Here is a 56802-nt window from a genome sequence, read left to right as displayed (position 1 = left end):
ATACGGTGGCACTTGTAAACTTAATCCCTCGGAACTCTCCTGAACAACCTCAATACCCAATGCTTTAATAATAGACCTGATCTCATCTTTAGGAATATCCTGACCAATTAATCTGATAATGTTAGCATAAGTAACCTCAACAGAGAAAGGGCTTACCTTAACCGGATAAATATCTGAAACCTGCGATGAAATTTGTCCACCTGCAACTTCTTTAATTAATAAAGCGGCACGTTTTAAAGCCAGAACAGTCATATCAGGATCTGTACCTCTTTCAAATCTGAAAGAAGCATCAGTCTTCAAAGCATGTCGTTTTGAAGTTTTTCTAACTGAAACCGCATTAAAATAAGCACTTTCTAAAAAGATATTGGTTGTATTTTCGCTCACACCCGATTGTTTGCCACCAAATACACCTGCTATACACAAAGGTTTTTCTGTATCGGCAATCATCAGATCTTCTGAACCCAGTTTACGCTCTACCTCATCTAAAGTAACAAAAGGCGTATTTTCAGGGTATTTTTTTACAAGAACATTTTTGCCGGCAATCTGGTCTGCATCAAAAGCGTGTAAAGGCTGTCCTAATTCATGCAATACATAATTGGTCACATCAACTATATTATTTATAGGTCTTATACCAATTACGGCCAATTTATTTTTCAACCAGTCTGGCGAAGGTTTTACAGTAACCCCGCTAATGGTTACACTGCTGTAACGAGGACAAGCTTCCTGATCTTCAACAGTAACATCAATGATCAGGTTTTCATTTTCGATTTTAAATGCAGAAACATCAGGCATTTGATAACCAGAACGCAGATATGCTGCAATATCACGGGCAACTCCTAAATGAGAAGCTGCATCTGCACGGTTAGGCGTTAATCCAATCTCAAACATGTAATCATCTTCAAGATTAAAATATGTTTTTGCCGGCAAGCCTATTTCAACATTTTCAGGTAAAACCATGATACCTGCATGCGAAACACCCAAACCAATTTCATCCTCGGCACAAATCATTCCTTCAGAAACTTCGCCTCTGATTTTTGATTTATTGATTTTAAAAGGTTCGCCTCCTACTGGATATACAGTTGTACCTACGGTTGCTACCACAACTTTCTGACCTGTGGCAACATTAGGGGCTCCGCATACGATCTGTAAAAGTTCTGTAGCGCCAACATCTACCTTAGTTACCCTTAAACGATCAGCATTTGGATGTTGCACACAATCTGTAACATAACCAATTACCAATCCTTCTAAACCTCCTGCAACGGCTTGTACTTTCTCTAAACTTTCTACCTCTAAACCTATATCCGTTAAGATCAACGAGAGTTCTTGTGGGGTTTTATCGGTTTGAATAAATTGTTTTAACCAGCTATATGATATTTTCATGAAATTTATGGTTGCGCTTTAAGTTAAAAATCAAATTTCTATGGCTTTTAACTCAGAAAAATAAATAAAATGCAAAGATATTATTTAATAAAGTAAGTTTTAGCACATTTTTATTTAAAACTGATTTTTACAAAAACCGGCAAATGATCTGAAAAGAAACGCTGGTCTTTACTATCTGTTAAAACAGCATATTTAACCACTTTAAAAGCATTGTTCACAAAGATGTAGTCTATCCGCTTTTTTAATGGACTGCTATAATTGAAGTCGTTAAATGTGCCGTTAGGCCCGTAAGGCGGCTCCTCTGTAATCTCTTTGCTATCCTGTAAAAAAGATTTAATGGTTGCCACTGCCTCGGTTTCGGGTGTAACATTCAGATCTCCCATAAAAACAACCGGTAATTTAGGCGCTATTTGTTGGATTTTTTGTTTGATCAGCAGAGCAGATTGAATTCTAGCCTGTACACCTTTATGATCATAATGGGTATTGAACACCAAAAATTCTTTTTTATTCTGCTTATCATATAAACGTAACCAGGTACAAATACGATTTAAAGCCGCATCCCAACCTTTACTAGGTGTTTCAGGCGTCTCTGAAAGCCAGAAAGTACCTCCATCACGTTTTATAAATCTTTGCTTATTAAAAAACAAGGCTGAGAATTCCCCTTGTCTTTTTCCATCATCTCTCCCTACGCCAAATGCTTCAAAATTTGGCATAGCCGATAAAAAATCAAATTGCTCAGGCAATGCTTCTTGTACACCTAAAATATCTATATCATGAAACTTAATTAAGGCTTTAACATTTTCTTGTCGGTTTGGCCATGCATTTTCGCCATCATTAGACGTATTCAACCTGATATTATAGGTTAATACATTAATCGGCTGTTTTTGAGCAAGGGTATAAACAGATAAAAAACAAAGTGTAGTTAATAAATAACAGATCTTTCTCATATTATAATTTTAATCAACCAAAATTATAAATTCATTGATAAGATTACATTAGTCTTTCATCTCTAAAGCTGAGATATTCTTTATTCCCTAAAATCAGATGATCTATAACCGATATTTCAAGTAATTGCCCCGCCTCAATAAGCTTTTTGGTAATCTGCATATCTGCAGTACTAGGTTTTAAACTACCCGAAGGATGGTTATGTGCCAATATTACGGAAGCGGCATTATATTCTAATGCAGTTTTAAAAACAATTTTTGGATCAACTACCGTTCCTGATACACCGCCCTTACTCAGAAAATGTTTACCCATTACCACATTAGCCCTGTTCAGCAGTAATACCCAGAATTCTTCATGATGCAAATCACTAAGCAAAGGCTTTAAGATATGATAAGCATCAATAGAAGTAATCACCTTATTGGACTTTGCAGCTTCCAGCTCTTTTCTACGGCGACCTAATTCTAATGCGGCAACAATAGATATAGCTTTGGCCTCGCCTATTCCTTTAAATTTAGAGAGTTCTTTTATACTGAGACGTGCAAGCGAATCGAGATTATTGTCATATGAATTCAGTATCCTTTTACTTAAATCAACAGCTGTTTCATTTTTATTACCTGAACCGATTAAAATTGCGACAAGCTCGGCATCGGTAAGTTGCCTGCGCCCTTGTAAAAGCAATTTTTCACGAGGTTTATCGGCCTCTGCCCAAGCTTTAATTCCTAGTTTGTTTTGGTAGTTAGACATAAAAAAACGGCATCATCTTTTAGATGATACCGTTTCTAATATCGTAATTAAAAGCTACTATTTCAAACCGTTAACAAACTTAGTTAACTTAGATTTGTTGTTAGATGCTTTATTTTTGTGAATTACATTCTTTTTAGCTAAACGATCAAGCATAGAAATTACTTTTGGTAATAATTCTAATCCAGCTTTTTTATCTTCAGCAGCACGTAATCTTTTAATAAAAGTACGTGTAGTTTTTGCCTGATATCTGTTGCGTAAACGTTTTGTTGCGTTTGCTCTAATTCTTTTAATTGCTGATTTATGATTTGCCATTACTATTTAGCCTTTATTTCCTTTGTTTAATATTTTCGGACTGCAAATATAGAAGTATTATTTTTAAATTGCAAAATGGTATTTAAAAAAAATCAAATAATTATTTACAGATAAGCAAAGCGGGTTTATCAACCTCAAACCTATTTTTGATTTGGAAGCTAAGTACTTATCCCTTATCTTTCGGCAAATTTAGGGTTAAAATTCATTAAACCCCGCTTGAAAACACTATTTTTGACAAAAACTTTTTTTAACAAGTGAAGAAACGTATTGCCATATTTGCTTCAGGCTCGGGTTCTAATGCCCAGAAAATAATGGAGCATTTTAAACGCAGCGCCGATACCGAAGTTGCCTTGGTTCTAACCAATAACCCCGATGCTTACGTGCTGCAACGTGCCGATAGCTTTGAAATTCCTTCTCATGTTTTTGACAGGAACGAATTTTACCATACCGATACCATTTTAGAACTACTTAAAAATTTGGATGTCGATCTGATTGTGCTGGCAGGTTTTTTATGGCTTATTCCCCAAAATCTACTTAGGGCTTATCCCGGCCGTATTATAAATATACATCCTGCCCTCCTTCCTAAACATGGCGGCAAGGGCATGTATGGCGATTATGTACATCAGGCAGTAATGGCTGCAAAAGACCCCGAAGGCGGTATCACTATCCACTATGTAAATGAAAATTATGATGAAGGAGAATTCATTTACCAGGCTAAATACCGTATAGAGGAAGATGACAATCTGGAGATGATTAAATTCAAAGGTCAGCAGTTGGAACATCTGCATTATCCACGTATAATAGAAGGTCTTATTAAGAAGATCAAAAAGTAGTAAAAATTGCTAAACTGTAGCATTGTTAAATCGCTGTATGTCCGGCCAGTAATAAACAATTTAGCAATAGAATATTTTTCTTTTAAAACCCCTCTAAAAATCGTCTCGTTTTCATACCTTTGCGGCTTATAAAAATACCCTTCCATGAGCCAATCAGTAAAGATCAAAAACGCTTTAATTTCAGTTTATTATAAAGATGGTTTAGCACCATTAGTAGAGTATTTAGCCAAACAGGGCGTAACGCTTTTCAGTACAGGCGGAACCGAGCAATTTATCAAAGATTTAGGTTGCCCTGTAACAGCAGTTGAAGACTTAACCGGATACCCTTCTATTTTAGGTGGCCGTGTTAAAACTTTGCACCCGAAAGTTTTTGGCGGTATCTTAAATCGCAGAAGTCTGAACGATGATCAGCAGCAGATTGCGCAATACGAAATTCCTGAGATTGACCTGGTGATTGTAGATCTTTACCCATTTGAAGAAACTGTAAAAAATGGTGGCACCGAACAGGAAATTATTGAAAAAATAGATATTGGTGGTATCTCATTGATCAGGGCCGCAGCAAAAAATTTTAACGATGTTGTAATTATTGCTTCTAAAAATGATTATACAACTTTGTTAGATCAATTACAGGAACAAAATGGTGTTACCACGCTGGCTCAGCGTAAAGCATATGCTCAAAAAGCTTTCCACACCTCTTCTCATTACGACACAGCAATTTTCAATTACTTTAATCAGGAAGAACCTTTAAACGTATTTAAGCAAAGTATTGCTCAGGCACAAACCTTGCGTTATGGAGAAAACCCTCACCAGAAAGGTTCATTTTATGGCAATCTGGATGAAATGTTTTCTAAACTGAATGGCAAAGAATTAAGCTATAACAATCTTGTAGATATAGATGCCGCTGTAAGTCTAATTGATGAATTTACAGAGCCTACTTTTGCAATTTTAAAACACACCAATGCTTGTGGTGTGGCTTCAAGAAACAATATAGCACAAGCCTGGGCAGATGCTCTGGCTTGCGATCCGGTATCTGCTTTTGGTGGTGTATTAATTGCCAACAGAAAAATAGATTTGGCTACCGCAGAAGAAATCAACAAATTATTTTTTGAAGTTTTAATTGCACCTGATTATGAAGAAGCTGCTGTTGAATTATTTAAAACAAAGAAAAACCGGGTTATTTTAAAACGTAATGAGGTTGAGCTAAGCAGCAAACAATTTAAAACTTTATTAAACGGTGTAATTGAACAGGATAAAGATTTAATTATTGAAGGTCCTGAACAAATGACCACAGTTACTCAAAAAGCACCTACCGCAGCAGAATTAAAAGACTTACACTTTGCCAACAAGATTGTAAAGCACACCAAATCTAATACCATTGTCTTGGTAAAAGACGACGTTTTAATTGCCAGTGGAGTTGGACAAACTTCGAGAGTTGATGCTTTGAGACAGGCTATTGAAAAAGCAGGTTCTTTTGGATTTAGTGTAAAAGGTGCAGTAATGGCTTCAGATGCATTTTTTCCTTTCCCTGATTGCGTTGAAATAGCGGCTGATGCAGGCATAACTGCTGTTTTACAACCGGGCGGTTCTATAAAAGATACTGATTCTGTTAATAAAGCCAATGAAAAAGGGATTGCAATGGTAACAACCGGCGTAAGACACTTTAAGCATTAAGATATAGCAAGGTATTTTATTCGGGGAAGCAAAGGTTCCCAACCAATTTTTTACCTGAAAAAAAATACCATAATACAATAAAATACCTAATTTTACATTTTAGGTATAATGAAATTTGTTTAATTAAAATACAATAACAAAACCTTACATGGGATTATTTAACTGGTTTACGCAGGAAGTTGCCATTGATTTAGGAACTGCGAATACCCTTATCATACATAATGACAAAGTAGTGGTTGACGAACCCTCTATTGTTGCTTTTGACAGACAAACTAATAAGATTATCGCCATTGGCAGACAGGCCATGCAAATGGAAGGTAAAACCCACGATAATATCAGAACCGTAAGACCTTTAAAGGATGGTGTAATTGCAGATTTTAATGCTGCTGAGGCCATGATCAAAGGAATGATCAGAATGCTGAACGGTGGCAAAGGCTGGATGTTCCCTTCGTTAAGAATGGTAATCTGTATCCCTTCTGGTATTACCGAGGTGGAAAAACGTGCGGTTAGAGACAGTGCAGAAATTGCAGGTGCAAAAGAAGTTTATCTGATCCATGAGCCTATGGCAGCGGCCGTTGGTATTGGAATAGATGTAGAAGAGCCAATGGGTAACATGATCATTGATATAGGTGGTGGTACAACAGAAATTGCAGTTATTGCTTTATCTGGTATTGTATGTGATCAGTCTATCCGTGTTGCCGGAGATAACTTTGACTCTGACATCGTAAATTATATCCGTCGTCAGCACAACATTATGATCGGTGACCGTACTGCCGAGAAAATTAAAATCGAGGTTGGTGCTGCTTTACCTGAGTTAAGCGATCCACCTTCAGACTTTGCTGTACAGGGAAGAGATTTAATGACAGGTGTTCCTAAACAGATCACGGTTTCATACACAGAAATTGCGCACTGCTTAGATAAATCAATTTCTAAAATTGAAGAGGCAATTTTAAAAGCGCTTGAGATTACTCCTCCAGAGCTTTCTGCTGATATTTACCAAACAGGTATTTATTTAACAGGCGGTGGAGCTTTATTAAGAGGACTGGATAAACGTATCGCTGCAAAAACAAAATTACCTGTTCATGTGGCCGAAGATCCTCTTCGTGCAGTAGTAAGAGGAACGGGTATAGCTCTTAAGAACATTGGAAACTTTAAATTTTTAATGCAATAATTTGAATTTAAAAGATGTAAGGTTTAAACCTTACATCTTTTAAACCTATAAACATAAACCTAAATGCGTAACCTTTGGATTTTCATAAATAGATATAGCGCATTTTTTCTTTTCATTATATTCTTTACCATTGGTATTGTACTTACCCTTAAAAACAACGCCTATCAACGTAACGTTATCATTAACTCAACCAATTCGGTTGTAGGTAATGCTTATGCCAAGCTTAATGTAATTAAAAGGTATCTGAACCTGAGACAGGTTAATGATAGTTTGGCACTTGAAAATGCTCAGCTCAAAACCAGAATTTTAACCTTTAATAGTATAGATAGTACCAAGACTTCGGTTATTAAAGATACAGTTAATCATCAGCAGTATACCATATTAAGTGCCATGGTGATTAAGAACTCCATAAACTTGGCAAATAACATCATTACTGTTAACAAGGGTAGCAACGATGGCATTGCAAAAGACATGGCGGTAATTTCGCCACAAAAAGGAGTGATTGGTTTTGTATTAGACGTTTCTCCTCATTTTGCTACGATAAGAACACTCCTAAATAAAGATACTTACATTAGCGTAGTGCTAAAGAAGAACAATGCTTACGGCAGTTTGGTATGGGGTGATAAGAATTTCGATTTCAGAAAAGCATATGTTAAAGAAATACCTAATCATTTTAAAGTAAATGTAGGTGATACCATCGTTACTTCAGGTGCTGGTGGTTTTCCTAAAGGAATAGAAGTGGGTCGTATCAGCAAGACCCAGATCAGTACCGGCGATAGTTTTATGACTCTTGAAATTGCTTTATTTAATGATTTCAGCACATTGCAATATGTATATATCATTAAAGACAGATATAGTAGTGAAATAAAAAACCTCCAGGAAACTTCAAAAAATGAACAGTAAACTTGTATTCTACAATATCATCAGGTGGTTTTTGCTCTTATTTGTGCAAATTTTCCTGCTGCGCAACGTGATATTTTATAATCTGTCTACTCCTTTTCTTTACGTGTTGTTTTTATTGGTATTGCCTTTTGGTATTCCCAACTTTTTGCTTTACCTCATTGCATTTGGTACAGGTTTAACGCTGGATGCATTTTATGATACTCTGGGTGTACATACCAGTGCATGTGTAGCGTTAATGTACGTGCGTATTGCATTTATAAACCTCAGTTTAAATCGCGATTCTATAGACGAACCAGAACCCTCTTTAGGTAATATGGGTTTCAAATGGTTTACTTTATATGCAACCCTATGCATATTTGCCCACCATATAATATTGTTCTTTTTAGAAGCTTTTAAGCTAAATGAGTTTATATATACACTAACACGAGCTTTATTAAGCATGGTTTTTACTTTGTTTACAGTATTGTTAACCGAGTTCATTTTCCATAATAGAAAGTCAGCATAATGGATCAACTGTTTAACCGGAAATATATTATTCAAGGCCTGTTCATCTTGCTTTCGCTTATTTTAATAGGCAAGCTTTTTTATATGCAGGTACTTAGCGATAAATATTTTCTGAGTGCAAACAGCAATGCTTTAAGAAAAATATCTATCTACCCTGCACGGGGTGTTATTTACGATAGGAATAACAAAGTTTTAGCACAAAATCAGCCTACGTATGATTTAATGGTTACTCCTAACCAGGTAAAACCATTTGATACTCTTTCGCTTTGCAATATCATTGGTATCACTATGGAAGAGTTCAGGGAAAAATTCCATAAGGCAGTGGTTCATTCCCGTAATCAGGCATTTATTTTTCAGAAATTACTATCTGTAGAAACCTATGCAACCTTGCAGGAAAAAATGTTTAACTACAAGGGCTTTTACGTACAAAAAAGAACTATAAGATACTATCCGGATAGCATTGCCGGACAATTTTTGGGTTACATCAGAGAAGTAAACAACAATGAGATTGAAAAATACCAAGGTTATTATAAATTAGGCGATTATATTGGTAGAACAGGGCTTGAAAAACAATACGAAACAGATCTGAGAGGTAAAAAAGGCATCATCAACATGCTTTATAACGTACATAACGTTCCGCAAGGAAGTTATGCAGATGGTAAATTTGATTCTCTTGCCGTTGCCGGAAGTCAGATCATTACCACAATAGATAGCAGAATTCAAAAATTAGGCGAAGAATTGTTAGCCAATAAAGTGGGCAGCGTGGTAGCCATTGAACCTTCTACCGGAGAAATTCTAGCTTTTGTAAGTAGTCCTGGTTACGATCCTAATAAAATGGTGGGTAAAGGAACAAACGATAGTTACAAAAGTTTATTTGCCAACCGTTATAAGCCATTCTTTAACCGCCCTTTGCGTGGGCGTTATTCACCGGGTTCGGCATTTAAACCTTTGGATGCGCTTATTGCTTTACAGGAAGGTGCTATAGATCCTAACACTACTTTTAATTGTCCCGGATATTACTGGGCAGGTAACCGTAAATTTAAATGTGAACATATTGACGGAGACATCTCGTTAAGAAGAGGTATAGCCCGTTCATGTAATACTTATTTCTATTCCATTTTTGCCAAAATGATGACTAAAAATGGTTTAAAGAAACAACATGCTACTTATGATGAGTGGCAAAACAAAGTAAGAAAATTTGGAATTGGAGATACTTTAGGTATCGATTTTCCGGGGGAAAGCTCTTATAAGCTCTTTACTGCAGAAGATAATACCAAACGTCACGGAAAATACTGGGGTTATACCACTATTCTTTCAGTAGCCATTGGACAAGGTGAGATTAGTACTACACCTTTACAAATGGCCAATATTATGGCTATTATTGCTAATAGAGGGTATTATATTAAACCACACGTGGTAAAAGGCATCGGTAATGACAAACATATAGACCCTAAATACAAAGAAAAACATTATGCAGGTATAGATGCCCGACATTTTGAACCTGTAATAGACGGGATGCAGGATGCCGTAAACAGTTCTATAGGTACAGCTAAAGAATCTCAAATACCCAATATCTTAATGTGCGGCAAGACAGGAACCGTACAAAATAACCAAGGTAAAAATCACTCTGTATTTATTGGTTTTGCTCCACGCGAAAACCCTAAGATTGCGATTGCTGTAATTATAGAGAATGGTGGTTATGGGGGTGCTTACGCCGCTCCTATCGCCAGTTTTATTACCGAAAAATATTTAACAGATACTTTAATGGGTCGTCGTATTAACGGTGCCACCATAGACCAATACAAGGCTGCAAATTTATTGCCTCAGTTAAAAGAGAATATTGCTAAGCCTAAATTAAAAACCGATAGTTTAAATCAGGCTACTGATACCACAAAACGCGAATTACCGATTAAACCAAAAATAAATCAGCATACCTTTAATAAAACAGCAGTAGAACCTAAAGCAAATGCAACAGCAACAAAGTAACAGATTCTTCTTTAAAGTAGATTGGATTACCATATTGATATATATGGCTTTGTGCACCATAGGCTGGGTTAATATTCACTCTGCCGTTTACAATCCTGATAAAGCTTTTTCTTTTAGTTTTACCGCAGTTGATGGTAAACAATTAATTTTTATCATTTCTGGTCTTATTTTAGGCTTTGTTATTTTACTGCTCGAGTCTAAGTTCTTCAGCATATTTGCTCCTATAGTTTATGGCATTACCATTCTGCTTTTAATTACGGTGCTTGTTGTAGGGCGTAACGTGGGTGGTAATCAGGCATGGATACCCATAGGTACGTTCAGGCTGCAACCCTCAGAATTTGCAAAATTTGGTACGGCTTTGTTGTTAGCAAGATATATCAATACTTTTAACCCCAAGCTTACTTCTTTCAAATCTATAGTAGTCTGTGTTGCAATTATAGCCTTGCCTATGGGACTCATTATGCTTCAGCCTGATGCAGGTTCTACTTTGGTATTTTTATCTTTTATGTTTCCTTTATATAGAGAAGGATTACCAGGGTATCTACTGGTTATTTTTTGGGTAATGGTATTGCTCTTTATCCTCAACTTATACATAAGCCAAGTTACGCTAATCATCAGTATTCTGGTTATTGGCATTGCCTTTATTTTCTTATACCGTAAAAAAATACAGAAAATCATCCTCATAGCAATCATCACTGTAGCTTCTATAGGTTATCTTTTTGTGGCTAAATTCGTGTTTGAAAATGTATTGCAACCGCATCAGCGTACACGTATAGAAGTTAATTTAGGTTTAAAAACCGATAACCGAGGGGCTGGATATAATGTGAGACAATCCAAGATTGCTATCGGAGCCGGACAGGTAACCGGGCGTGGTTATTTGCAAGGTACCCAAACCAAATATGGCTATGTTCCAGAACAAAGTACCGATTTTATTTTTTCTACCGTGGGTGAAGAATGGGGTTTTGTAGGTTGCACAACGGTTATTATTTTATATGCTTTTCTGCTTTTGCGCATTATAAATATGGCTGAGAGACAACGTTCTACCTTTTCAAGAGTATATGGCTATTCTTTAGCCTGCATCATTTTTTTCCACGTTTTCATTAACATAGGTATGGCCACGGGCATTATGCCGGTAATAGGTATTCCTCTTCCTTTTATCAGTTATGGGGGTTCGTCTTTATGGAGTTTTACAGTTCTTCTGTTCATCTTTCTTAAACTGGACTCGAACAGGATGGGCTTTATTTAACCAGCCGTTGCACGAATTATTTTCTTAATCAGTGCAATTTGTCCTAAATGGTAATGGGTATGTTCAATAATGCCGGAAAGGTTACGATAGTAATTACCATATTTTGGATCAGTAAAATCTTCCAGCAATTGTTCTTCGGGTAAATTCTCAAACTCACGAGTAAACAAAGCTGCTTCTGTTAAAGCTTTATTTATCAAGGCCTGCCATTGCTCTTCATTGGTTACAGGTTCAAGATCAAAACTGTATTGATCGCTGGCATTTAAGGGCTTACCCTGTAAAACCTTTAACACCGCACTTACATAGTAATTCATATGAAAAACCAATACAGCTATGGTATTTAGCTGATAAAGTTCTGTGGTTGCTTCCTGCCAGGTTACATCGGCCAACAGATTTTTGAGGTTAACAGTAGTCCAATTACCACCAAAATGAACATCATTAAAATGCTTTGCTATCTGTTTAACCAACATCTGTAAAATTTGAATTAGCTATTGCTTAAACCGCTGGTTAAGCACATTGTAAAATTTATCTACTGTAGATTGTTTATCTGCCCAGTTATTTTTAGCGGCATAATTTACTTTAAAAAACTGGTCTGCGGCTTCAAAATCAGGAAGTTTGTTAGCCAGTTCAATAGCTTCAGCATAAGCTAAATTGTAACCGTTAAACAGATCTTTAATAAACAATAATTTGTCATTTAAGCTTATACCTTGTTTAAGGTCTGCTATTGGATTTAAATTTTGCTGGCTGTTGTTTATACTTGCACTACCTTTACTGGCCAGCATATCATTTAAAGTAGGCCTGTAATCTTCTTGCTGTACTGGAATTTCTATTTCTGTTTTTTCTACCTGTACGGTTAATTCCGTTAGTGCTTGCGGTTGTTCCTCCTCCACAGGTATTACAATTGGTTCTTCTTCTTTAATCAGGAAAGGTTCTGGTCCAATTTCGTCTTCTTCCAGTTCTTCTGTATTTCTGATTAAGTTTTCTTTGACTTTTTTCTTCTGCTCTAATATTTTTTGCTCTTCTTCACTCAGCGCCCTGTCAAATAATTCGTCTGCATTTTTTTCTTCAAAATCAAATTTATCATCCGCACTGTACTCTGTATTTAATACAAACTCAAATGTTTTTTCCGGCTCGGTTTCTAAGCTAAAAATCTCTTTTTCAAATACAGGTTCTTCATCTACAATATGAATATCTTCCTGTTCTTCTGCACTTGTATATTTTACAGCATCTGTTTTTTCTTCTACAGGTTCATCTTCAGTTAATACAGGCTGAACGGGTACATTCAGAATTTCTTCCTTTGGCTCTTCTTTCTCTTCATGTTCTGTGTTGACCGTGTTTTCCTTAACGATCATTTTTTTTACAATCTGAATATGATCAACCAGAAAATTAGCATTGGCCTGCAATAACTCAAGCTCTAATTCATTAATCTGCTGTGGATTTTGAGCCAGATACTGGTAATGCTCATTTAACTCGGTAACTATGGTTCCTAATTTTTTGAAAAGAGATTCCTGTTTCATCATAACTAAGTAACGAAAAAATTGAAGCTTTATGTTGGTAAATGATAACCAAAAATACTATAAAATTCCCTTATATTTGGCTAAAATACGGTTACAAATGTTATTTAGCGAGAGAAATTTCAGAAGAGGTGAATTTAGCGGAAGTATAGAGGTTATTTGTGGTTCTATGTTCTCGGGTAAAACCGAAGAATTGATCAGGAGATTAAAAAGAGCCCAGATTGCCAAACTAAACGTAGAAATTTTTAAGCCAAAAACAGATACCCGTTATGATGAAACAGCCGTAGTATCTCACGATTTAAATTCCATACAATCTACACCGATAGAAAGTTCTGCAGCAATATTATTATTAGGCACCAATACACAGGTAGTAGGCATTGACGAAGCGCAGTTCTTTGATGATGAGTTACCCGAAGTTTGCAACAAACTTGCTTTAAAAGGCATAAGAGTTATTGTTGCCGGATTAGATATGGATTTTCAGGGCAAGCCCTTTGGCCCAATGCCTAATTTAATGGCTATAGCAGAACATGTTACCAAGGTAAATGCCGTATGCATGCAATGTGGTAGCCCTGCGGTTTATTCATACAGAACCGTTGCCAGTGAAGCAAAGGTATTACTGGGCGAAAAAGACAGTTATGAGCCTCGTTGCAGAGCTTGTTACCATAATTTAATCTGAGCATCTTCTTTTTAACAGGAAACTCTAAGGGCCAAAAATCCGATTTTCAATTTATCTTGATAGATGAGTTTTGAATTCAAGGCTATTTTATACCCGATTAGTTTTGTAACTTCACGTACAATCAACTCTAATATATTATGACCAAAGAGATCTGGCTTAATTTACCTGTAAGCGATGTACAGCAATCTACTATTTTTTTTAAAGCAATTGGTTTTGAAGTTAATACGCATGCGCCAAATAGCGAAGTAATGGTTTCTTTTAAAATTGGCAGCAAGAATTTTATTGTAAATCTGTTCAGGAAAGATGTGTTTCAAAGCTTTACGCCTTATGCTGTTGCAGATGTAAGCGATAGCCTAGAAATGCTGATTTCTATTGATGCCGAAAGTACTGAAGAAGTAAATGAACTTTTAGAAAAGGCAGAAAAAGCAGGCGGAAAGGTGTTTGCAAAAGTTGCCGAACAACAAGGTTGGATGTATGGTGGTGGTTTTACCGACCTCGACGGACATAAGTGGAATATCCTGTATATGGATTTCAGCAGAATGCCACAAAAGTAATTCGTTCTTTATCGCTTTAATTTTATCTATGACCAAAGTACAATCATTTAACAGTGCTGTTTCGAATAAAGAATTTCCTGCAGCCGAAAAAGTTTTAGGAAGTTCTATAAGGAATTCCATTTTTAATTTCATCCAAAAAGACTGCCCTACGTTTGACAGAACAAGTGCCCTATCTATTAGCGAGCTTAATTATTACCGTCAGAAATATATTTCTGAATACCTGGTTAAAGAAATTGGCGAAGTAGGCGAACTGGAAAAACAAGTCATTAATGCTTTGGTTGATACCGATACAGTTACCGATAAGTTAAATGATGCCAACGATAGACAAGGATTGACTCGCGGACAGGCCATCGCTGATAAAGTGGCATCTTTTGGTGGAAGCTGGACTTTTATTATTTCTTTTGCTGTGTTTTTACTCCTTTGGATTGGTGCAAATGTATATTTTCTGGCCAACAAAGGTTTTGATCCTTATCCTTTTATTCTGTTGAACCTGATCTTGTCTTGTTTAGCGGCCATACAGGCTCCCGTAATTATGATGAGCCAGAACCGACAGGAAGAAAAAGATCGTGAAAGAGCTAAGAGCGATTACATCATCAACCTTAAATCTGAGCTAGAAATCAGGACTTTACATGAAAAGATAGATCATCTGATCATGAATCAGCAACAAGAACTTCTTGAAATCCAAAAAGTACAGATAGAAATGATGACCGATATTTTGAAGCAACTTAAAAAGGCTACCTGATCTTTTTCATAAAGTTTTTCACGCTTTCTTCAATATGGTTGGCATCAATATTTTTTACAAATGCGCTGCCTATAATGGCTCCGCTGGCGTAGGTATTAGCGGTATCATAAGTGTTTTTATCTGAAATACCAAAGCCGATAATTTGTGGATTTTTCAATTTTAAAGCTGAAATATGTTGAAAATACTGAGTAGCTTGATTTGAAAGCTCTAAACTATTACCTGTAGTTGAAGATGATGAAACCAGATAAATAAAAGCGTTACTTAGCTCATCTATTTTTCTGATGTGTTCTTCTGTAGTTTGAGGTGTAACCAAAAAGATATTGCTGATGCCGTATTTCTTAAATACAGGCTGATATAACTCTTCATATTCATACATCGGCAAATCTGGTATGATGCAACCGTCAACGCCTACTTCAAGGCATTTTTTGCAGAAGTTTTCTACGCCATATTGAAGTACCACATTTACATATCCCATTAACAAAACCGGAACAGTTACCTGTTTTCTCAAATCTTCCAGCTGTTCAAACAACAGGGCTAAAGTCATGCCGTTATCCAAAGCGGTTTTGCTGCTTTGTTGTATAACCGGTCCATCGGCCACAGGGTCTGAATAAGGAAATCCTATTTCTAAAAAATCTGCTCCGTTTTGCTCTAGAGCCTGTGCTATTTTTAAGGTATCATTTAAATTTGGATAACCTGCTGTAAAATATATAGAGAGTAGGTCTTTCTTTTTATGCTGAAATAATTGCTGAAGTCTGTTCATTTTGCAAATTGTAATTTTAATGATGTTCTCTTAATCCTGTAAATCAAAATATTTCATATAGGTATCCATGTCTTTATCTCCTCTTCCAGACAGGCACACTACCACAGTATCTGATGGATTGAGCTGCATTTTTTCCAGTTGAGCCAATGCATGTGCACTTTCTATAGCAGGTATAATACCTTCATATTGGGTAAGCAGTAAGCCTGCATTCATCGCTTCATCGTCTGTAATTGCAACATACTGCCCACGACCACTTTTGAATAAATGCGCATGTTGAGGGCCTATTCCCGGATAATCCAAACCTGCCGAAATAGAATGTGGCTCTACCACCTGTCCATCATTGGTTTGCATTAAAATACTTTTACTACCATGCAAAACGCCTTCCCTACCCAAAGTTGTGGTTGCTGCCGAAAAACCACTGTCAACACCTTTTCCTGCTGCTTCTATGGCAATTAATTTTACACTTTCATCATCAATAAAATGATAGAACATACCCATGGCATTGCTTCCACCGCCTACACAGGCCAGTACATAATCAGGCAATTCATTGCCCGTATGTTCTTTCAGTTGCTTTTTTGTTTCAAAAGAAATGATAGACTGAAATTGCGCTACCATATCAGGATATGGATGCGGACCAACTACAGATCCTATAATGTAATGTGTATCTACCGGATTATTGATCCAATCTCTCATAGCTTCGTTTGTGGCGTCTTTTAATGTTTTACTACCTGAAGTGGCTGCCATCACTTTAGCGCCTAACATTTTCATCCGGGCTACATTTGGCGCCTGACGTTTGATATCTATTTCGCCCATATATACCACGCATTCTAAACCACGCAAAGCACAGACTGTTGCAGTTGCTACTCCATGTTGTCCGGCTCCGGTTTCGGCAATAATGCGTTTTTTGCCCAGTTTTTCTGCCAATAAGATCTGCCCGATGGTATTGTTAATTTTATGTGCACCGGTATGGTTTAAATCTTCTCTTTTCAGAAAGATATTTGCACCATATTTTTTAGATAAGCGCTTAGCCAAATACAATGGCGAAGGGCGACCTACATAATCTTTCAAAAGTTGTTTAAATTCCTCCTGAAAACTGGGTTCATTGATAATATGAAGATAATTTCTGCGTAATTCTTCTACATTTGGATATAACATTTCGGGGATATAGGCTCCACCAAATTCTCCATAATATCCACGTTCATCAACAAAATAATTCATATTCCTTTATGTTTACTAAGCGTTTAAAACGCTAAATTCTTTAATCCTGTACTTCAATTAATTCTTTCAAAAATCTTTGCAGTTTATTGATGTCTTTCAATCCAGGCTCTATCTCAAACCTGCTGTTCAGATCTATGGCATACAAACGTTTATCATTGATTTTCTTGATCTCTTCTACATGTTGAAGGTCAATTCCGCCGCTTAAGAAATAAGGTTTCTGCAAATTATATCGATCCAGTAACTGCCAGTTAAACACTTTACCTGAACCTCCATAATTTTGGGTTTGGGTATCAAAAAGAAAGAAATCAACCGCATCTACATAAGATTCTAAAACTGTAAAATCAAAGTCTTCGTCTATGCCAAAAGCTTTAATAACTTCTACATTAAACGCTTGCAGGGTTTTACAATATTCTGGGCTTTCGTTGCCGTGTAACTGTATGGCTTTTAGCCCATGCTGCCTAATCATTGCTTCTACTTTATCTATTTCTTCGTTAACAAACACGCCTGTTGTTTTAATGGGTTCAGGGATGTAACGGATCAGTTCTGCAGATACTGGTGTAATCATTCTTGGTGATTGCGGATAAAAAATAAAGCCCATATAATGTGGTTGGAGCTCTGCAAGTTCTGCAATATTAGCAGCCCTGCTCATACCACAAACTTTTATTTTTATTTCTCCCGGTAACATCATTTTATTAAGCGATAAGGTTTTTAAAACTGTGGTAAGCTCTTTTATTCACTAACGATTCTTCTGCTTTGTAATAGCAATCGGCAAAAGAAAGCTCTTTTTCTATGGTTTGTATAGCCAGCGCTGCATTGCAAAGCACTACATTGGTCTGGCTGTCTGTGCCTCTACCTTCAAGCACATCTAAAAATATTTTTGCTGAAGATTCTACCGTATCACCTCCTTTAATTTCTTTTTCATCAAGGGTTTCAAAACCCAAGCTTTCTATGGTATGCAGTGCTTCTCCCTGCCTGGTAAAAGTTTTAAAATCGCAGGTTAAGGATACTTCATCAAAACCATTTACAGCATGTAAAATGGTATAGTTCTTATCTGTTTCCTGGTATAAATAAGCATAAATGCGGGCCAGCTCCAAGCTAAATACGCCTATAATCTGGTTTTGGGGTTGTGCCGGGTTTACCATTGGACCCAGCATATTAAAAAAGGTTTTTACGCCTAGTTCTTTACGCACCGGCGCAATGGTTTTCATAGCAGGGTTAAAAAGCGGTGCATGGATAAAACAAATCCCTGCTTTGTCTAAACTCTGTTTCAATGCGCTTTCATTATTGGTAAAGTTATAACCTAAATACTCAATTACATTGCTGGAACCGCAGCCTGATGATACGCCGTAATTACCATGTTTGGCTACTTTATACCCTGCTCCTGCCACTACGAAAGATGCTAAGGTAGAAATGTTGAAGGTATCTTTTCCATCTCCGCCTGTGCCACAGAGATCAACCAGTTCAAAATCATTCAGGTTTAATTTTATACACAATTCAAGCATGGCATCTCTAAATCCCTGAAGTTCTTCTACCGTAATGTTACGCATGGCATAGGCGGTAAGAAATGCGGCCATTTGTGCGGCATTAAACTCTCCTAAGGCTATAGAGGTAAGTATTTTTTGTGCTTCTGCACGACTAAATGTTTTGTTCTCGAATAAATGGTTAAGAATTTTTTTCATTCTTTTTTATTTTATCGGGACAACCTGAAGGCAACAAAAAAAGGATTGCGTTTCAGGCAATCCTTTTTGTTTATCAATATTTTTAAATTAAATACATAGAGATTGGCCTAACAAAAATTGTTATGCCACCACCAGTTTGTATTTAACATTAATGTTCTCATCGTTTAGGCAAATATGAAACAGTTTTTTATCAATTGCAAGATTTTTGAAAAATTTATGCTTTTTTATTTTGGTCAAAACCTTCCAGTATAAAAGTGAAAACGGTTCCTTTACCTACTTCGCTTTCTACATTAAGCTCACCTTTATTAGCCTGGATAAACTCTTTACAGATGATTAATCCTAAGCTGGTGCCTTCTTCCTGCGAGGTTCCCTTTGTACTTGTAGAAGATAAATTAAATATGTTGTTGATTCTGTTAGGCGCAATACCTACTCCCGTATCAATCACTTTAAATTGTACTTTATTGTTTGCCATCGCTTCGGCTTCAAGCCTTACTGTACCTCCGGTCTGCGTAAATTTAACTGCATTTGATAAAAGGTTTCTGATCACAAAATCAAAATGGTTTGAATCTGTTTGCAACATCATACCCTGTGGCACATCAAGATGAATACTGATGTTCTTTTGCATTGCTGATTCTTTAATCAATGCTACGTTTTTCTGAATATTTTCTATAGCATTAAAAGTAGTTACATTTAAACGTATGCCTTTAATTTGCATTTGACCCCATTTGAGCAGTTTATCTAATATTTCAAGGCTGCTTTCGCAATGTTCGCTCAGTTTCCCGATAATTTCCTCACGGGTAGAAGCATCTATATCTCCATCGTTAACCAGATTTAAAAATCCGATTGTAGAAACCAAAGGAGATCTGATATCATGTGCAACGATTGAAAAGAATTTATCTTTCTGACTATTATTTTCTTCTAATCTGGCATTAGCCTGCTGTAAAAGCTTATTTAAATGTCTGGTTTTATAATAATTGGCAAAGATGATTGCTAAAATGATGAGTGCTGCCAGCGCTATAGAAATGGTCACATTTCTTACCATAGTGGCTTTGCTGCTTTTTAATTTGAGCTCTTTTACCTGTGCGTTTGATTTTTCGAGATTATAAGCGGTTTCAAGACTGGTTACCTGTTGCATCATATCTCTATAATAAAACTGATCTGCCAGACTATAGCTTTTGGCTTTGCATTCGAGCGCTTTTTTCAAATCGTTTTTCTTTTCATACAGTTCAGACATTTTGTTTAAAATAGTAATCTGCTGTATGTACAATTTATTTTCTTCAACAATACGCAAGGCCTGTTTAAAATAATACAATGCCTTATCGGCATCAACCTTCATATAAACTTCTGCAAACTCGGTTAAGGTGGATTGCTCTCTTAATACATTTTTAATCTGACGGGCAAATGATAAGGCTTCCAAAAAATACTTTTCTGCTTTTGCCTGATTGCCTTTTTGAAAATAAGCAATTGCCAGCACCTTTAACAAACTAATGCGCAATCCATTGTATTCAGTTTTATTGCACTTTTTTAATCCGATTTCTAAATAACGTATCGCATTATCATATTCTTTCAGCTTTACATAAGTGTAACCATAACTGATATACATGTTAAAAGTGAAATTAGATAGCGGAATTTCGCTGTCTATCTTTTGTGCGATGTCCAGATTCTTTAAGGCACTGTTGTAATCGCCTACGCTGTAATAGGCTTCTGATAATACAACACGAGCTTCGAGTAAGCCCAATTTGTCGTTATTTTTCTCACTTAACCTTAAAGCATCATAGAAATAGGCCAGCGATTTATCATAATTTCCTTTTCTTTTTTCTACAACTCCTAATCTTACCAGAATGGTGGCTTGTCCTTTTTCGTCTCCCAGCTCACGATACAAGGCTTCGGCCTTTTCATATTGCTCTTTAGCTTCTTTAAATCGTGTGGCATTATCATCGATCATGCCGTTCTGGTTATACAGAGCAGCCAAGGTTTTTTTATCATTTTTCTTTTTTGCAAATGCTATCCCCTGCTTAACAAAATACAGTGCAGAATCTGGTTTAAGGTACCTGTAGTATTTTACCATTTTCAGGTAATCTTCGCCTGTCTTAAGTTTTTTAGGATTTACGGGCACATCACTTGCATACAGATTTTGTAAACCTGTACAAAGTATTAATCCCAATAAGATAAGTGTTCTCGTTATAATTTTCATCTGCCGAAGCGCATTTTCCTTCACTTGTGTACTAGCTTATTAAAGGATTTTTTTCTTTGGCAAAAAGTTCAAATACTTTTTTATCGGCAAAAGCCGGAAAGAGTTTATTTACCCATACCGCCAATTTACCTTGTCTGGTCATAATAAGCGTACGCTTTCTTTTTTCAATTCCATCACATATCCTTTGGGCAACTTCTTCGGCACTCATCATTTTTTCTTCTTCCATACTGGTTTCGCCATGTGCCAAACCATCTTTTGCCAATGCGGTAACCCTGATGTTAGATGCGGTAAAACCCGGGCAGGCTACCATTACATGTACACCCGTTTTAAGCAGCTCTGTACGCAGGGCTTCCATAAAACCATTCATGGCAAATTTTGAAGAAGAATAGCCCGTACGACCCGGCAAACCTCTGTAACCTGCAATTGATGATACACCTACCACGCTCCCTTGATTTTTTAAAATCTCAGGCAAAGCGTATTTGGTGCAATATACAGTACCCCAAAAATTCACATCCATCAGGTTTTTAATTACCGAAAGGTCTAAATCGTTAAATAAAGCCCGCATAGATAAACCCGCATTATTAATGAGAACATCTATACCCCCAAAAGTAGTTTTTGCCTGCTCTATGAGCATTTTACAATCTTCTTCCTTACTTACATCGGTTTGTACAGCCAGCGCTCTGATACCAAAATCTTTTTCCAGAACAGCGGTGATCTCACACAAGCTTACAAATTGCCTTGCACCAAGTACCAGATTAGCACCTCTTTTGGCCAGTTCAAAAGCCAATGCTTTACCAATACCAGATGATGCACCGGTAACTATAACTACTTTATCTTTTAAGTTCATTTTACTTTATAACAGTATGTTTTTATAACCTAACCTTTAATTAATGTGTTTTCATAGGGTACACGGGTAATTATAGATCTGCCTAATGTAACTTCATCGGCATATTCAAGTTCACCGCCAAAAGCAATACCTCTGGCAATTGTGGTGATTGGGATGTTAAAATCTTTTAGTTTTTTATGCAGGTAAAACAAAGTGGTATCACCTTCCATATTAGCGCTTAAAGCCAATATAATTTCTTTTACCGGATGTGTTGCCACACGTTTAACCAAGCTTTCTATCTGCAGGTCTGAAGGTCCTACTCCATCCATAGGCGAGATCAGTCCGCCTAAAACATGATAAGAACCAAAATACTGGTTTGTATTTTCGATAGCCATTACATCTCTTGTATCTTCAACCACGCAAATAGTTTCATGATCTCTTTTTGGAGAAGTGCAAATAGAACAGGTTTCATCATCAGATATATTATGGCAAACAGTGCAATATTTAATGTCTTTTTTTAAGGTAACCATAGCTCCTGCAAACCTGCCAATCTCAGCCTCATCCTTATTTAGCAAATGAAGCACCAGTCGCAGTGCCGTTTTCTGACCTACTCCCGGGAGCTTACTAAACTCATTTACTGCCTCTTCCAATAATCTGGACGAAAAATTCATAGTACAAATTTATTATTTATTGGTTGATATTTGATTTTTAAATAGGCTTTTTACTACATTTATCTCTTTAAACATAAGATCAAAGAATGTCACCTACTATTTTACTTTGCTTTTTAATCGGCTACTTCTTAATGCTGATTATTATTTCATTCGCTACCTCAAAAAAAACATCTGATAATTCTACTTTTTTTATTGCTAACCGAAACTCCAAATGGTATCTAGTTGCCTTTGGTATGATTGGTACGGCCTTATCTGGTGTAACCTTTATATCTGTACCGGGAGAAGTTGGCGCTCCTGCCGGAAACCAGTTCCAATACTTCCAGTTTGTACTGGGTAACGTAATTGGTTTTATTATTATTGCCACCGTACTTTTACCACTGTATTACCGCATGCAGCTTACTTCTATATACAGTTATATAGAAAAGCGTCTGGGTTTTTACAGTTACAAAACCGCAGCAACTATTTTCCTGATCAGCCGTACCATTGGTTCTGCTTTCAGGTTATATCTGGTTGTTATTGTGTTACAGCACTTTATTTTTGACAATTACGGCATACCTTTCTGGGCAACCGTTCTTTTATCGCTTTTGCTTATATGGTCGTACACTTTTAAAGGTGGTTTAAAAACCATTATTATTACAGACACGCTGCAAACATTCTTTCTTGTGCTATCTGTATTTTTAACCATTTACTTTATTACCAAAAGTTTAGATCTAAACATTTTACATGCTTTTGAAACTATTAAAGAGAGTAATTACTCTAAAATATTCTTTTATGAAGACTTTATTGGCAGTAAATTCCACTGGGTAAAACAGGTATTGGGCGGAATTTTTGTAACCATTGCCATGACTGGTTTAGACCAGGATCTGATGCAGAAAAACTTAAGCTGCAAGAATATTGGCGAAGCACAAAAGAACATGTTCTCGTTCACTAGCGTTTTCTTGGTAATCAACTTGTTCTTTTTAAGCGTGGGTGCGCTGCTTTACATTTACGCTGCAAAAAATGGTGTTGCCATTCCTACCGATGCTACAGGCGCATCAAGAACCGACTTTTTGTTCCCTGAAATTGCTTTAAACTATTTGGGTGTTGTACCTGCCATTGTATTTATGTTAGGTTTAACCGCAGCAACTTTTGCCACTACAGATTCGGCTTTAACTGCATTGACTACCTCTTTTTGCGTGGACTTTTTAGGAATGGACAAAAAACAGAGCGCTGATCCCAAGAAAGACATTAAAACACGCCATATTGTACACGTGGTGTTCTCCTTACTCATGTTTGTCGTAATCATCATCTTTAACTCGCTGAACGATCAATCTGTAGTATCTAAAATATTTCAGGTAGCTTCTTACACTTACGGACCGTTATTAGGTCTTTACAGTTTTGGGTTATTTGTTAAAAACAGAGGATTACATGATAAGCTGGTGCCTTTTGTCTGTCTGATATCGCCAGCGGTTTGCTATGTATTAAACAGCCATGCCAAAGACTGGTTAGGTGGTTATGTATTTAGCGTAGAGCTGATTTTAATTAACGGCTTAATAACCTTTTTAGGTTTAATGCTGATCAGTAAAAAAACTGACCAGCAGACCAAATTTTAATATCTAATTATGAATAGTGAAGAAAAAATAAGAAGTGCTTTTGCCAATAAAGACTGGCAGGAAATAAAAACTACGGATAGCTGGCAGATCTTTAAGATCATGGCTGAATTTGTAGATGGATTTGAGAAACTGTCGAAAATAGGTCCCTGCGTAAGTATTTTTGGTTCGGCACGTACTGCAGAAACCAATCCTTATTACCAAATTGCCGTTGAATGCGGTCGCTTGTTAACCGAACGTGGTTATGGGGTAATAACAGGCGGCGGACCGGGCATTATGGAAGCCGGTAACCGTGGCGCACACATGAACGGTGGAAAATCTGTAGGTTTAAATATTGAATTGCCTTTTGAACAGTTTCACAATAAATACATTGAACCAAGCCGTTTACTTCAGTTTGACTATTTCTTTGTAAGAAAAGTGATGTTCATGAAATACTCTCAGGGTTTTATTGTATTGCCTGGTGGTATGGGTACCATGGATGAACTTTTTGAAGCCTTAACACTTATACAAACCGGTAAAATTGCCCGTTTCCCTATTGTTTTAGTGGGTACTGCTTACTGGGGCGGATTAGTTGACTGGATTAAAAATACGATGCTTGAAAAAGAGCGTAATATCAATGCTGAGGATCTTAACCTTTTCAGACTGGTTGATACGGCCGAAGAAGCTGCAGAACATATTTTCAGGTTCTATGACAAATATGTTTTAAAACCAAACTTCTAATAAAAAACTTATATTTTGTAACTGTCTTACATATTTTTTGTCTAAAAATAAACTTTAATTATATGCGAGTTTTAACCTGGACAAAAAATGTGTTTGATAGTAACTATCAACTTTTTTCAGACAATCAGATTATAGGCAATCTTGTTTTCAATATGTGGCAGCATAGTGCTACAGGATTATTTGAAAACCAGACCTTCTTTTTTAAATCTTCAGGTTTTTTAGGCTCAGATACGCAGATTTTCGACATTAATCATCAGGTATTAGGTAAGATTAAGGTGCATAGCTTAGCTTTAAATGCAACCGTAGAACTAACCAACGGCGATCGGTATTTATGGCATGCCAACAGCATGTTTCTTAACAGCTGGCAATTGGGTGCAAGTGAGGATAAAATGGTTAAATGTAACGGTGCTTCGGGTTCGGGTTTTATTACCGAGCAAAATGTTGATCAAAGTATTGTGTTGCTGGCCGGCCTGTTCATTAAAGAAACATTTGCCAAAATGTTCTTTTTTATCATTATGCTGATTTTTATATGGTTCTGCTTATATAAATTTTAAAAACCGCTTACACCACCGCTAACTACTAATTTCATGGCTTCGGCAGCCGACATATCTAAAGGTTTTACACGTTCTTTTGCCACTATATAAACTACGCCGGCAAAAGAATAAGAGAAAGGGAAGTAAACAACCACATCGCCGGGCAATGCAAGTTTATTGAGATCTTGCTGGGTTAAAAAGCCAATGCGTTTTAAGCCTTCTTTTACTTCTACCAGAACTGGGTGGTTAAACTTTTTCTCATCGCCCACAAACGCTTCTGTAAGATCTTTTATAGAAGAATAAATAAAGTTAATCAAGGGTAAACGGTTCAACATCCGTTGAAACCAGTTATACATGGGTGCGGTTACAAAATTGGTTACAAAAACACCTGCAACTAGGATCAACGCGATAACCAAGGCCAAACCTAGACCGGGAATATTTCTGCTCATCCCCGTTTTAGGGTCAACACCTAAAATATTATTGATGTTTAACCAGCTATCTACGGTGGTAACCGCCCAAACCACAATAAAAATACTTAATGCAATAGGTACAACTACGAGCAATCCTCTGATCAAATAATTTAGTATGGCTTTTCCCAACTTGTTCATGGCGCAAAATTAGTAAAATGTTTTTACTTAAATTTTAACACGCCCTATCCCTATCCTTTTAACCGTATAAATATACCCGTTTAACTCTTTGCGAAACGTTGGTCAGTATTTCATACGGAATGGTTTCAATTGCATTTGCAAGATCTGCAATGGTATGTTCGTGGTTAAATACAATTACTTCATCTCCAACTTTGGCTTCAATACCAGTAATATCCAGCATACACATATCCATACAAATTGAGCCTACGGTTGGCGACAAGTGTCCGTTTACCAGCATTTTACCTGTACCATTACCAAAATTACGGTTGTAACCATCGGCATAGCCAATTTTAACCGTGGCAATTTTGCCGCCATGTGACAATACGCCTCTACGGCTGTAGCCCACGGTTTCTCCGGCCTTTAATGCTTTGATCTGAGAGATGGTTGTTTTAAGACAAGCCACCGTTTCAAGACCTTTGCTTTTTGGCAATGCGGCATCAAATCCGTACATGCCTATACCAATACGCACCATATCAAATTGCGTATTTGCGTGACGGCTGATACCGGACGTATTTAATACATGCCTTATAGGTTGATCTGGGAGAACAGTGAGCAATTCATGATAAAAAGCAAGGTATTTTTGCACCTGCATCTGTGTAAAATCATCGTGCAGGGTTTCATCAGCTCCGGCTAAATGGGTAAAAACAGATACCACTTTTATTTTATGGTTATGGGTCAAAATTTGCATTAGAGATTTGAGGTCTTGCTGTTCAAAACCCAATCTGTGCATACCTGTATCTACTTTTATATGGATAGGAAAATGCTGAACGTTGGCAGGTAATGCTTTGATAAAATCAGTTAAAACTTCTGTGCTGTAAATCTCAGGTTCTAAATTGTATTTAACTATGGCTTCAAAAGCCGAAACCTCGGGGCTCATTACCATTATAGGCAAAGTAATACCTGCTTTACGCAAAGCAATGCCCTCATCGGCATATGCAACCGCCAAATAATCTACTTTATGGTATTGCAGTAAATTGGCAATCTCAAAGCTTCCGCTACCGTAAGAAAAGGCTTTTACCATAGCCATTGTTTTAACGCCCGGTTTTAATTGTGCCCGGTAAAATTGCAGGTTTTTAACCAATGCGTTAAGGTTAATTTCTAAAACCGTATCATGTACTTTTTGCGTGAGTAATTTACCTAAGGCTGCAAACCCAAATCGATCTTGTCCTTTTAAAAGAATGGTTTCATTGTTAAAATTAATCTCGGGTAGTTTAGCAATGAGTTCTTCTATTGTTTCAAAGTATAAGCTGCTTTTATCAAACAAGTTTGCAAAACTTGAAATTTCGGGGCCTATGCCTATCAACCGTCCGGCATGCTTATGTTTAAGCAACGTTGCTACTTCCTGGTAAACCTGTGCTGTTTCTTTGCCTTCTGGATTAAGATCTGAAAGGATCAAAGTTTTACGGTTATGCTGGTTTTGTTGATTCAGGAAATCGAGCGCTATGGCTAAAGATGAAATATCGGTACTGTAATGATCATGAATAATTGAGCATTGGTTAATTCCATTAAGCAATTGCAATTGCAACACTACGGGGCTCAATCGTGTTAATCGTTCACTGATCAACGTATTTTCATAACCTAAAGCTAAAAGCACCGCCCAGCAAATTATAGCATTTTCTACTGATGCGGAATCGGTAAAAGGGATAGTCAGCTCAATTTGTTTGCTTTTATAATGAGCTTTTAAATACGTGGTTTCGTTCTTATTTAAACGTTCAAATACCTGCAGATCCGCTGCATTTTCTGTACTCCATGTAAAACTTTGTTCAATGGATAAATTTTCCATATCTATCCCTTTTACATATCCGGGATTGTAGATTAGCAATTTTGCATTTTCAAATAATTTGAGCTTTTCCTTAATTTTTTCAGTACGGTTATCAAAGCCTTCATCATGTTGCGTGCCTATATTTGTTAATATGCCAATATCGGGTTTAATCATATCATGCAGAGCCTGCATTTCGTTAGCCGTTGAAATCCCGGCTTCAAAAATCCCCAGATTATGGTTTTCTGTGATCTGCCATACAGATAATGGTACTCCTATTTGCGAGTTATAGCTCTTTGGACTGCGAACAATATTGTAATCTGTAGCCAAAAGCTGGTATAACCATTCTTTTACCATCGATTTTCCTGTACTTCCGGTTATACCAATGGTTTTTAAGTTAAATCTTGAGCGGTGGTATTGTGCCAAATGCTGTAAAGCAGCCAATACATTGGGTACAAACAGAACGTTTACATCGGCATACTTTTCTGTAAAACCTTTTTCTGATACTACAAAATTCCTTACTCCATTTTGGTAGGCTCCGTCAATAAAGTCGTGCCCGTTGCGTTGCGCTTTTACCGCGAAGAATAATCCCTCATCAGGTGCGGCAATGGTACGGCTGTCTGTAAGCAGTTTTTTGATTTTTAGCTCCGGATTAACCAATACAGCTTTGGCATTCATTATCTTCGCAACCTGTGCTATGGAGTAAGTTTCGTTATCCATCATAGAAAAATGTGTTTTACTCTTATTTTTTTACGAATTTCAGCATTTAATTATGAAAAGTGCTAAAGAAAACAAAATAGCTTTAGATCAGAAGTCGGCTTTGCTAAAGGCTGAGCAGTGGTGTGCTTATCAGGAAAGATCGCAGCATGAAATGAGGAGCAAGCTTTATGAATGGGAACTTAAAATCGCCGAAATAGAAGAAATTATTGCCGAACTGATTGCCAATAACTTTTTAAATGAGGAACGGTTTGCTTTAAGTTATGCATCGGGCAAGCATCATATCAAGAAATGGGGCAAGCTTAAGATTAAACAGGGCTTAAAATTAAAACGTGTTCCTGATAAGATTATACAAAAAGCCCTGAGCAGCCTGGACGAAGAAATTTACCTAAAAAATTTAACACAGCTTTTTGAAAAGAAAGCGAGTACCATTACTGAGAAAAATGCTGCTAAACGCAGTTACAAGCTCTTAAATTACCTTTTAAGCAAGGGTTATGAAAAAGATTTAATTTTTCTTTTACTGAAAAACAATGAGTTAGATTAAACATTTAAAAAAATGTAAAATATTTCTTGGCAGCAATATAAATCTGTGTATATTTGCAAACCCAAACGGAAGAACGGTATATAAAACGGTAACATTTGGGTCTTACATCGGAGATGTAATTTAAGCGAAAGTAGCTCAGTTGGTAGAGCACAACCTTGCCAAGGTTGGGGTCGCGAGTTCGAATCTCGTCTTTCGCTCTAAATGCCTTCCTACCAGGAGGCATTTAATTTTAAAAGCAAATGCTTTTAAGCTGAAGTGGTGGAACTGGTAGACACGTCCCGATTTAAAATCGGGATGCCCTCAACAGAAACAACACATCATGCTCAGATGGTGGAACTGGTAGACACGCAGGACTTAAAATCCTGTGCCCTCAACAGGCGTGCGGGTTCGATTCCCGCTCTGAGTACAAAAGACTTTCCAAAAATGGAGGGTCTTTTTCATTTGAGGTAATTCCTAGAAATTTTCTATGTTCATCGTGTATATCTTACAATCTGAAAAAAGTGGACGTTTTTACATAGGCCAGACCGAGGATATAGCTAAGCGGCTATATCGTCACAGCAACGGTCATGTAACGGCAACCAGAAATAAAGGTCCATGGGCTGTTGTGCATACCGAACAATTCGGCACACGTGAAGAAGCAATCAGAAGAGAACTCGAAATTAAATCAAAAAAGAGCAGGAAATATATTGAGACATTGATGGCTGGCAATTGAACTGGCAGACACGTCCCCGATTTAAAATTGGGATGCTCTATTCGATTCCCGCCTTCAGTACAAACAAAATCGAAACGAAAGCCTTTCAAATGAGAGGCTTTTTTTATGGATAGAAACTGGCAGACACGTCCCGATTTTAATCGGGATGCCCTCAACAGGTGTGCGGGTTCGATTCCCGCTCTGTACAAAGACCTTTCAGAAATGGAAGGTCTTTTTCATTTAAGGTAATTTATAGAAATCTACCGTAATTAAGCTATTTTATATATATTTATAATTTACCAAGTTAAATACAGCATGAAACACTTATTCTCTCTGATATTTGTTGTTATACTACTTGTGTGTACTGCAAATGCCCAAAATGCGCCAACAAACTTAAGTGCCACCAATATTTCAGACAAGATTGCTACTGTAAACTGGCAGGCTTCTATCACAACTCCTACAACCAATATAAAGATAGAGGGCTTCGAACAAGCATTTGGCACTACTTCTTGGAACAGTGGGGGCTATAATTGGGTTTCTACCAATACTGATATCAGAACCTATAGTGGCACAACCCATTCTGGTAATGGTAGTTTGTTTATTGTCCGTACTGATAACCGCCTAATTTTTAACATACCCGTTACTTTAAAAGGGTTATGGGTCTATCCGCAATATTTAACCTCTTATACAATTAAGGGCTATAGCGCAAACAATATCGAGTTATATAGTAAGACCGTAAATGTGAGCTCTAGTATAAGCTATGAATATTTAACTCTTAATTGGAGCAACATTAAAGCAATTAACATTTCTTTTCCAAGTATTAATGATCACAACGAAGTTATAATTATAGATGACCTCGAATACTCCCCCTTAGAAAATGTTTACCCCTATTATCTTTCTACTGTTAATACAGCTCCGGCTAACAACGAAACCGCAAGTGGGCTGGCTACAGGTACAACTCTTAACTTAACAGGTTTACAGCCTTCAACTACTTATTATGTGTGGATGCGTACTTACAATGGCAACGGATATGGCAACTGGACGACTAGTCCGTTAACATTTACAACATCGGCCGTATTGCCTATAACGCTACAATCTTTTAGTGCAGAAAGAAAAGGTAATGAGCTGTATGTAAATTGGAAAACAGCTAGCGAAAACAACAATAGTCATTTCTTAATACAAGCATCAGTTAATGGCAGCACCTGGACCAACTTAGGTAAAGTAAATTCTAAAGCGACAAATGGCAACTCCTCAGCAGCATTAAGCTACACATTTACTCATTCACTAAGTCAGTTGGCTTTGGCCGGGTTCAGCTTATTAGGATTATTACTTTTACCTGCCACCAGAAATAAGTTCTTAAAGTTTGCAATGTTATTACTGGTAATAACAAGTATAACTGCTTGTGCCAAAGTTGATGTTACATCTCCACAATTAGATAAAGGCTTAACAACAGCACAATCTGTGTATGTGCGTCTTGTACAGGTAGATTTAGATGGCACGCTTACCTATAGCGACGCAGTTCAGGCAAAGAAATAATTATTACAGATACAAATTAAAAGAGAAGCAATCTACACAGATTAACTTCTCTTTTACTCTTACTTAATTTTTATAACCTACCTCTCAAGCCTGCCTTTTGGCATTTCATAAATATTACATTTTCTGTTTCTGGATCCCAAGTTTCATCAGAACACCATCAACTATGCGGTCGCACCTATCCAAATGAAATTGATAAGTATGCGCTTTCATATAACTCCCTAAAGTATCTTTAAGCATAGTTTTGGCTCGGTTTAGACGAACTTTTACATTGGGTTCATCAATTTCAAGTGTTAGTGAAGTCTCGCGTACAGACAGGGCTTCCAATTCTCTCAATACAAAGACCAACCGGTATTTTTCAGGCAGTTTCCAGATGGCCTGTTCCAAAACTTTATTAAGCTCTTTATTGATCAATACCTTTTCAGGTGTTTCGGAATAGGCCGCTTTTTCAGGATGTTCCATGCCTGTTAAGACTACTTTTTTCATTTTTTTCTGTTGCTGAAAGCATTGGTTCAACATAATTTTGGTTAACCAGGTGCCAAATGAAGAGCGTTTCTCGAATCTTTTCAGGTGTTCATAGGCATTCATATAAGCCGACTGCATGGCATCTTCAACTTCGGCTTCTTCTCCAAGTATAGACATACCTATGCGAAAAAGTCGTTGATTGTAGCGACGTATAAGAACTTCAAACAAATGGTTTTTGCCTTGTACAATTTGTTCAATCAGTTCTAGATCATGTGTTTCGTAATAATTTCCCAAAGATTTTTGCTTCATTTTAATCTGAGAGTTTTACCATAAAAAGGTAACAAAAAATTTCATAAAATTCTTTGTTACCTTTTGAATACTGCTTTCTCTATTTAAATAAACAATTGATCATGGCAAGTATTAAACAACTACAGGCTACCTTAAAACTTACATACGGACTTGTACCTATTGTAGCCGGATTGGACAAATTTACCAATCTCTTAACCAATTGGGGCGATTATTTGGGTAACAATCGCAATTTGCTTCCTTTTGACCCTCAAACATTTATGCATATTGTAGGTATCATAGAAATTATTGCCGGCATCCTCGTATTGCTGCGTCCACGCTTTGGTGCATATCTTGTTATGGCCTGGCTAATTGCCATAGCTTTACAGCTTGTAATAGGTGGCGGCTTTTATGATGTTGCTGTTCGCGATCTGGTTATGGCTATTGGCGCTTATACATTAGCCCAACTTACCCGGTTATTACCTGCTTCAAATTAAATACAATAAAAATCTGAAAGCTCTTGAAAAAAGCCCGTTTATTGAGCGGGCTTTTATAGACCAATTACTTATACCGTAAAAATACCTGTTTCTTCATCAGGAAAATACCTTTTTAAGTTTTGTTGCATTACGGTAATTTAGTAACCAACATAATTTATTAAAAAACCCGGCAAATGAAAACAGTAAACCTGCAACTGCCTTCAGAACAGTTACCTTCTAAAATTGATTTATCTGTTTATTGCCCAAATGCAAAAGGTCAATACCGCTCAACTTGTTACGCCTATGCTTTTGCTTATACTGCTTTAAGTATTAATTATTGTGTAAAGCATAACATCACCGAGAGAAAAGAGGTTGAAGAGAATGCTTTTTCTCCAGGTTTTATTGCGAGTCGCCACAGGCAGAACACCAATTTTAATTATTGGTGTGGTCGTCAGGGTAATTACGATATTGATCTGGATATTTTTGGTAAAGATGGTTGTCCAAAACTGATCGATTTTCCACCTGATTGTACTGCTACAATACCTGATAATATTTTTGCATTGGCCAGCCAAACACGTTTAGATAAATATGAATATATTCAAACGCAAAACGACACCTCAGTACAAGCTATTGAAAAAATAAAAATTGTGCTGGCGCATCAGGTTCCTGTTTTAATTGTGGTTAATCTTACCAAAGATTTTTCAAACAAACTTAAAAACGATTGCAATACAACTTTACCTTCTTTATATCATGGCAAGAAAGCCTCAGGATATCATGATATTTGCGTTATAGGGTATGATGACGACCCTAATTCAAAATATTTTGGCAGGTTCCTGATTAAAAATAATTATAAAACCTGGGGTGATAGCCGTAATATGGCCTGGGTACTTTATAATGATATGATGTATATGATCAGTCAGGCTCTTTATTTTACGATTTTGTAATAAATACAAGGTATTTGATTACACAACTATTACTTAACAATTGTTATTTTGATACTTTTATCCAACTGTTACCTTTACACCTAACTTTCAAAGGGGAAATCATGGATAACGGTTTACAGCCATTCTTTATATTAAATCATTAATTCAACAACATCTGTTAAACTGTTTTTTTCATTGAGTTAGCAGTTAGTCCTGACTATCAACCATTAACCTTTCACAACCTAAATTTCCAGCCTGACTGGCATTCTTTTTAACACTTTTCAGTTCTTTTCAAAGTAGCTTATAAGTTTTTCAAACACTAAAAGAATACTGCATAAGTTTAATAGGAATATTATGTATTTTACCATAAAAAAACCTGTACTTGTAATTAATTAATATAAGTTTATTCATTGCATTTAATATATTTGCAATCTAAATTTATAATTAAAGCGTTTGCTTTAAGTCTCGCTCGAAACGTAGGAAATTTCATTGGCAACAAGACTTAAGTGGAAACGTCCATGCTATGGTGTGGGCGACACTTACGTTGCCTGGTATCCTACGACCCGAAGAGCGTAAAGATGTTGCCTGCACCATAGCATTTTATTATTAATAACGCTATGAACGCAGAACCAGAATTCAAAGGATTTAATCACGCTATTTCGGATGTTGTAAGGTTCTTACCATCCCATGATTTCTTTACCATTATGCTTAAGAATGGCAAAATTGTACACTATAGTCCCGAAAATTATTATGACTTTTTAGCCTGGCTACGTTCCCATAAAATTCCTGATGTACGTGAAAGCTGGAGTAAGGAGCTTGGATAAATATACCTTGCCTATTGGTGAAGAGATTTTTTGATCATTATATGGCTAAAAGCCGGAACTGCTCTAAGTATCGTTGTACATTTTTTGTTAATGCACCCTATTGGCAGATAGCTAAAGGTTAAATTAAAATTCACTAATTCAATTATTTAATCTATATTTGTAAAAATAACAAGGTTCTGTCTTTGCTTCTTCTGATATATTTGAAGTAAATTTCTTCATCAGTCTTCGCTTCCCCAGCTACCACATTTTTAACGATAACTTAAGGTTGTTTAGTAGGCGATTGAATATCTATTACATTACCCAGGTTAATAGATTTTGCCGTTGAAACGGCGCCCAAATAATGAACTTTAAAGCATTTAATTTAAAAGAAACTCTTCTCCGCTCAATTACGGGGATTGATACTGAGGAATTGTCTCATCTTGTAAATTACGAGCTTCCAAATAGCTCTGAAACTTATGTACATAAAATTGGCAGAACAGGCAATGCCGGATCTGCTGTTGTGGCCGTATCTTTTTGTGACGCTACAGAAGAAATAACAGATTTAAACAACATACAAAAGCTAATTGGTTTTAAGATACCCGTTGCAACCCCGGTTAGCACAGATCATTTAAAGAAAGATTATATATGAGTGAATCGTTCGCTAAGAAAGAAAAAACGAAAAAAAAAGCAAAAAAGAAGCAGGATAAGGCGCTAAAAATGATGAATCGCAAAAGCAGCAATACCCAATCTAAAACATTTGAAGATATGCTGGCTTATGTAGATGAAAATGGAAATATCAGCGATAAGCCTTCTACTACGTCTGTAAAAAAAGAAATTGATGTAAATGACATTGTACTTGGTGCAGCGGTGCGTACACCGGAAGAAGTTCAGCTAAGCGGCACAGTACTATTTTATGATGAAATAAAAGGATATGGATTCATAGCTGTTGATAGAACAGAAGAAAGAATTTTTGTTCACAATAGTGCATTATCCGAATCTATCAAACAAAAAGACAAGGTTTTGTTTGAAAAAGAAAAAACCCCTCGTGGGTTTAGTGCCGTAATGGTGAAAAAAGTAAAATAATAAATTATCAAAATAAATATTAATAACAATGCAAAAAGGAAAAGTAAAGTTTTTTAATGAAACAAAAGGATTTGGTTTTATCACCCCTGCTCAAGGTGGAGCAGATGTCTTTGTACACATTTCGGGCTTACAAGATGAAATTCAAGAGAATGATGAAGTTACTTTTGATGTAGAGAATGGTAAAAAAGGTCTCAATGCCGTGAACGTTAAGATCGCATAAGTTTAACGATTAAGTTCTAAAGGCCCAGAAGGAAATTTTATTTTGTTTTTAAGGCTCCTTATATTTTTTTACCATAATTAAAATAAGTTGTTATAACATCAAAATGAATAATAACTGGTGAGAATTGGTCAGGCTGTTCCTTCAGTAAATAAACTGACCTTATTAACCCAAACCGGCAAGTAAATCTGCCGGTTTTTTTATTAATATAAAAAACTGTCTTCTATAAATCTAGACAAACAAGTTAATAAGGCTTTATAACGAGTTGTTTTAAAACATTTTTTTTAAATATTTAGTCAATTATATAATATTTAATATTATTTGTCGTATAATTGTACGAGAGCGTTAATTTAGATGTTAGCGGGAATGGTCGGAGATCATTTCCGCTTTCTTTTTTTAACAGCCTTTTCAATCAATCCACTTAATCAGCTTAAAATTTATTACGCATAAAAAAAAACTGTCTCAAAAGTTGATCGTCATACTACAAAATGTATTAGATTCTGAAACAACTTGTCCCGAATTCAATCGGGAAGTTCAGAATGACGAATCTCAGGACTTTTAAGACAGCCTCTTTATTTATCTGCCGGAAAGATTATCCTTTTAAGATCTGGTGTCCCATTTTATCTCTCTTAGCCAACAGGTAAGAGCGGTTATAAGGATTGCTTTCTATTTCAATAGGAATATTCTCTACCACCTCTAATCCATAACCTATTAAACCAGCTCTTTTGGTTGGATTATTAGACATTAAACGCATTTTGGTAACGCCTTGTGCTCTTAAAATCTGGGCACCTACACCATAATCGCGTTCATCACCTCTAAAACCTAATTTGATATTGGCCTCTACGGTATCTAAACCTTTATCCTGTAAGTTATAAGCATGTAATTTATTAATCAGGCCTATGCCTCTGCCCTCCTGGTTCATGTAAACTACTAAGCCTTTACCTTCTTTTTCTATCATTTGCAGCGCCTTGTGCAATTGCGGACCGCAATCGCAACGGCATGAACCAAAAATATCGCCTGTTACACATGAACTGTGTATGCGGGTTAATACCGGTTCGCCTTCTTTCCACTCGCCTTTTGAAATAGCTAAATGGGTAGCTCCGTTACTTAATTGGGTATAAGCAGTCATTTTAAACTCGCCAAACTCTGTTGGTAAGCTTACACTTACTTCTTCTCTGATTAAGCTTTCTGCTGCCAAACGATAGGCAATCAGGTCTTTGATGCTGACAATTTTCAGATCGTGTTTTGCAGCGATGTGCATCAGATCTGGTAAACGGGCCATTGTACCGTCTTCATTCATAATTTCTACCAAAACACCTGCAGGTTCAAATCCGGCTAAGCGGGCAATATCAATGGTAGCTTCGGTATGTCCGGTTCTGCGCAATACGCCTTCTTTACGTGCTCTTAGAGGGAAAATATGCCCCGGGCGACCCAGGTCTTCCGGTTTCGTTTCAGGATTGATTAAAGCCTGAACGGTTTTAGCTCTGTCGTGCGCCGAAATTCCGGTGGTACATCCATGCCCTATCAAATCTACCGAAACGGTAAAGGGGGTTTGGTGTAAAACGGTATTATTCTGCACCATCAGGTTCAGTTCCAGCTTATCGCAAAGTTCTTCAATTAAAGGAGCACATATTAATCCACGTCCGTGTTTAGACATGAAGTTGATGATTTCGGGGGTTACATTTCGGGCTGCAGTAACAAAATCGCCTTCGTTTTCGCGGTCCTCATCATCTACAACTATAATAATTTTACCGGCTTTAATATCTTCTAAAGCCTCTTCTATGGTATTTAATTTGATTTCCATTTTAGCTAAAAATGTGTTGCAAAGGTACAACCTTTAATGTACAATTAATGATGTTTTACCATTATTTTGCCATGGTTTACACAGTTTTACAATGCTGTGTATTTTAAAACTTACACTATTGCTTGTCTTTCTTTTTACGTATAAAGAAACGGGTAATGGCCTGCTTGTAATAATCTACATCAAATAATGCTGAATCTACTGAAGCTTTATAGGTTAAGAAAATGCCTACTGGTGTAAGGACAATAATGGCTAGCCACATGCCCGCAATGGTAGTTAAAGAGCCTTCTTTAGCCGATTTCTCTGCCACAGTTGAAATGATATGGTAGATCAGGAAGAAAATTACAGAGATAACCACCGGCAAGCCCAGGCCTCCTTTACGGATAATTGCGCCTAAAGGTGCCCCGATAAAAAATAACAGCAAACAGGATACAGCAAGGGTAAATTTACGCTGGTATTCTATCTGTGCTCTGATGATCTCTTTTTGTTTAAGGTCAAATTCTACAGTAGCATTCTTTAAGCTCTGCCGCATGGCATCGGCCTGATCAAAAGCCAGTTGCAATACATTATACCGGTCTCTTTCGGGTACTATATTAATGATATTGCCTTTTATGGTTTTTACAGCCTTGCTTACTTTGGTATAGCCTTTTAAATAGTTATTCTGTTTTAAATAGGCTCCTGCGTTAACGCTTACCGCTTTGCTGATGCTATCTACATCTTTTCTCAGCGAATCTTGCCGGTGCAGCAGCTCTTTACGGTTAAGCATAGGGGCATTATTTTTAAAGCTCTCTTCCTGCGTACGGGTTAGGCCTTTAAAACTGCTGAAATCAAACTTAACTTCGGTTTCTTTAAAACGCATACGGTTAAAAGTCTGCCTTGGATTGTAATAACCGCTGTTTGAAGGTGCTTCTTCATAGCGCACCCCATTAATTAATTTTAAGATCAGGTAATTACCGTCTGATGTTTTAGACATCTGCCCTTTCTCTGCCAGTGTAATTTTAGGTACGCCATTGGTACCTTTATGCTCGTAAATGGTAATACCGTATAAAGAATCTACCGCGCCTTCGCCTTTGCGTTCAACACGCATGGCATAATCGGTAATGCTGTTATTAAATATGCCGGGTTTAATTAAAAACGAAAGTTTCTTATTACGTACGTCCCAAAGTAATGAACCATATTTTAAATTGGCTTTGGGCAACATGTAATCTGAAAAGAAAAAGGATGCCACCGATAAGCAGACAATAAATACAAAAAGAGGCTGCATAGCTTTTCTAAGCGAAATACCTGCCGATTTAATGGCTACCAGCTCATAATTTTCGCCCAAACTACCAAAAGTCATGATAGAAGATAAGAGCACCGAAAGCGGCAAAGCCATAGATACATTGGATGCCGAAGCATACAGCATCAGCTCGGCAATGGTGTACCACTCAAAGCCTTTCCCGATCAAATCATCTATGTATTTGAAAAGAAAGAACATCAAGAGGATAAACATCACAATGAGAAATGTGACGATAAAAGGCCGTATAAACGCTTTAATTAAAAGTAGGTGTATCTTTTTCAACGATACAAAGATAATTAAAGCTTCTAAATTTAAGCACCCAAAACGCTAACGAGGTAATCAATCTGGTTATCCCAGATCTGTTTGCGTTCCTGTATGGTTTCTTCTGTGGCAAAATCGGTAACAGCGAGCGCTACATCGTTGGTAAGTTCATCCTGCACAATCTCCATTTCAAAAAAGCAGTGCGGTTCATCGTCAATCCATTTAAACTTAACCAGTTTGTTTTCTTTTAAGCTTAAAAGCTTGGCTTTCTGCACCTCTCCGTCCCAAGAAAATGTATATGTCTGATCATTGAAGGTAACATCATCGGCAAACCATTGCGCCAAACCGTTAGGCTCACTTATAAAACTAAATAAGATACGCGGAGACGACCGGATTGCGTACTCTAATGTAAATTTCTTTTTTTCTGACATATTTAAGGTCTATGAAGTCTTTGTTTTTAATCTTCTATCTTTTGCTAAGAAAAGTATTTTATTTTTAAAAAGCAACTGTTTACTTAAGTAACAGCAAATTAACTTTATACAGCTTAATTTTTACCCTGATCTTATTTTAGCAGACCTTTGAAATACGCCTGATTTTTATGGAGGGCAAAGCTCAACATATCATAACCCTAAAATAATTTTCAAATATTATTTTCTCCTCAAGTGGAATTATTCTATATTTGCATCTCGAAAAAACGGCGGGGTAGCTCAGATGGTTAGAGCGCAGGATTCATAACCCTGAGGTCGGCAGTTCGATCCTGCTCCCCGCTACTACAGAAAGCTCACAGTAATGTGGGCTTTTTTGATTCTAACAGTTCTATGCAATCCAATCTTAAGAGCAGACTGTTTCAAACAGGGCAATAAGTAAGTATTCCTATTTAATAGATATTTATACCTAGTTGCTTAAATGTATTTAATGTAAAACTAGAATATTTGTTAGTGTTTCTTTTTATTTCTTTGCAATAACTATTGTTTTTTCGCTATAATTATTTGTGTCGTAAGTATATTCTACTCTATAATTCCATTCTTCATTTGCAAGTTCCAGTTCAGAGCCTTTTATATTACTTGAATTAAAGAAGATTGAAATTCCATTAAGAACAACCTTTTTACCGTCTCTGTTTTTTAAAACAGTTGGATAAAAACCCATACTCTGTTCTTCTGATTTTACAGCCTGTCTCCTAATTTCTAATGAGATACCATATTCACTTTCCGAAATATGTTTAATATCATCGATAAAAAAAATGTTTTTATAAATTGAATAATGATGTCCTAATGGTGGTTTGTCTGAAAAAATAATAGTTGTATATTCATATTTTTTTCCATTATTTAATTCTACCTTGCAGGGAACAATTTTGTCTAAAGACCAATTATTTGTCAAACCAATTTTTTCAATTTCAATTTTTAAATCATTTGGGCAAACTAAATTTCTTTTACTCCACTCTTTTAGAAGTTCAATTTGTCCGTCAATAATCTTTTCATACATGTTTCCTTGTATATAAAATTGGGCCTTACATTTTTCACATTGATAAATTTTAATTTTTCCAATTTCATCTGTCAGTTTAATTGAAGAAATGAAATTGCTTTTCAAGTAATCTATCCCAAAACCAATAATGTTTTTTTCAAAGCAATTTGGGCAACCATTTTTCTTATATTTTTTGAATAGATTGAACAAGTTTTCTATTTTAAGGTTCATTTTTCTATCGAGGTTAAAATAATTGCTTAGCGGTTTATTGTCTGTAGAGTAGAAATTCTGATATAAATCAGTAAATCGCATATTTACTTAATCAAAATTATGCAGTTATACTTAGTCATGCGTATATCAATCTCCATTTTTCATCTCTTCTGTCAAGCCCAAGAATCCTTAACTTAAACTCTAATAAAATCTTTCAACATAATTATCTCTTTGTTAGGTAGGTAAATATGTAAATAAATATTACAGTTAACGGTTCGAATGCTATTACCAGCCTCTCTTTAGCAATATTTTGCGTGAAGGTGCTTTTAGTTCTCTCTTTTATCAAAATAAACTTCAACCGCTTTATGGAAAATAAATTTTAAGTCAAAGTTTATTACACACGGTTCTTCAGTCCTTTCTCTATGCTTAAAATAAATTTTTGTAGAACCAAACTCTGAATTATCAAAATTACCAAGAATACTATAATCGAAAAGGTGAGATATTGTTAATTCTGGTTCATAGTCTAATCCTGTCTTTTTAAACTCCTCTAAAATTTGAGACTTAGTTAATGGCTGTTTGGTTTTAATATTTTTTAATGATAAAAAAATTTTATTGATATCGCTTTCAGTAAAATTTGCAGAAAGTTCATTTTTTATTTCAAGTATCAGTTCCTCTACATAGGCACTGACTAAACTCTTAGAATTATTAAAATTTAATGGAATTTTAAAGGCGTTTTTAGATAATGGTTTAAATAATAAAATTAAATCTCTAGGTCTAAAAAATGTATAATCTATCAAGTGTTTAAAGCTACTCCCATTGTATTGATAGTCTTCTTTAAACAAACTACTCCAAGGATCAGATTTGTGATATGTTAGATTTTCTTTTTGAAAGTTTACCTCTATTCTTTTATTTATCAGTTTTTTTAGTCCAACTAGATTTTCATTACTTTTAAAGTTCTCATGCTCATACCATATTAATGGTATTTCATAAGATGAAAATAGTTTTGCTGTGTCTGCATTGTACTTAACAATAATTCTTTTTAAATCATCTCGTAGAAGTATTATAATTTTCGCTTTAAGATTATTTTTACCAAAAAAATCAATGTTATAATCTTTAGCAACCCTAAGGACATTTGTAACACTTTCTATACTTTGTATATCACTTTCCTTAAAACCTATATCTAAATCGTCAAAGATTAAGTGGTATTCATTTTCCGAAGTAACATTATCTTTTAAAAGTTTAATTACTACTTCTTGAAGTGGACGAAGAATTTTATAAAATGGAGCCTTATGTTCTTTTATGCCAATATCTTTTTTAAATAATGAAGTAAAAACACGTTTAAAATATTCAATGTTAACTTCAAAAGATTTTGTTCTAATGATTTCTGCGATTTCAAAATTTTTAATATCTACCAACCCAGAATTCCTTTTAAGAAATATCCCTAAATCTTTAAATTCTTTAATTTGTTGAACGGATTGATCTTGAGTAAATAAACTAATTAATTTTGTTAGGATTATCCATTCGAACAATAATTTTTCCTCCAAAGGTAATCCTTGTTCTTTCCCAATTTGTACAATTTTATGGCTATCTAAGTCTCTTGTCTTAATAAAATCACAAAATGTATTGGGGTCATTTGATGCTGAATAAAATATAAACTCTGCTATGGCTGATTTACCAGCTCCTTTACGTCCCGTTACTATAAATTTTTCACTATTTAATTCTGGAAATACATTTAAATAATCTCCAAAAATTTCTCCAAGTTTAATTTTAGAATTATAAGTTGTTTCTCCTTCTGCCTCTGGTGTTCCGATAAAAAAATTACGTGTTGTACCATTCTCATAAGTATTGGTGTTACTTAATTTATTAAAAAAGCTCATTTGTTAGTTTATTTTAATGATTTTTATAGTATGCTACCAACTAATCAATTATACTTAGATAATTAGCAATAATTTGTAAAAAATTCGGTAAGTCTTTTTGAGAAATCCGAGCTGTTAATTAATTCCTAAACTAGCACTTCCTTTAGAGATTTACAAATGGTTTCACTCAATTTTTGAATAGAAAAATTACTCCTAACAAAAAACGCCCTTTGGTAAACCAAAGGGCGCTCAATGCTATTCATTTGTAAATTATTGAGTACTCAATTTGGCAAGTGTTGTATTTTTCTCGTCGTTCAGCATTAAAACATTACCTTCTATGTGGTAAGTTTTTACTTTTTTCATGGCATCCAAAAATTCGGTTTCTACAGCTAAATTAGGGCAGGCCATCATGGTTGCGCCAACTTGTGAAAGTTCGATACCGTTGCTGTCTTTCAGTTTAAAACTGCCCATAAAATTATTACAACCTGCATTTCCGTTAAATTTGTTGGTTTCTTTTTCAAACACCAGATGCGGTTCTTTTTTGAAAGCTGTATCCAACTTAATGGCTTTGCCATTTAGCTCGTTTAGTTTCCATTGCGTACCAAACAGATCAGCCGTTACTACCGCTTTAGTTTGCGTTGCCAGGGTGTCTGTTGTTGTTTTACTGTTGGTGTTTGTGTTATTGCAGGCTGCTGCTACAACAGCCAAAGCAATGATGAGAAAGCTTTTTTTCATCTGTTTTATTTTTGTTTTTCTGTCAGATGGAACCTTTTGATGATTAAAAATAATCCTGATGGGTTCGTAATTCAATTTCCCTTAATTATCAAAAATCAAACCATAAAAATATAGCTTGAGCGAATGAACCGCACCGAAGCAGGAATTACAACAGACCTCTCCCTAGATTAACTGCTCAAATACTTTACATAATCTGCTTCCGGCTTTCTAAAACATAAAAAAGAGGATAAATTTTTCAACTTACCCTCTTTTCATTTATGATGAAAAATTTTAATTGGTTATCGTAAAGTTATCAGTATGCATTACAGTCTGACCTCCAGTTACTACACTTAGTTTCATGGCACCAGGTGTAACATTTGAGGGTACGGCTACTACAATAGTATTGTCTGTAACACTAACTGGTGTAACATTAATTGTTCCGAATCTTACGTAAGTATTGTAAGTACCCGGATAAAAATTAGCACCTTTTATGGTAATCAGTGTACCAGCTACACCCGATACTGGTGAAAATGAAGTAAAAGTAGGGCCAGTAATTTCAAATTCTCCCGGAGCAACAATTTTCTGGTTAGGTACATCAACGCTAATTTTTACTTTGCCTGCATTTATTCCCGTAGGAACAGTTACCCTTAAATTGCTCGCCGAAGTTGCCGTTCCGTAAGAACTTACGGTTCCAAAGTTTACATAATAGCTATTGCCTGCAATAAAGCTACCACTAAGGTTCACCTCACGTCCAGGACCACCTAATACCGGTGAGAAACCCGTAACCGTATAAGCTGTTACTTTAACTTTTTGAGGTGCTTGTACTTCATGTGGACCTACTCTTAAGTATATAGCATATTCGCCTTCGGCTGTAGAGGCTGGAATATTTAATGCATAAACATTTGTATTCTGTAAATAAACACTCTGGTATTCGCCATTGCCAAATTTAATCATCGGCCTGCCAGAACCACCATCTGACATGGTAGGATAATTAACGCCTGATATGGTTATGGTTTGTCCTGGCAGCGCACTTTGCGGATTTACCGAATTGATCTGCGGTGCAATTACCGTAAACTCTCCCGGTAAAGTTATTTTTGTTCCGTTAATCACTACTGAAACCGTCGATTTTTCGCTCACTGCAAAAGGAACCATCACTGTACTACTGTAATAGTTGGTACTGGTTTGCACATTATCAAAATACACCGGAATATTTCCTGAATAAGAGGAACTGTTAGGCAGGTTATCGCCTGTTAAAGTAATGCTAGAACCTACTATACCTGATTTTGGCGCATAATCTTTAATATTGGCCAATATCGTAAAATACATAGAAGTATTAACCGCAGCGCCACTAACGAACATGTTAACCGTAACCGACTGACCATGAGCCGCAGTTATACCTGTCGGAACTTCAACCATTATTTCGCTATCTGATGCGGTGATTACTTTAGCTCTAATGTTACCAAAATTTACGATGACATTCGCAACAGAAGGATTATAAAACTTACCCGAAAATTTAACCAGATCTCCGGCTTTTCCCGAAGAAGGCGTAATGGCACTACTTGAAGGGCGTGGCAGTGCTGCAGAAAGGGCTGAGCCAAAAACAGTACCGTTTTCATCTGTAATATAAGCTCTTACCAAGATTGTGTTAGAATAAGGTGAATTAACATAATCTATCGTTTTGCTGAACTCACCTTTTGAGGGACTATTGCCTAATGATACTTTTGTACCATTATTTTCATCAACTTGGTAAGATGCAGTGCTGTAAATAAAACCATAATCTTTAATTTTCTGGTTACCTGTGGCAAGAATATTACCCCTAAATGATATACTGTTCGGCGAGTTTGCCGTAACAGACAAGGTCTGAATTTCTGGTGGGGCAAATTTTTCTTTCTTACAACCCGTAATTACAAGCGCAAAAATGCAAAGAAAGCTAAAAAGAGTTAATTTTTTCATGTCTATAAAACTGTTAAAATACATAACCCACACGGATACCGTTAACCAGTGAGGTTCCGAATTTGCTTATAGAATTGCTGCTATAATAATTCGGTGCCGGTACATTCTGTCCGGTTACTTTAACTTCAGGTGTTTTGTAATTTATTTTTGAATAACCCAAGTTAAATTCATAGCCTAAAAAGAAGTTCTTAGCCATATAAAAATCAAATCCTGCCACTGCAGTTATGCCAAAACGATTGTAAGCACCCTGAACTACGCTTGTGGTAGTATAATACGGCAAGCTTGTTCCGATCTGGTAATACACAATTTCGAGCCAGCCATTTTTAACCGATGTGGCATAAGAACCGTTATTGCTTTCTTGTTTTGCGCTTTTTGTACCCCATGTAACATCCAAGCCCACATACGGAGACAATCTTTTGGTTCCTTTAAAATGTTTTTCTATTCCTATATTTAAACCAAAGCTCGTACTGCTTCTTTTATCAGAATTATAGCTGGCCTGTGCTCCGTAAGGGTTGCCATAATTTGAATTAGAGTCAAGGGTATTTACATTAAACCCTAATCTTAAAGCCAGTTGTGAATCTATAAAATATCTTCCTTTTACTTGGTTAAGTACATTGTTAAAACTCAGGTTTCCTTTAAAAGGATTAAAGTTCAGTTCTGTAGAAAAACTGCCTTTTACAGGTTTAAGATCTGTAGTTTCTGCAGTTTGAGATTCCTGCGCGTTGGCACAGAACGTAACTATTGCCAAAGCAATACATAAAAACAATTTCTTCATGGTTGGTTTATTTTACCGCGAAGATAATCGTTATTAACTAAATGAGAATTAATTCTTTAAAGTTTTATTTAGTTATAAACATATAGGGGTTAAAATATAGCTTTAGAACTCTTGAATGCTATATTTTATACTTAAATTGCATGGCTATGAAACGTACCTTAATCCTGTTTGTTTTTCTATTCGGTTATATGATCTGTTATGGGCAAAGCTCAAAATTAGATCAGTATATTAAAAACATCATGCAGGAACGGCGCATTCCCGGTTTGCAACTGGCTATAATACAGCATGGAAAAATTGTAAAACTACAGCAATATGGTCTGGCCAATATTCAGGATTCGATTAGCGTAAATCAGCATACTTTGTTCCCCATTAACTCTATTACCAAAGCTTTTGTAGGTGTAGCCGTCATGCAATTGGTTGAGCAGGGAAAACTGGATCTGGAAAAACCGGTTTCCGCTTATTTAGATAGTTTGCCTGGGGCGTGGCAAGCGGTAAAAATTAAACAATTGCTGAGCCACCAATCTGGGTTACCCGAAATTTTTGGAGATGAGCCTGTGCCTGAAGGCGAGGAAAAAACGGCATGGAAAAACGTACAAACGATGCCCATGCAATTTAAACCCGGCGAAAGTTTCAGCTACAACCAGACCAATTACCTGCTCATCGGAAAAATTATAGATAAGTTGAGCGGAAAACCTTTTGCCCAGTTTATACAAGAAAAGCAATTAGATGCCGCAGCATTAAAAACCACCTGCTTTGGCGATGCACATACTGTGATCAGGCAACAGGCAAGAAGCTATACTTTTTTTCATAAGGTAGATGGAAAAACTATCCGTACCAGGGAAATCGGGAATGTTTTTGAAGAAGTACCTCCGTTTTTACGTACGGCTGCCGGAATGAACTCAAACGCGGAGGAACTGGCCAAATGGATCATTGCGCTGCAAGCTGGCAAATTGCTACAGAAAAACAGCTTGCAAACACTTTGGAAACCTACTATATTGAACAACGGAAAAATCGCCGGATTTAGTACCATGTTAAACGGTTATGCTTTGGGCTGGCCGGTTGCTCAACGTGAGGCACATCCTGCCCTGGCCCCTATCGGCGGTGGACGTTCTGCTATATTTGTTTACCCGCAAGACGATCTGACTGTAATTGTACTTAGCAATATGCAAGGTTCTAGCCCTGAAAGTTTTATGGATGAAATTGCAGGTCATTTTGTACCCGGGATGCTCGCTGAAAATGGTTTTGGTCTCCCTCCTGCTATACAGCGATTGAGAAGTAAATTACTTGAAAAAGGCTTTGCCCATGCAATTGAAATGGTTAAGGCCGAAAAGAAAAAGAATGCAGATTATACACTTGCCGAAAATGAAGTCAATGCCTGGGGTTATCTGTTGGTATCGCAAAAGAAACCTGCCGAAGCGTTGGAAATTTTTAAACTGAATGTGTACCTCTATCCTAAAAGCGGTAATGCTTACGATAGCCTGGCCGAAGCCTACCAAAATGGAGGTCATAAAGCACTGGCCATCTATAATTATGAGCAATCGCTAAAATTTGATCCAAAGAACAGCAATGCGATTAAACAAATAGAACTGCTCAGAAAATAAGTAATAGCAAAATGATTAACCCTATCCAGGCAAAACCCATCAGCTTTATTGCGCAACTGTATATACCTGCACTCAAAGGTTTAAAAACACAGACCCGTCGTCTGATCAGAGGTTTAGATGAAAAAGAAGGATGGCTGGTTAAAGAGCTAGAAGGAAATCGTTGCAAACTGTATCATCCTGCTCAGGGTATAGAAACCGAAATTAGCTCTGCCTGGGAAAAAGACGATATCCTGTTCCTGCAAAAATATACAGATATGCCTTTAAGCGAAGCCGAAACTTTTTTCAGGGTAAGCGCTGTACGGGCCGAAAATTTGCAAGAAATCAGTAATGCCGATTGCGAAAAAGAAGGGATCTTAAAATGTGAAACATCAGGTTTGTATCAGGGAGCCCTCCTGCCCCAAAGCAAAGATTATGCGTATTATGCCGAAATTAAAGATGCCTACCGCTCGGTATTTGAAGGAATTTATGGCGATGGTTACTGGAACCTGAACCCGCCTGTTTGGGTATATGAGTTAGAAATAAGAAGTTTATAGACCGAAGTTGGATGTCTGAGGTTAGGTGTTAATTAGTATGAAGTCCGAAGACCGAGGTCAGAAGTTGATAGACCAATAGCCCGGGATCAGAAGAGTAGACTGAAAACTAAATGCTAACTACTGAATACTAAAAACTAAAAACCAACTCTCTAATCATTAATGCCTTTACCACTCAAGATCTGCGGAATATACTTTTCTACCCTTGCCTCACGTGTTTTGGCTTGTTTGGGTTGCGAGAAGTGGAACAAATAAGCTCTTTGTCGGCCTGGAGTAAGTGCCTCAAAAGCCATTTTTAATGCAGGTAGCGCATCTAACTTAACCTGCAATTCTTCAGGAACATCAAAATCTTCAGTTTTCTTCAAGGCTACTTTTAAACCTGCTTTCTCTATTTCAATTGCTTCAAAAATACAGGCTTTGATGTTGTTTCGCTGCGTTTTGATCTGTTCAACATCTGTAAAACGAGCCTGCCTTGCTGCCTGTACATTTTCAGTCTGTTGAATTAGAAGACCATCGGCATTGCTCAATAAAGCGCCTTTAAAAAACAATAGAGCACAATATTCTTTAAACCCATGTATCAGCACAATATTTCTTCCGTTTAAAGTATAGCAGGGTTGTCCCCATTTAAAATCTTCAGTAAGTCCGCAGTCGAGTATTATATTTCTCAGTTCTGTAAATTCCTGTTGCCACTGGCTGGCCTTACTGATCATTGCATCTACTTTAGGGTTCATCGGCTCTTTTTTTGATAAAAATAAGAAAAGTTTAAAATTTGTTTTACTCTTACCCTTTTCGCCAGTCCGAACCTGTTTCGGAATCTATTAAGGGAAACGCTAAGATGCTGACCTGAAGCGAAGCAGAAAGCTACGTAGTAAAATAAATTCAACAAAACACTCACTCTTATCGTCTCCCTGAACTCGTTTCAGGGTCTTTATCTATGATGATTAAAGATGCTAACCTGAAGCGAAATAGAAAGCTACGCAGTAAAATGAACCCTATAGCTATCGGGTCAGCATAACGATTATTTTTTGTATCGGCATGACGAGCCACCACTTGCCGTCATTCCGAACTCGTTTCGGAATCTATTTGACAATATTATTTAAACTGAAATCCTTTCGGCAATTTTGATATATCCAAATCTTTTGGATCTGCCCCATTGATTAACGAAGCAATGACGTATTCTTTTTTAAAGCCCTCAAACTCATCATAGCTTAAATCAAAAAACGATTGCAAATTGACACTTTCCAGTCGCTCTCCCTTATCTACAAAATCATCTTCGTAAATTCGTAAAAACTGCTTTTTCAGTATCTCTCTGACTTCAAAAAAATGATACTTTATAAAATCCCCCTCATTAATCCTGAATATTCTTTTTAACACAGTAAAATCATATAATTCATTTTCAGAAATAGAATCGTCTTCGAGAATAAAATTTGCATAACTGATTAGGTATTGGAGCGTATCTAATTTTGCATCACTGATATTACGAATACCATATTCTAACAGAATAGATTCTATATCATCAAGTTCTGTTTCGGGTTTTGTTAAAGCTTTACCAATTCGTTTAATATAATCTTTGCACGAACTTATAAATGTTTCATCATTACTAAATTCTATAAAAGAGGCAGATAATTTATACATCTCAAAAGTTAAACTTCTAAAATACAAAAAGTTAAAAAGAAATCAAGGTAAGCTCTGAACTTATTTTAGGATCTATAGATGCGGCATGAAGTGTAATGAAAAGCCACTCAATATCCTTTGCCGTCATTCCGAACTCGTTTCGGAATCTATTTGACAATATTAAGATGAATTTTGTAATTGTCACATTGAGCCTTCGGGGAGTTGTTGAAATGTAAATGCTCTATATGAAGGCTTCGACAAGCTCAGCCTGACATACGATTGCTATGAATTCATCAACTCTTGAAACCTTTCTACAAAAATTCCTACGTGGTAACCATCTGCCAAACCATGGTGTACGTGAACCGAAATGGGCATAGTTCTTATTTCGTCGTTAATGGTCATCTTACCAAACGATATTTTAGGGCAACTATCAGGAAAAGAAAAACTACGGGCATGAGAAAGTGATGTAAAATCTAACCAGGGCAAAGCCGAGCAATGGATTACGTTCTCTCCCGAAGCAGAAGGCAACAGACCTGTGGCCGCCTTTACCTGCTCTGTTTCTTCTTTAGCCATACGGTAAAAAAGCTCCTCATCGGTATTGTAATCCATATAAGCAAAGCCAAAAGTACCATTGGGCCGGGCTATGGTAGGCGAAGCGTTCACCTGATCAAAAAGGTAAACTTCCTGATCTATGATGCGGTAACGAAAGTTTTCTATTTCATTGGCTGCTTTTAAGGCCCGGTACAGATAATACAGAAAAAACGAACGCCCTGCGGCTTTAGCTTTTTGGTAAGCTGCTGTGCAATCTATGGTAACGGTAACGCCAAAAAAAGGTTCTTCAAATTGAGAGAAAAAACGAAAATGTTCTTTTCGGATCCATTGCTCTATGTTTACAGGTGTTTTCATGCTTAATCTAAATGTTGTAAAATGGCATCTATACTTTTAAGTTCTATAAATTGCTCGTGTTCTATATTAATGTCGTGCTGTTCGTGTATCCAGGTAATATGATACGGAATGTGTGCTGCATAAGCACCTAGCTCCAGTACTGGCAGCACATCAGATTTGATGGAATTGCCTAACATGAGAAAATTTTCTGCCTTGCAATCCAGATGTTTTAAGAGCTTACGGTAATCGGCGGTCTGTTTATCGCTCATGATCTCTATATGATGAAAATAATGTTCCAGCCCTGATTTTTTAAGCTTGCGTTCCTGATCAAGCAAATCGCCTTTGGTAGCTACCACCAGTCTGTATTTATCTTTTAATTCACTTAAAGTTTCATGTACGCCCGGCAGCAGTTCAAGCGGCTTTTGCAACATTTCCTGTCCTAAAGCTATAGCTTCGTTAACCAAAGTTATCGGGGCGGTATGGTTAGAAACGCGACCAATGGTTTCGATCATGCTCAACATAAAACCTTTTATGCCATAACCATACAGGTGCAGGTTATCCATTTCAGTTTTGAACAGTTCCTTCAAAACGCTGTGCTGTGGCAGATAGTCTTCAAGCAATGCACAAAACTGGTTTTCTGCCTCCCTAAAATAGGGCTCATTTACCCAAAGGGTATCATCGGCATCAAAGGCAATGGTTTTTACCTGGTTTCTCATTAAAATTTGTAATTTTCTACCTGCAAAAATCGGCAGTTTCAATTTCTTAACAAAGGACATTTGTCCCGAAAACTTATGTTGCGTACCAATTCTAATTTTCTGGCTTATGCCGAACAGCTTTACAACCAACAGGCAAACAAAGCCGATATTATACTAAAGTCTTTTGCCAAAGGCGAAAGATTACTGACCCAGCATGAAAAACCCACTAAAATTATGCTGATCAAAGAAGGCATTACCAAATGCTTTTTTACCGAAACAAACGATAAGGAGTTTATTGTTGAATTTCTAGGTAAAGGTGAAATTACCGGAGAGATTGAACTGATCAGGGGTGGCAATTGTTTATGTAGTATAGAAGCTTTAACCGATGTAAGTGTGTATGCTTTTTCCCTGCCTTTTTTCAATGAATTGCTTAAAAAAGATCTTGCTCTAAATCATTTGCTACTCAAGGCCTTTGCCGGACGCATTATCGATACGGCAAGCCGGGCTTCTTACCAGCAACTACATACTACCGAGCATAGTCTGGCTAAACTATTAGAACTGCAATCTAAACAGGATATGGCGATTTCTAAAGAGGATATGGCGGCTTATCTGGGTATTTCTTTAAGAAACCTGAACCGGGCTTTAAAGAAGTTGTAATTTTTTAAATCCAGTCTAACGTACTCGTCGTGCTGAACCGTCCTTATTCGTCATGCTGACCCGATAGCTATCGGGTTTGTTTTACTTTGCGCTTTGCTCCAGATCAGCATCTTTAATGAGGAGGAAGTAAAATAATAAGCTGCATTGTATCAAATACTATTTTTACTATTAAGTATCTGTATCGCTACCTCGGGTTCTACTTTTTTCATAATGCTTTTATTATTTTTTAAGGTATTCAAGCTTGCTTCGCAGGTTTCCTGTAGCTGAAAAAGTAGACAAAAAAGCCACGGCTGCGCCTGATGCTTTAAAGCCTATGCGCAGGCTTATTACTATTTACCGCATCAGCCAAGGCCGATTTAGCTGAACGGAGAGATATTGATTAGGCTTGATACAACTTTAACTACATTAACAGTCTTTTAATGGTGGTAATTACTTTATACAGAACTCATTTCATTCTGTAACTTAATAGCCCTTAATCATTGCAAAAATTATTAAGGATGCTAACCCTACACAAATAAGAGCGGGTAACCACACAGCACGTTTTCTATACTTGAAATCTGTGGGAATAAATTTTTCCCAAGAGTAGTGTAAAACTATTGCACCAAGTGCAGAAAGCAAAAATGTTCTTCCTGTAAGTATAAAGTTTATTTTATCTAAATATTCAGACAAGATAACCTGAAATGTAGTGTAAACTACTCCAAAAGCAACTACCCCAAAGGCTGTCTTTTTCTGGTTTAATTTTGCCAGATTTATTGCTAATAAAATAGAACCTGTTATAACGCCAAAAAGTACGCTGAAGATCCAGATTACCCGCTGCGAATATAATGGCATTGCAGAATCGTCTTCAACTGCATTTTTATCCCAATAAGTTTGTTTAGCAGGTTGTTCATTCTCTTTCTGTTCTCTCTCCTCTATTAACGCTTTGATGCGCTCGGTTTCATGCTCGTCAAAGTTTTCTCCCCTACTCTGTAAAATTTCAAAAGCATATTGAACGGCTTCGCTGAGGAATGAATTTTTAGCATTAAGGTATTGATATAGTTCTTGGGTCGTCTTTTTCTCTAAAACGCTTTTTTTAACGCTCATAAATATGTTTAGTGTTTGTTTGGTGGGTAAAGATATTAGATTTAGAATGAATTGGAATGACAAAAAGAATAATCGTCATGCTTAATCATTCTTATTCATCATCTGAACTTGTTCCCAAAAATTTAACTAACAGGAATAGACCCTGCAATAATTCCGATAGCTATCGGAACAGGGTGACGGCAGGAGAAAATCTAAATATTAATACTTCTCAAAACGCTCCCAGAAACCATCTACAGGTAGAGGCGCAAATATGCTTACAGGTTCTTTTTTTACAGGATGCAGAAACTCCAGCTTGCGGGCATGTAAACAAATGCTGCCTTTACGGCTGGCCCGAGGGTAGCCATATTTGTTATCGCCAACTATAGGACAGCCCATAGTTGAAAGCTGTACCCTTATCTGGTGCGAGCGACCAGTAAGCGGATTTACCTTTAACAGGTAATAACCATCTAATTCGGTCAATTGCTGGTAACTCAGTTCACAATACTGACTACCGGGAACTTCGTTATCATAGGCTTTTACCACATTTTTTTGTGGATTTTTAATAAGCCAGTTTACCAGTTTGGCCGTAGCTTTAGCGGGTTTTTTACGCACAACGGCAAAATAGGTTTTGGTAACCTCGCGGTTTTTAAATGCCGCATTCATGCGATCTAAGGCTTTACTGGTTTTAGCAAATAAGATTACACCGCTAACCGGACGATCTAAGCGATGTACTACGCCCAAAAATGCCGCTCCCGGCTTGTTGTATTTTTGGGCAAGGTAATCTTTTACCATTTCATCGAGCGGTTTATCGCCGGTTTCATCTACCTGCACAATATCGCCTGCTCTTTTGTTTACTGCTATTAAATGGTTGTCTTCGTATAATATATCCTTATCGGTAACGGGCATTAGTTGGTTAAATGTTTAAATCGATAAAATGATCAATCGTAGTTTGCTGCTCGGTTTGGGTTGGTTGCATTTTTTTTTGTCAACTAAACCCGATTGAAGTGTAAATACCTTTTGTTTATCCTTACCAATTATTTTGTGTCGCGCTGAGTTTATCGAAGCGTTTCTGCTATGAAAATCCTTCAACAGGCTCAGATGACATAAGTACTTAACAAAAGATTGAGACGAAAAGCAGATGGTTTAACCGGTAAACGCTGAAACTACTTTTCAAAAAATCTTTACCCCTTGTTCTTTTATTCTTATTACAAATTAATACTGTTCTTTCTCGTTAGGAAAATCAACTGCTTTTACATCTCGAATGTAGTTTTGTGCTGCGCCTTTAATCCCCTCATACAGATCCAGGTACTGGCGTAAAAAACGCGGCCTGAAACCTTTGGTTAATCCAATCATATCGTTCACTACAAGCACCTGTCCATCGCAATGTGGCCCCGCTCCTATTCCTATGGTAGGTATTTGTATAGATTGGGTTACCTCTCCTGCTAATTTTGCTGGTATTTTTTCTAGTACAACGCCAAAGCAACCTGCTTCTTGCAAGGCCAATACATCTGTTTTCAGTTTTGCGGCCTCTTCTTCATCTTTGGCTCTTACGCTGTAAGTTCCAAATTTATAGATAGATTGCGGTGTTAAACCCAAATGTCCCAATACTGGTATGCCTGCTGCAACAATACGCTGAACCGATTCTACCACTTCTGTACCGCCCTCCAGCTTAACGCCGTGCGCTCCAGATTCTTTCATGATACGGATGGCCGATTTAAGCGCTTCTTTTGAATCGCTCTGGTATGAACCAAAAGGAAGATCTACTACCACAAATGCCCTGTTAGCACCTCTTACCACCGATTGTGCATGATAAATCATCTGATCCAAGGTAATAGGTAACGTAGTTTCATGCCCTGCCATTACGTTTGACGCAGAATCGCCAACCAAAAGCACGTCTAAACCTGCATCATCCAAAATGGTGGCCATAGAATAGTCGTAGGCGGTTAGCATGGCAATTTTCTCGCCACGTTGCTTCATTTCCTGTAGAATATGCGTGGTAACACGCTTTACTTCTTTATGTACCGACATGTGTTTTGTTTTGATATGTACAAAGGTAAACTTTTGCTTTTGTAAATGTACGTTTTATTAATTTGTTACAAACTTGGAGGCCTTTGTTAAAAAAATTAAAAAACTGATTTTTTTTCTTTGAAAAAATGTACTTTTGTGCTCTGAAATGAATGAGTTCGATCAGAAAGTTCAGGCTACTTTAATACACGAGGAAATTACGATAAGGCCTCATTCTTTATTTTCTTTTTTTACCCACAATTTTTATTGTTTTTTAAATGACTAACTACGCAAAATTACCTGCAATTTTGTTACTGGCCGATGGCACAGTTTTTTACGGCAAAGCGGCCGGAAAAATTGGTACCACAACGGGAGAAATTTGTTTTAACACCGGTATGACGGGCTACCAGGAGGTTTTTACCGATCCTTCTTACTTTGGGCAGATCTTAGTAGCCACCAATGCACATATTGGTAACTACGGCATACATAAAGATGAGGTTGAATCTGATTCGATAAAAATTGCCGGACTGGTTTGTAAAAACTACAACATACAGTATTCTAGAAAAGAAGCAACTGAGTCTATCCAGGATTATTTTCAGAACGAAAATATTGTGGGCATTTCTGATATAGACACCCGGGCTTTGGTTCGTCATATAAGAGATAAAGGCGCAATGAATGCTATTATTTCTTCGGAAATTACCGATTTGCAGGAGCTTAAAAACAAGCTTGATGAAGTGCCGCCAATGAGTGGCCTGGAGCTTTCTTCTGTAGTTTCAACTAAAGAGCCTTATTACTATGGTAATCCTGAAGCTCCTCTTAAAGTAGCTGCTTTAGACTTAGGTATTAAAAAGAACATTTTGCGCAACTTTGATGACAGAGGCGTTTATGTAAAGGTTTTCCCTGCCAAAACTTCTTTTGAGGAAATGGAAAAATGGGGTGCAGACGGTTATTTTATTTCTAACGGCCCCGGCGATCCTGCGGCTATGCCTTATGGTATTGAAACCGTTAAAGCTGTTCTGGCTGCCAACAAACCTATGTTTGGTATTTGCTTAGGCCATCAGTTATTAGCTGAGGCTAACGGTATTGGTACCATGAAAATGTTTAACGGACACCGTGGCTTAAACCATCCGGTTAAAAATATCATTAAAAACCATTGCGAAGTTACTTCTCAAAATCATGGTTTTGGTGTAATTCCTGAAGAGGTTAAAAACTCTGATAAAGTAGAGATTACACATATTAACCTTAATGATGATTCTATTGAAGGGATAAGAGTTAAAGGTAAAAAAGCGTTTTCGGTGCAATATCACCCTGAAAGTTCTCCGGGCCCGCATGATTCGCGTTACCTTTTTGATGATTTTATTGCAATGATCAAAGGAGAATTGGTTTGGTAACCCCAAACCAATTTTTTTATGGGCAGGTTAATTCCTGCTCTTTTAAATAAGCGGTTGGTGTTAAACCGGTTGTTTTTTTAAATGCCCGGTAAAACGCTGCCTTAGAACCAAAACCACAATTGTAGCCCACGGCTTCTATCGTAATATTGGCACTTTCCATACACAACAACTCTGTTTTTGCTTTTTCTATACGTGCCGTATTGATCAATTCAAAAAAACTTTTCTCAAAATAACGGTTAATTGCTTCCGATAAGATATAGGGTGGTATATTTAAAGTATCAGCCATTTGTTTAAGGCTTAAATCTTCATCGTACAACAAAGGATTTTGTGCCAGAAAATCTTCAATTTGCTGTCCTAAACGATCTATACTTTCACTGGTTTGAAAAGAATTCTGGTATTTATGTTTTTCTGTGATTGCTTTTGGCTGAGGATCTGGGGTCAGGCTATTGTTAAACAACACAGAAGTGTTTAACGATTTAAGCACGATAATAAAGTAGATCAGCGTACTGAAATAGCCTAATATCAAACTGCTCTGGCTTACA

Annotated in this window: 58 protein-coding genes and 3 tRNA genes (2 of these 61 running past the window's edge); 29 read left to right on the top strand and 32 right to left on the bottom strand. The window is 36.7% G+C overall.

Going from position 1 to position 56802, the window contains the following annotated elements; genetic code table 11:
* From pheT to rpsT, 4 genes are all read right to left on the bottom strand, one after another.
* Nucleotides 1-1380, bottom strand: partial view of a phenylalanine--tRNA ligase subunit beta gene (pheT, locus tag MMF97_RS08510; protein WP_243361492.1) — the 5' portion only. The gene continues 1017 nt to the left of window position 1, outside the view; 1380 of the gene's 2397 nt are visible here — the first part of the coding sequence; the start codon lies at nucleotides 1378-1380; the stop codon falls past the left edge of the window.
* 110 nt (nucleotides 1381-1490) lie between these two features.
* Entirely contained in the window at nucleotides 1491-2327 is an 837-nt protein-coding gene (locus MMF97_RS08505) for an endonuclease/exonuclease/phosphatase family protein (protein ID WP_243361490.1), read from the bottom strand.
* A gap of 43 nt (nucleotides 2328-2370) precedes the next feature.
* Nucleotides 2371-3069 (bottom strand): RadC family protein, encoded by a 699-nt coding sequence (gene radC / locus MMF97_RS08500; RefSeq protein ID WP_243361488.1) that lies wholly within the window; start codon nucleotides 3067-3069, stop codon nucleotides 2371-2373.
* A 57-nt stretch (nucleotides 3070-3126) separates the two neighbouring features.
* Nucleotides 3127-3381 carry a 30S ribosomal protein S20 gene (rpsT, locus tag MMF97_RS08495; RefSeq protein ID WP_243361486.1) on the bottom strand — a complete coding sequence of 85 codons (255 nt, stop codon included), beginning with the start codon at nucleotides 3379-3381 and terminating at the stop codon, nucleotides 3127-3129.
* Nucleotides 3382-3635: 254 nt separating this feature from the next.
* On the opposite strand from rpsT, the gene purN reads away from it, so the two are divergent.
* The 7 genes from purN (at nucleotide 3636) to rodA (ending at nucleotide 11695) form a co-directional block, all read left to right on the top strand.
* Nucleotides 3636-4214 carry a phosphoribosylglycinamide formyltransferase gene (purN, locus tag MMF97_RS08490; RefSeq protein ID WP_243361484.1) on the top strand — a complete coding sequence of 193 codons (579 nt, stop codon included), beginning with the start codon at nucleotides 3636-3638 and terminating at the stop codon, nucleotides 4212-4214.
* A gap of 144 nt (nucleotides 4215-4358) precedes the next feature.
* A complete protein-coding gene (gene purH, locus MMF97_RS08485) occupies nucleotides 4359-5885 on the top strand; it encodes a bifunctional phosphoribosylaminoimidazolecarboxamide formyltransferase/IMP cyclohydrolase (protein WP_243361483.1) in 1527 nt (508 codons plus the stop codon).
* A 148-nt stretch (nucleotides 5886-6033) separates the two neighbouring features.
* A complete protein-coding gene (locus tag MMF97_RS08480) occupies nucleotides 6034-7056 on the top strand; it encodes a rod shape-determining protein (protein WP_243361481.1) in 1023 nt (340 codons plus the stop codon).
* A gap of 63 nt (nucleotides 7057-7119) precedes the next feature.
* The gene (gene mreC / locus MMF97_RS08475) at nucleotides 7120-7959 is read left to right on the top strand and encodes a rod shape-determining protein MreC (RefSeq protein ID WP_243361479.1); all 840 of its coding nucleotides are present in this window, start codon (nucleotides 7120-7122) and stop codon (nucleotides 7957-7959) included.
* Nucleotides 7949-8464, top strand: coding sequence for a rod shape-determining protein MreD (locus MMF97_RS08470; RefSeq protein ID WP_243361476.1), 516 nt, complete (start codon nucleotides 7949-7951; stop codon nucleotides 8462-8464). Before mreC ends, MMF97_RS08470 begins: the two co-directional genes overlap by 11 nt.
* Entirely contained in the window at nucleotides 8464-10449 is a 1986-nt protein-coding gene (gene mrdA / locus MMF97_RS08465) for a penicillin-binding protein 2 (RefSeq protein WP_243361475.1), read from the top strand. Before MMF97_RS08470 ends, mrdA begins: the two co-directional genes overlap by 1 nt.
* Nucleotides 10430-11695 carry a rod shape-determining protein RodA gene (gene rodA / locus MMF97_RS08460; RefSeq protein WP_243361472.1) on the top strand — a complete coding sequence of 422 codons (1266 nt, stop codon included), beginning with the start codon at nucleotides 10430-10432 and terminating at the stop codon, nucleotides 11693-11695. Before mrdA ends, rodA begins: the two co-directional genes overlap by 20 nt.
* Here the strand turns inward: rodA and MMF97_RS08455 are convergent.
* Complete coding sequence (locus tag MMF97_RS08455; RefSeq protein ID WP_243361470.1) at nucleotides 11692-12162, bottom strand: DinB family protein; 471 nt, start codon at nucleotides 12160-12162, stop codon at nucleotides 11692-11694. The two genes, rodA and MMF97_RS08455, sit on opposite strands and share 4 nt — an antisense overlap.
* 18 nt (nucleotides 12163-12180) lie before the next feature.
* Nucleotides 12181-13212, bottom strand: coding sequence for a hypothetical protein (locus MMF97_RS08450; RefSeq protein ID WP_243361468.1), 1032 nt, complete (start codon nucleotides 13210-13212; stop codon nucleotides 12181-12183).
* A 94-nt stretch (nucleotides 13213-13306) separates the two neighbouring features.
* On the opposite strand from MMF97_RS08450, the gene MMF97_RS08445 reads away from it, so the two are divergent.
* The 3 genes from MMF97_RS08445 to MMF97_RS08435 all read left to right on the top strand — a co-directional run bounded on the left by MMF97_RS08445 (nucleotide 13307) and on the right by MMF97_RS08435 (nucleotide 15178).
* A complete protein-coding gene (locus MMF97_RS08445; RefSeq protein ID WP_243361467.1) occupies nucleotides 13307-13882 on the top strand; it encodes a thymidine kinase in 576 nt (191 codons plus the stop codon).
* Between the two features lie 137 nt (nucleotides 13883-14019).
* The gene (locus MMF97_RS08440) at nucleotides 14020-14436 is read left to right on the top strand and encodes a VOC family protein (protein ID WP_243361465.1); all 417 of its coding nucleotides are present in this window, start codon (nucleotides 14020-14022) and stop codon (nucleotides 14434-14436) included.
* 28 nt (nucleotides 14437-14464) lie between these two features.
* Nucleotides 14465-15178, top strand: coding sequence for a DUF1003 domain-containing protein (locus MMF97_RS08435; protein ID WP_243361463.1), 714 nt, complete (start codon nucleotides 14465-14467; stop codon nucleotides 15176-15178).
* On the opposite strand, the gene trpA is transcribed toward MMF97_RS08435, so the two are convergent.
* From trpA to recR, 7 genes are all read right to left on the bottom strand, one after another.
* A complete protein-coding gene (gene trpA / locus MMF97_RS08430) occupies nucleotides 15171-15938 on the bottom strand; it encodes a tryptophan synthase subunit alpha (protein ID WP_243361461.1) in 768 nt (255 codons plus the stop codon). The genes MMF97_RS08435 and trpA overlap by 8 nt on opposite strands.
* Before the next feature lie 30 nt (nucleotides 15939-15968).
* Complete coding sequence (gene trpB, locus MMF97_RS08425; RefSeq protein ID WP_243361459.1) at nucleotides 15969-17156, bottom strand: tryptophan synthase subunit beta; 1188 nt, start codon at nucleotides 17154-17156, stop codon at nucleotides 15969-15971.
* A 40-nt stretch (nucleotides 17157-17196) separates the two neighbouring features.
* Nucleotides 17197-17844 carry a phosphoribosylanthranilate isomerase gene (locus tag MMF97_RS08420; protein ID WP_243361456.1) on the bottom strand — a complete coding sequence of 216 codons (648 nt, stop codon included), beginning with the start codon at nucleotides 17842-17844 and terminating at the stop codon, nucleotides 17197-17199.
* A 4-nt stretch (nucleotides 17845-17848) separates the two neighbouring features.
* Nucleotides 17849-18835, bottom strand: coding sequence for an anthranilate phosphoribosyltransferase (gene trpD / locus MMF97_RS08415; protein ID WP_243361453.1), 987 nt, complete (start codon nucleotides 18833-18835; stop codon nucleotides 17849-17851).
* A 214-nt stretch (nucleotides 18836-19049) separates the two neighbouring features.
* Complete coding sequence (locus MMF97_RS08410; RefSeq protein WP_243361452.1) at nucleotides 19050-21029, bottom strand: tetratricopeptide repeat-containing sensor histidine kinase; 1980 nt, start codon at nucleotides 21027-21029, stop codon at nucleotides 19050-19052.
* A 31-nt stretch (nucleotides 21030-21060) separates the two neighbouring features.
* Nucleotides 21061-21876, bottom strand: a complete 816-nt coding sequence (locus MMF97_RS08405) for an SDR family oxidoreductase (protein WP_243361450.1) — start codon at nucleotides 21874-21876, stop codon at nucleotides 21061-21063.
* Nucleotides 21877-21905: 29 nt separating this feature from the next.
* Complete coding sequence (recR, locus tag MMF97_RS08400; protein WP_243361447.1) at nucleotides 21906-22526, bottom strand: recombination mediator RecR; 621 nt, start codon at nucleotides 22524-22526, stop codon at nucleotides 21906-21908.
* 86 nt (nucleotides 22527-22612) lie between these two features.
* Here recR and MMF97_RS08395 point away from each other — a divergent pair, with 86 nt between their 5' ends.
* From MMF97_RS08395 to MMF97_RS08385, 3 genes are all read left to right on the top strand, one after another.
* A complete protein-coding gene (locus tag MMF97_RS08395) occupies nucleotides 22613-24118 on the top strand; it encodes a sodium:solute symporter (protein ID WP_243361445.1) in 1506 nt (501 codons plus the stop codon).
* 9 nt (nucleotides 24119-24127) lie between these two features.
* Complete coding sequence (locus MMF97_RS08390) at nucleotides 24128-24835, top strand: LOG family protein (RefSeq protein ID WP_243361444.1); 708 nt, start codon at nucleotides 24128-24130, stop codon at nucleotides 24833-24835.
* Nucleotides 24836-24897: 62 nt separating this feature from the next.
* Nucleotides 24898-25389: a hypothetical protein gene (locus tag MMF97_RS08385; protein WP_243361442.1), complete on the top strand. Its 492-nt coding sequence runs from the start codon at nucleotides 24898-24900 to the stop codon at nucleotides 25387-25389.
* Here the strand turns inward: MMF97_RS08385 and MMF97_RS08380 are convergent.
* A complete protein-coding gene (locus tag MMF97_RS08380; protein WP_243361440.1) occupies nucleotides 25386-25976 on the bottom strand; it encodes a DUF502 domain-containing protein in 591 nt (196 codons plus the stop codon). The genes MMF97_RS08385 and MMF97_RS08380 overlap by 4 nt on opposite strands.
* Before the next feature lie 58 nt (nucleotides 25977-26034).
* Nucleotides 26035-28497 carry a bifunctional UDP-N-acetylmuramoyl-tripeptide:D-alanyl-D-alanine ligase/alanine racemase gene (locus MMF97_RS08375; RefSeq protein ID WP_317228605.1) on the bottom strand — a complete coding sequence of 821 codons (2463 nt, stop codon included), beginning with the start codon at nucleotides 28495-28497 and terminating at the stop codon, nucleotides 26035-26037.
* 49 nt (nucleotides 28498-28546) lie between these two features.
* Here MMF97_RS08375 and MMF97_RS08370 point away from each other — a divergent pair, with 49 nt between their 5' ends.
* From MMF97_RS08370 to MMF97_RS08350, 5 genes are all read left to right on the top strand, one after another.
* A complete protein-coding gene (locus MMF97_RS08370; protein ID WP_243361438.1) occupies nucleotides 28547-29035 on the top strand; it encodes a regulatory protein RecX in 489 nt (162 codons plus the stop codon).
* Nucleotides 29036-29159: 124 nt separating this feature from the next.
* A tRNA-Gly gene (locus tag MMF97_RS08365) sits at nucleotides 29160-29232 on the top strand.
* A gap of 124 nt (nucleotides 29233-29356) precedes the next feature.
* Nucleotides 29357-29441: transfer RNA gene (locus MMF97_RS08360), tRNA-Leu, on the top strand.
* 60 nt (nucleotides 29442-29501) lie between these two features.
* Nucleotides 29502-29747, top strand: coding sequence for a GIY-YIG nuclease family protein (locus MMF97_RS08355; RefSeq protein ID WP_243361435.1), 246 nt, complete (start codon nucleotides 29502-29504; stop codon nucleotides 29745-29747).
* Nucleotides 29748-30041: 294 nt separating this feature from the next.
* Complete coding sequence (locus MMF97_RS08350; RefSeq protein WP_243361434.1) at nucleotides 30042-31262, top strand: fibronectin type III domain-containing protein; 1221 nt, start codon at nucleotides 30042-30044, stop codon at nucleotides 31260-31262.
* 114 nt (nucleotides 31263-31376) lie between these two features.
* Here MMF97_RS08350 and MMF97_RS08345 read toward each other — a convergent pair whose 3' ends face one another.
* Nucleotides 31377-32033 (bottom strand): sigma-70 family RNA polymerase sigma factor, encoded by a 657-nt coding sequence (locus tag MMF97_RS08345; protein ID WP_243361432.1) that lies wholly within the window; start codon nucleotides 32031-32033, stop codon nucleotides 31377-31379.
* 101 nt (nucleotides 32034-32134) lie between these two features.
* On the opposite strand from MMF97_RS08345, the gene MMF97_RS08340 reads away from it, so the two are divergent.
* The 6 genes from MMF97_RS08340 to MMF97_RS08315 all read left to right on the top strand — a co-directional run bounded on the left by MMF97_RS08340 (nucleotide 32135) and on the right by MMF97_RS08315 (nucleotide 35514).
* The gene (locus tag MMF97_RS08340; RefSeq protein WP_243361430.1) at nucleotides 32135-32506 is read left to right on the top strand and encodes a hypothetical protein; all 372 of its coding nucleotides are present in this window, start codon (nucleotides 32135-32137) and stop codon (nucleotides 32504-32506) included.
* Nucleotides 32507-32679: 173 nt separating this feature from the next.
* Complete coding sequence (locus tag MMF97_RS08335) at nucleotides 32680-33429, top strand: C1 family peptidase (RefSeq protein WP_243361429.1); 750 nt, start codon at nucleotides 32680-32682, stop codon at nucleotides 33427-33429.
* 596 nt (nucleotides 33430-34025) lie between these two features.
* A complete protein-coding gene (locus MMF97_RS08330) occupies nucleotides 34026-34232 on the top strand; it encodes a hypothetical protein (RefSeq protein WP_243361427.1) in 207 nt (68 codons plus the stop codon).
* Nucleotides 34233-34572: 340 nt separating this feature from the next.
* Nucleotides 34573-34860, top strand: coding sequence for a helicase-related protein (locus tag MMF97_RS08325; RefSeq protein WP_243361425.1), 288 nt, complete (start codon nucleotides 34573-34575; stop codon nucleotides 34858-34860).
* Nucleotides 34857-35294: a cold-shock protein gene (locus MMF97_RS08320; RefSeq protein ID WP_243361423.1), complete on the top strand. Its 438-nt coding sequence runs from the start codon at nucleotides 34857-34859 to the stop codon at nucleotides 35292-35294. The genes MMF97_RS08325 and MMF97_RS08320 overlap by 4 nt, the downstream gene beginning before the upstream one ends.
* 28 nt (nucleotides 35295-35322) lie before the next feature.
* On the top strand, nucleotides 35323-35514 hold the full coding sequence (locus MMF97_RS08315) for a cold-shock protein (protein WP_243361422.1): 192 nt from the start codon (nucleotides 35323-35325) through the stop codon (nucleotides 35512-35514).
* A 589-nt stretch (nucleotides 35515-36103) separates the two neighbouring features.
* Here the strand turns inward: MMF97_RS08315 and MMF97_RS08310 are convergent.
* From MMF97_RS08310 to MMF97_RS08300, 3 genes are all read right to left on the bottom strand, one after another.
* Nucleotides 36104-37315 carry a bifunctional 3,4-dihydroxy-2-butanone-4-phosphate synthase/GTP cyclohydrolase II gene (locus MMF97_RS08310; protein ID WP_243361419.1) on the bottom strand — a complete coding sequence of 404 codons (1212 nt, stop codon included), beginning with the start codon at nucleotides 37313-37315 and terminating at the stop codon, nucleotides 36104-36106.
* A gap of 115 nt (nucleotides 37316-37430) precedes the next feature.
* A complete protein-coding gene (locus tag MMF97_RS08305; protein WP_243363295.1) occupies nucleotides 37431-38804 on the bottom strand; it encodes an LptF/LptG family permease in 1374 nt (457 codons plus the stop codon).
* Between the two features lie 98 nt (nucleotides 38805-38902).
* Nucleotides 38903-39283: an START-like domain-containing protein gene (locus MMF97_RS08300; RefSeq protein WP_243361418.1), complete on the bottom strand. Its 381-nt coding sequence runs from the start codon at nucleotides 39281-39283 to the stop codon at nucleotides 38903-38905.
* 265 nt (nucleotides 39284-39548) lie between these two features.
* On the opposite strand from MMF97_RS08300, the gene MMF97_RS08295 reads away from it, so the two are divergent.
* A tRNA-Met gene (locus MMF97_RS08295) sits at nucleotides 39549-39622 on the top strand.
* Between the two features lie 178 nt (nucleotides 39623-39800).
* Here the strand turns inward: MMF97_RS08295 and MMF97_RS08290 are convergent.
* The 5 genes from MMF97_RS08290 to MMF97_RS08270 form a co-directional block, all read right to left on the bottom strand.
* A complete protein-coding gene (locus MMF97_RS08290; protein ID WP_243361416.1) occupies nucleotides 39801-40544 on the bottom strand; it encodes a hypothetical protein in 744 nt (247 codons plus the stop codon).
* Between the two features lie 305 nt (nucleotides 40545-40849).
* Nucleotides 40850-42400 carry a P-loop ATPase, Sll1717 family gene (locus tag MMF97_RS08285; RefSeq protein WP_243361414.1) on the bottom strand — a complete coding sequence of 517 codons (1551 nt, stop codon included), beginning with the start codon at nucleotides 42398-42400 and terminating at the stop codon, nucleotides 40850-40852.
* 249 nt (nucleotides 42401-42649) lie between these two features.
* Nucleotides 42650-43114, bottom strand: a complete 465-nt coding sequence (locus tag MMF97_RS08280) for an META domain-containing protein (RefSeq protein WP_243361413.1) — start codon at nucleotides 43112-43114, stop codon at nucleotides 42650-42652.
* 270 nt (nucleotides 43115-43384) lie between these two features.
* Nucleotides 43385-45046, bottom strand: a complete 1662-nt coding sequence (locus tag MMF97_RS08275) for an IPT/TIG domain-containing protein (RefSeq protein WP_243361410.1) — start codon at nucleotides 45044-45046, stop codon at nucleotides 43385-43387.
* 13 nt (nucleotides 45047-45059) lie between these two features.
* A complete protein-coding gene (locus MMF97_RS08270) occupies nucleotides 45060-45821 on the bottom strand; it encodes an autotransporter domain-containing protein (protein ID WP_243361408.1) in 762 nt (253 codons plus the stop codon).
* A 146-nt stretch (nucleotides 45822-45967) separates the two neighbouring features.
* On the opposite strand from MMF97_RS08270, the gene MMF97_RS08265 reads away from it, so the two are divergent.
* Nucleotides 45968-47422 (top strand): serine hydrolase, encoded by a 1455-nt coding sequence (locus MMF97_RS08265; RefSeq protein WP_243361407.1) that lies wholly within the window; start codon nucleotides 45968-45970, stop codon nucleotides 47420-47422.
* An 11-nt stretch (nucleotides 47423-47433) separates the two neighbouring features.
* The gene (locus MMF97_RS08260; protein ID WP_243361405.1) at nucleotides 47434-47955 is read left to right on the top strand and encodes a hypothetical protein; all 522 of its coding nucleotides are present in this window, start codon (nucleotides 47434-47436) and stop codon (nucleotides 47953-47955) included.
* Between the two features lie 149 nt (nucleotides 47956-48104).
* On the opposite strand, the gene MMF97_RS08255 is transcribed toward MMF97_RS08260, so the two are convergent.
* From MMF97_RS08255 to MMF97_RS08240, 4 genes are all read right to left on the bottom strand, one after another.
* Nucleotides 48105-48683, bottom strand: coding sequence for a YdeI/OmpD-associated family protein (locus MMF97_RS08255; protein ID WP_243361403.1), 579 nt, complete (start codon nucleotides 48681-48683; stop codon nucleotides 48105-48107).
* Between the two features lie 361 nt (nucleotides 48684-49044).
* Entirely contained in the window at nucleotides 49045-49587 is a 543-nt protein-coding gene (locus tag MMF97_RS08250; RefSeq protein ID WP_243361401.1) for a hypothetical protein, read from the bottom strand.
* A 261-nt stretch (nucleotides 49588-49848) separates the two neighbouring features.
* Complete coding sequence (locus tag MMF97_RS08245) at nucleotides 49849-50472, bottom strand: chloramphenicol acetyltransferase (protein ID WP_243361399.1); 624 nt, start codon at nucleotides 50470-50472, stop codon at nucleotides 49849-49851.
* Between the two features lie 2 nt (nucleotides 50473-50474).
* Nucleotides 50475-51167, bottom strand: a complete 693-nt coding sequence (locus MMF97_RS08240; protein WP_243361397.1) for an HAD family hydrolase — start codon at nucleotides 51165-51167, stop codon at nucleotides 50475-50477.
* Between the two features lie 60 nt (nucleotides 51168-51227).
* On the opposite strand from MMF97_RS08240, the gene MMF97_RS08235 reads away from it, so the two are divergent.
* Nucleotides 51228-51803: a Crp/Fnr family transcriptional regulator gene (locus MMF97_RS08235; protein WP_243361395.1), complete on the top strand. Its 576-nt coding sequence runs from the start codon at nucleotides 51228-51230 to the stop codon at nucleotides 51801-51803.
* Between the two features lie 462 nt (nucleotides 51804-52265).
* Here the strand turns inward: MMF97_RS08235 and MMF97_RS08230 are convergent, their stop codons facing one another.
* From MMF97_RS08230 to panB, 3 genes are all read right to left on the bottom strand, one after another.
* Nucleotides 52266-52886 carry a hypothetical protein gene (locus MMF97_RS08230; protein WP_243361394.1) on the bottom strand — a complete coding sequence of 207 codons (621 nt, stop codon included), beginning with the start codon at nucleotides 52884-52886 and terminating at the stop codon, nucleotides 52266-52268.
* A gap of 198 nt (nucleotides 52887-53084) precedes the next feature.
* Nucleotides 53085-53771, bottom strand: coding sequence for an RluA family pseudouridine synthase (locus MMF97_RS08225; RefSeq protein ID WP_243361392.1), 687 nt, complete (start codon nucleotides 53769-53771; stop codon nucleotides 53085-53087).
* Nucleotides 53772-54077: 306 nt separating this feature from the next.
* Nucleotides 54078-54893: a 3-methyl-2-oxobutanoate hydroxymethyltransferase gene (gene panB / locus MMF97_RS08220; RefSeq protein WP_243361391.1), complete on the bottom strand. Its 816-nt coding sequence runs from the start codon at nucleotides 54891-54893 to the stop codon at nucleotides 54078-54080.
* A gap of 254 nt (nucleotides 54894-55147) precedes the next feature.
* On the opposite strand from panB, the gene carA reads away from it, so the two are divergent.
* A complete protein-coding gene (carA, locus tag MMF97_RS08215; RefSeq protein WP_243361389.1) occupies nucleotides 55148-56260 on the top strand; it encodes a glutamine-hydrolyzing carbamoyl-phosphate synthase small subunit in 1113 nt (370 codons plus the stop codon).
* Between the two features lie 16 nt (nucleotides 56261-56276).
* Here the strand turns inward: carA and MMF97_RS08210 are convergent, their stop codons facing one another.
* Nucleotides 56277-56802, bottom strand: partial view of a helix-turn-helix domain-containing protein gene (locus MMF97_RS08210; RefSeq protein ID WP_243361387.1) — the 3' end only. 632 nt of this gene lie beyond the right edge of the window; 526 of the gene's 1158 nt are visible here — the last part of the coding sequence; its start codon lies off the right edge, out of view — the gene reads right to left on this strand; its stop codon occupies nucleotides 56277-56279.

This window comes from Pedobacter montanisoli (assembly GCF_022809115.1).
GTDB lineage: Bacteria > Bacteroidota > Bacteroidia > Sphingobacteriales > Sphingobacteriaceae > Pedobacter > Pedobacter montanisoli.
Note: the sequence above shows the minus strand (reverse complement) of the source record. Positions and strands in the feature narration are given on the sequence as shown.

What these genes read in the sequence shown, in the direction of transcription:
- panB (WP_243361391.1), bottom strand. Translation starts at nt 54,893, where the DNA reads ATGTCGGTACATAAAGAAGTAAAGCGTGTTACCACGCATATTCTACAG.
- MMF97_RS08305 (WP_243363295.1), bottom strand. Translation starts at nt 38,804, where the DNA reads ATGTTTATCCTCTTGATGTTCTTTCTTTTCAAATACATAGATGATTTG.
- MMF97_RS08270 (WP_243361408.1), bottom strand. Translation starts at nt 45,821, where the DNA reads ATGAAGAAATTGTTTTTATGTATTGCTTTGGCAATAGTTACGTTCTGT.
- recR (WP_243361447.1), bottom strand. Translation starts at nt 22,526, where the DNA reads ATGAATTTTTCGTCCAGATTATTGGAAGAGGCAGTAAATGAGTTTAGT.
- mreC (WP_243361479.1), top strand. Translation starts at nt 7,120, where the DNA reads ATGCGTAACCTTTGGATTTTCATAAATAGATATAGCGCATTTTTTCTT.
- MMF97_RS08350 (WP_243361434.1), top strand. Translation starts at nt 30,042, where the DNA reads ATGAAACACTTATTCTCTCTGATATTTGTTGTTATACTACTTGTGTGT.
- MMF97_RS08225 (WP_243361392.1), bottom strand. Translation starts at nt 53,771, where the DNA reads ATGCCCGTTACCGATAAGGATATATTATACGAAGACAACCATTTAATA.
- MMF97_RS08230 (WP_243361394.1), bottom strand. Translation starts at nt 52,886, where the DNA reads ATGAGCGTTAAAAAAAGCGTTTTAGAGAAAAAGACGACCCAAGAACTA.
- MMF97_RS08435 (WP_243361463.1), top strand. Translation starts at nt 14,465, where the DNA reads ATGACCAAAGTACAATCATTTAACAGTGCTGTTTCGAATAAAGAATTT.
- MMF97_RS08445 (WP_243361467.1), top strand. Translation starts at nt 13,307, where the DNA reads ATGTTATTTAGCGAGAGAAATTTCAGAAGAGGTGAATTTAGCGGAAGT.
- rodA (WP_243361472.1), top strand. Translation starts at nt 10,430, where the DNA reads ATGCAACAGCAACAAAGTAACAGATTCTTCTTTAAAGTAGATTGGATT.
- MMF97_RS08310 (WP_243361419.1), bottom strand. Translation starts at nt 37,315, where the DNA reads ATGGAAATCAAATTAAATACCATAGAAGAGGCTTTAGAAGATATTAAA.
- MMF97_RS08290 (WP_243361416.1), bottom strand. Translation starts at nt 40,544, where the DNA reads ATGAACCTTAAAATAGAAAACTTGTTCAATCTATTCAAAAAATATAAG.
- MMF97_RS08280 (WP_243361413.1), bottom strand. Translation starts at nt 43,114, where the DNA reads ATGAAAAAAAGCTTTCTCATCATTGCTTTGGCTGTTGTAGCAGCAGCC.
- MMF97_RS08245 (WP_243361399.1), bottom strand. Translation starts at nt 50,472, where the DNA reads ATGAAAACACCTGTAAACATAGAGCAATGGATCCGAAAAGAACATTTT.
- MMF97_RS08265 (WP_243361407.1), top strand. Translation starts at nt 45,968, where the DNA reads ATGAAACGTACCTTAATCCTGTTTGTTTTTCTATTCGGTTATATGATC.
- MMF97_RS08480 (WP_243361481.1), top strand. Translation starts at nt 6,034, where the DNA reads ATGGGATTATTTAACTGGTTTACGCAGGAAGTTGCCATTGATTTAGGA.
- trpA (WP_243361461.1), bottom strand. Translation starts at nt 15,938, where the DNA reads ATGAACAGACTTCAGCAATTATTTCAGCATAAAAAGAAAGACCTACTC.
- trpD (WP_243361453.1), bottom strand. Translation starts at nt 18,835, where the DNA reads ATGAAAAAAATTCTTAACCATTTATTCGAGAACAAAACATTTAGTCGT.
- MMF97_RS08335 (WP_243361429.1), top strand. Translation starts at nt 32,680, where the DNA reads ATGAAAACAGTAAACCTGCAACTGCCTTCAGAACAGTTACCTTCTAAA.
- MMF97_RS08325 (WP_243361425.1), top strand. Translation starts at nt 34,573, where the DNA reads ATGAACTTTAAAGCATTTAATTTAAAAGAAACTCTTCTCCGCTCAATT.
- rpsT (WP_243361486.1), bottom strand. Translation starts at nt 3,381, where the DNA reads ATGGCAAATCATAAATCAGCAATTAAAAGAATTAGAGCAAACGCAACA.
- MMF97_RS08450 (WP_243361468.1), bottom strand. Translation starts at nt 13,212, where the DNA reads ATGATGAAACAGGAATCTCTTTTCAAAAAATTAGGAACCATAGTTACC.
- MMF97_RS08355 (WP_243361435.1), top strand. Translation starts at nt 29,502, where the DNA reads ATGTTCATCGTGTATATCTTACAATCTGAAAAAAGTGGACGTTTTTAC.
- MMF97_RS08410 (WP_243361452.1), bottom strand. Translation starts at nt 21,029, where the DNA reads ATGAAAATTATAACGAGAACACTTATCTTATTGGGATTAATACTTTGT.
- MMF97_RS08385 (WP_243361442.1), top strand. Translation starts at nt 24,898, where the DNA reads ATGCGAGTTTTAACCTGGACAAAAAATGTGTTTGATAGTAACTATCAA.
- trpB (WP_243361459.1), bottom strand. Translation starts at nt 17,156, where the DNA reads ATGAATTATTTTGTTGATGAACGTGGATATTATGGAGAATTTGGTGGA.
- carA (WP_243361389.1), top strand. Translation starts at nt 55,148, where the DNA reads ATGACTAACTACGCAAAATTACCTGCAATTTTGTTACTGGCCGATGGC.
- MMF97_RS08240 (WP_243361397.1), bottom strand. Translation starts at nt 51,167, where the DNA reads ATGAGAAACCAGGTAAAAACCATTGCCTTTGATGCCGATGATACCCTT.
- MMF97_RS08275 (WP_243361410.1), bottom strand. Translation starts at nt 45,046, where the DNA reads ATGAAAAAATTAACTCTTTTTAGCTTTCTTTGCATTTTTGCGCTTGTA.
- MMF97_RS08260 (WP_243361405.1), top strand. Translation starts at nt 47,434, where the DNA reads ATGATTAACCCTATCCAGGCAAAACCCATCAGCTTTATTGCGCAACTG.
- MMF97_RS08395 (WP_243361445.1), top strand. Translation starts at nt 22,613, where the DNA reads ATGTCACCTACTATTTTACTTTGCTTTTTAATCGGCTACTTCTTAATG.
- MMF97_RS08340 (WP_243361430.1), top strand. Translation starts at nt 32,135, where the DNA reads ATGGCAAGTATTAAACAACTACAGGCTACCTTAAAACTTACATACGGA.
- MMF97_RS08300 (WP_243361418.1), bottom strand. Translation starts at nt 39,283, where the DNA reads ATGTCAGAAAAAAAGAAATTTACATTAGAGTACGCAATCCGGTCGTCT.
- MMF97_RS08390 (WP_243361444.1), top strand. Translation starts at nt 24,128, where the DNA reads ATGAATAGTGAAGAAAAAATAAGAAGTGCTTTTGCCAATAAAGACTGG.
- MMF97_RS08440 (WP_243361465.1), top strand. Translation starts at nt 14,020, where the DNA reads ATGACCAAAGAGATCTGGCTTAATTTACCTGTAAGCGATGTACAGCAA.
- MMF97_RS08250 (WP_243361401.1), bottom strand. Translation starts at nt 49,587, where the DNA reads ATGTATAAATTATCTGCCTCTTTTATAGAATTTAGTAATGATGAAACA.
- MMF97_RS08320 (WP_243361423.1), top strand. Translation starts at nt 34,857, where the DNA reads ATGAGTGAATCGTTCGCTAAGAAAGAAAAAACGAAAAAAAAAGCAAAA.
- radC (WP_243361488.1), bottom strand. Translation starts at nt 3,069, where the DNA reads ATGTCTAACTACCAAAACAAACTAGGAATTAAAGCTTGGGCAGAGGCC.
- MMF97_RS08505 (WP_243361490.1), bottom strand. Translation starts at nt 2,327, where the DNA reads ATGAGAAAGATCTGTTATTTATTAACTACACTTTGTTTTTTATCTGTT.
- MMF97_RS08370 (WP_243361438.1), top strand. Translation starts at nt 28,547, where the DNA reads ATGAAAAGTGCTAAAGAAAACAAAATAGCTTTAGATCAGAAGTCGGCT.
- MMF97_RS08285 (WP_243361414.1), bottom strand. Translation starts at nt 42,400, where the DNA reads ATGAGCTTTTTTAATAAATTAAGTAACACCAATACTTATGAGAATGGT.
- MMF97_RS08375 (WP_317228605.1), bottom strand. Translation starts at nt 28,497, where the DNA reads ATGATGGATAACGAAACTTACTCCATAGCACAGGTTGCGAAGATAATG.
- MMF97_RS08255 (WP_243361403.1), bottom strand. Translation starts at nt 48,683, where the DNA reads ATGAACCCTAAAGTAGATGCAATGATCAGTAAGGCCAGCCAGTGGCAA.
- MMF97_RS08420 (WP_243361456.1), bottom strand. Translation starts at nt 17,844, where the DNA reads ATGATGTTACCGGGAGAAATAAAAATAAAAGTTTGTGGTATGAGCAGG.
- purH (WP_243361483.1), top strand. Translation starts at nt 4,359, where the DNA reads ATGAGCCAATCAGTAAAGATCAAAAACGCTTTAATTTCAGTTTATTAT.
- MMF97_RS08455 (WP_243361470.1), bottom strand. Translation starts at nt 12,162, where the DNA reads ATGTTGGTTAAACAGATAGCAAAGCATTTTAATGATGTTCATTTTGGT.
- MMF97_RS08470 (WP_243361476.1), top strand. Translation starts at nt 7,949, where the DNA reads ATGAACAGTAAACTTGTATTCTACAATATCATCAGGTGGTTTTTGCTC.
- MMF97_RS08315 (WP_243361422.1), top strand. Translation starts at nt 35,323, where the DNA reads ATGCAAAAAGGAAAAGTAAAGTTTTTTAATGAAACAAAAGGATTTGGT.
- MMF97_RS08405 (WP_243361450.1), bottom strand. Translation starts at nt 21,876, where the DNA reads ATGAACTTAAAAGATAAAGTAGTTATAGTTACCGGTGCATCATCTGGT.
- MMF97_RS08330 (WP_243361427.1), top strand. Translation starts at nt 34,026, where the DNA reads ATGAACGCAGAACCAGAATTCAAAGGATTTAATCACGCTATTTCGGAT.
- MMF97_RS08380 (WP_243361440.1), bottom strand. Translation starts at nt 25,976, where the DNA reads ATGAACAAGTTGGGAAAAGCCATACTAAATTATTTGATCAGAGGATTG.
- MMF97_RS08345 (WP_243361432.1), bottom strand. Translation starts at nt 32,033, where the DNA reads ATGAAGCAAAAATCTTTGGGAAATTATTACGAAACACATGATCTAGAA.
- mrdA (WP_243361475.1), top strand. Translation starts at nt 8,464, where the DNA reads ATGGATCAACTGTTTAACCGGAAATATATTATTCAAGGCCTGTTCATC.